The 45,073-nt window shown below is 71.1% G+C and carries 43 protein-coding genes and 2 pseudogenes; 21 read left to right on the forward strand and 24 right to left on the reverse strand.

Translation table 11 applies throughout. The features are described from left to right. Positions 1 to 498 precede the first annotated feature (498 nt). Together CCN35_RS08370 and CCN35_RS08375 are read right to left on the reverse strand one after the other, a co-directional pair. Positions 499 to 915 (reverse strand): ATP-binding protein, encoded by a 417-nt coding sequence (locus CCN35_RS08370; protein WP_009190566.1) that lies wholly within the window; start codon positions 913 to 915, stop codon positions 499 to 501. Between the two features lie 370 nt (positions 916 to 1,285). Then, positions 1,286 to 1,546, reverse strand: a complete 261-nt coding sequence (locus CCN35_RS08375) for a UBP-type zinc finger domain-containing protein (protein ID WP_067391511.1) — start codon at positions 1,544 to 1,546, stop codon at positions 1,286 to 1,288. An 80-nt stretch (positions 1,547 to 1,626) separates the two neighbouring features. On the opposite strand from CCN35_RS08375, the gene CCN35_RS08380 reads away from it, so the two are divergent. Next, positions 1,627 to 3,225 carry a Na+/H+ antiporter gene (locus tag CCN35_RS08380; RefSeq protein ID WP_067391508.1) on the forward strand — a complete coding sequence of 533 codons (1,599 nt, stop codon included), beginning with the start codon at positions 1,627 to 1,629 and terminating at the stop codon, positions 3,223 to 3,225. Between the two features lie 32 nt (positions 3,226 to 3,257). Here the strand turns inward: CCN35_RS08380 and CCN35_RS08385 are convergent, their stop codons facing one another. Further along, a complete protein-coding gene (locus CCN35_RS08385; protein ID WP_245863067.1) occupies positions 3,258 to 4,175 on the reverse strand; it encodes a 1-aminocyclopropane-1-carboxylate deaminase/D-cysteine desulfhydrase in 918 nt (305 codons plus the stop codon). A gap of 199 nt (positions 4,176 to 4,374) precedes the next feature. Between CCN35_RS08385 and CCN35_RS08390 the strand changes: the two genes are divergently transcribed. The 4 genes from CCN35_RS08390 to CCN35_RS08405 all read left to right on the forward strand — a co-directional run bounded on the left by CCN35_RS08390 (position 4,375) and on the right by CCN35_RS08405 (position 8,688). Continuing rightward, entirely contained in the window at positions 4,375 to 5,781 is a 1,407-nt protein-coding gene (locus CCN35_RS08390) for a family 2B encapsulin nanocompartment shell protein (RefSeq protein WP_086792054.1), read from the forward strand. 139 nt (positions 5,782 to 5,920) lie between these two features. Then, positions 5,921 to 7,123 carry a family 2 encapsulin nanocompartment cargo protein polyprenyl transferase gene (locus CCN35_RS08395; protein WP_086792079.1) on the forward strand — a complete coding sequence of 401 codons (1,203 nt, stop codon included), beginning with the start codon at positions 5,921 to 5,923 and terminating at the stop codon, positions 7,121 to 7,123. Between the two features lie 182 nt (positions 7,124 to 7,305). Further along, entirely contained in the window at positions 7,306 to 7,926 is a 621-nt protein-coding gene (locus CCN35_RS08400; RefSeq protein ID WP_067391496.1) for a GNAT family N-acetyltransferase, read from the forward strand. A 177-nt stretch (positions 7,927 to 8,103) separates the two neighbouring features. After that, positions 8,104 to 8,688, forward strand: a complete 585-nt coding sequence (locus CCN35_RS08405) for a dihydrofolate reductase family protein (protein ID WP_086792056.1) — start codon at positions 8,104 to 8,106, stop codon at positions 8,686 to 8,688. A 60-nt stretch (positions 8,689 to 8,748) separates the two neighbouring features. On the opposite strand, the gene CCN35_RS08410 is transcribed toward CCN35_RS08405, so the two are convergent. Together CCN35_RS08410 and CCN35_RS08415 are read right to left on the reverse strand one after the other, a co-directional pair. After that, a complete protein-coding gene (locus tag CCN35_RS08410; RefSeq protein WP_086792058.1) occupies positions 8,749 to 9,171 on the reverse strand; it encodes a VOC family protein in 423 nt (140 codons plus the stop codon). 9 nt (positions 9,172 to 9,180) lie between these two features. Then, positions 9,181 to 9,591 (reverse strand): helix-turn-helix transcriptional regulator, encoded by a 411-nt coding sequence (locus CCN35_RS08415; protein WP_086792060.1) that lies wholly within the window; start codon positions 9,589 to 9,591, stop codon positions 9,181 to 9,183. Positions 9,592 to 9,900: 309 nt separating this feature from the next. Between CCN35_RS08415 and CCN35_RS29270 the strand changes: the two genes are divergently transcribed. From CCN35_RS29270 to CCN35_RS29275, 3 genes and pseudogenes are all read left to right on the forward strand, one after another. Continuing rightward, on the forward strand, positions 9,901 to 10,434 hold the full coding sequence (locus CCN35_RS29270) for a DUF5994 family protein (protein ID WP_079129613.1): 534 nt from the start codon (positions 9,901 to 9,903) through the stop codon (positions 10,432 to 10,434). A gap of 7 nt (positions 10,435 to 10,441) precedes the next feature. Beyond that, entirely contained in the window at positions 10,442 to 11,038 is a 597-nt protein-coding gene (locus CCN35_RS30045; protein ID WP_067391484.1) for a hypothetical protein, read from the forward strand. A 147-nt stretch (positions 11,039 to 11,185) separates the two neighbouring features. After that, a pseudogene (locus tag CCN35_RS29275) lies at positions 11,186 to 11,323 on the forward strand (hypothetical protein); the annotation flags it as partial. A 236-nt stretch (positions 11,324 to 11,559) separates the two neighbouring features. Here CCN35_RS29275 and CCN35_RS08430 read toward each other — a convergent pair. The 6 genes from CCN35_RS08430 to sodN all read right to left on the reverse strand — a co-directional run bounded on the left by CCN35_RS08430 (position 11,560) and on the right by sodN (position 15,394). Further along, positions 11,560 to 12,168, reverse strand: a complete 609-nt coding sequence (locus tag CCN35_RS08430; protein WP_086792062.1) for an alkaline shock response membrane anchor protein AmaP — start codon at positions 12,166 to 12,168, stop codon at positions 11,560 to 11,562. A gap of 38 nt (positions 12,169 to 12,206) precedes the next feature. Further along, a complete protein-coding gene (locus tag CCN35_RS08435; RefSeq protein WP_067391478.1) occupies positions 12,207 to 12,704 on the reverse strand; it encodes a DUF6286 domain-containing protein in 498 nt (165 codons plus the stop codon). 253 nt (positions 12,705 to 12,957) lie between these two features. Beyond that, complete coding sequence (locus tag CCN35_RS08440; RefSeq protein WP_067391475.1) at positions 12,958 to 13,371, reverse strand: Asp23/Gls24 family envelope stress response protein; 414 nt, start codon at positions 13,369 to 13,371, stop codon at positions 12,958 to 12,960. Next, complete coding sequence (locus CCN35_RS28645; protein ID WP_169721342.1) at positions 13,368 to 13,535, reverse strand: hypothetical protein; 168 nt, start codon at positions 13,533 to 13,535, stop codon at positions 13,368 to 13,370. Before CCN35_RS28645 ends, CCN35_RS08440 begins: the two co-directional genes overlap by 4 nt. An 81-nt stretch (positions 13,536 to 13,616) precedes the next feature. Next, on the reverse strand, positions 13,617 to 14,099 hold the full coding sequence (locus CCN35_RS08445; protein ID WP_067391740.1) for an Asp23/Gls24 family envelope stress response protein: 483 nt from the start codon (positions 14,097 to 14,099) through the stop codon (positions 13,617 to 13,619). Positions 14,100 to 14,998: 899 nt separating this feature from the next. Further along, on the reverse strand, positions 14,999 to 15,394 hold the full coding sequence (sodN, locus tag CCN35_RS08450; protein ID WP_067391470.1) for a superoxide dismutase, Ni: 396 nt from the start codon (positions 15,392 to 15,394) through the stop codon (positions 14,999 to 15,001). 145 nt (positions 15,395 to 15,539) lie between these two features. Here sodN and sodX point away from each other — a divergent pair, with 145 nt between their 5' ends. Next, on the forward strand, positions 15,540 to 15,974 hold the full coding sequence (gene sodX / locus CCN35_RS08455; RefSeq protein ID WP_086792064.1) for a nickel-type superoxide dismutase maturation protease: 435 nt from the start codon (positions 15,540 to 15,542) through the stop codon (positions 15,972 to 15,974). Here the strand turns inward: sodX and CCN35_RS08460 are convergent. Beyond that, a complete protein-coding gene (locus CCN35_RS08460; protein WP_086792066.1) occupies positions 15,878 to 16,507 on the reverse strand; it encodes a CGNR zinc finger domain-containing protein in 630 nt (209 codons plus the stop codon). The two genes, sodX and CCN35_RS08460, sit on opposite strands and share 97 nt — an antisense overlap. A 100-nt stretch (positions 16,508 to 16,607) precedes the next feature. Between CCN35_RS08460 and CCN35_RS08465 the strand changes: the two genes are divergently transcribed. After that, positions 16,608 to 17,387, forward strand: a complete 780-nt coding sequence (locus CCN35_RS08465) for a class I SAM-dependent methyltransferase (protein WP_086792068.1) — start codon at positions 16,608 to 16,610, stop codon at positions 17,385 to 17,387. Between the two features lie 72 nt (positions 17,388 to 17,459). Here CCN35_RS08465 and CCN35_RS08470 read toward each other — a convergent pair whose 3' ends face one another. The 3 genes from CCN35_RS08470 to CCN35_RS08480 are packed head-to-tail and all read right to left on the reverse strand — an operon-like array spanning position 17,460 to position 20,192. Continuing rightward, the gene (locus CCN35_RS08470; RefSeq protein WP_086792083.1) at positions 17,460 to 18,212 is read right to left on the reverse strand and encodes an amino acid ABC transporter ATP-binding protein; all 753 of its coding nucleotides are present in this window, start codon (positions 18,210 to 18,212) and stop codon (positions 17,460 to 17,462) included. Between the two features lie 50 nt (positions 18,213 to 18,262). Beyond that, complete coding sequence (locus tag CCN35_RS08475; RefSeq protein WP_067391457.1) at positions 18,263 to 19,198, reverse strand: amino acid ABC transporter permease; 936 nt, start codon at positions 19,196 to 19,198, stop codon at positions 18,263 to 18,265. A gap of 34 nt (positions 19,199 to 19,232) precedes the next feature. Beyond that, complete coding sequence (locus CCN35_RS08480; RefSeq protein ID WP_067391454.1) at positions 19,233 to 20,192, reverse strand: ABC transporter substrate-binding protein; 960 nt, start codon at positions 20,190 to 20,192, stop codon at positions 19,233 to 19,235. Between the two features lie 547 nt (positions 20,193 to 20,739). Here CCN35_RS08480 and CCN35_RS08485 point away from each other — a divergent pair. The 4 genes from CCN35_RS08485 to CCN35_RS08500 all read left to right on the forward strand — a co-directional run bounded on the left by CCN35_RS08485 (position 20,740) and on the right by CCN35_RS08500 (position 23,994). Further along, a complete protein-coding gene (locus CCN35_RS08485) occupies positions 20,740 to 21,960 on the forward strand; it encodes an NAD(P)-dependent malic enzyme (RefSeq protein WP_067391451.1) in 1,221 nt (406 codons plus the stop codon). Between the two features lie 168 nt (positions 21,961 to 22,128). Further along, positions 22,129 to 23,094, forward strand: a complete 966-nt coding sequence (locus tag CCN35_RS08490) for a zinc-binding dehydrogenase (protein ID WP_067391448.1) — start codon at positions 22,129 to 22,131, stop codon at positions 23,092 to 23,094. A gap of 121 nt (positions 23,095 to 23,215) precedes the next feature. After that, positions 23,216 to 23,425 (forward strand): HTH domain-containing protein, encoded by a 210-nt coding sequence (locus tag CCN35_RS08495; protein WP_067391445.1) that lies wholly within the window; start codon positions 23,216 to 23,218, stop codon positions 23,423 to 23,425. Further along, complete coding sequence (locus CCN35_RS08500) at positions 23,425 to 23,994, forward strand: Clp protease N-terminal domain-containing protein (RefSeq protein ID WP_086792070.1); 570 nt, start codon at positions 23,425 to 23,427, stop codon at positions 23,992 to 23,994. The genes CCN35_RS08495 and CCN35_RS08500 overlap by 1 nt, the downstream gene beginning before the upstream one ends. Before the next feature lie 9 nt (positions 23,995 to 24,003). On the opposite strand, the gene CCN35_RS08505 is transcribed toward CCN35_RS08500, so the two are convergent. The 7 genes from CCN35_RS08505 to CCN35_RS08535 form a co-directional block, all read right to left on the reverse strand. After that, on the reverse strand, positions 24,004 to 24,990 hold the full coding sequence (locus tag CCN35_RS08505; RefSeq protein WP_067391442.1) for a PadR family transcriptional regulator: 987 nt from the start codon (positions 24,988 to 24,990) through the stop codon (positions 24,004 to 24,006). A gap of 1 nt (position 24,991) precedes the next feature. Next, positions 24,992 to 25,897 carry a DUF4097 family beta strand repeat-containing protein gene (locus CCN35_RS08510; RefSeq protein ID WP_158100384.1) on the reverse strand — a complete coding sequence of 302 codons (906 nt, stop codon included), beginning with the start codon at positions 25,895 to 25,897 and terminating at the stop codon, positions 24,992 to 24,994. A 512-nt stretch (positions 25,898 to 26,409) separates the two neighbouring features. Next, positions 26,410 to 26,589: a DUF6104 family protein gene (locus tag CCN35_RS08515; RefSeq protein ID WP_067391436.1), complete on the reverse strand. Its 180-nt coding sequence runs from the start codon at positions 26,587 to 26,589 to the stop codon at positions 26,410 to 26,412. Between the two features lie 88 nt (positions 26,590 to 26,677). Continuing rightward, positions 26,678 to 30,487, reverse strand: coding sequence for a multifunctional oxoglutarate decarboxylase/oxoglutarate dehydrogenase thiamine pyrophosphate-binding subunit/dihydrolipoyllysine-residue succinyltransferase subunit (locus CCN35_RS08520; protein ID WP_067391433.1), 3,810 nt, complete (start codon positions 30,485 to 30,487; stop codon positions 26,678 to 26,680). A gap of 284 nt (positions 30,488 to 30,771) precedes the next feature. Beyond that, positions 30,772 to 31,878, reverse strand: coding sequence for a HAMP domain-containing sensor histidine kinase (locus CCN35_RS08525; RefSeq protein WP_067391431.1), 1,107 nt, complete (start codon positions 31,876 to 31,878; stop codon positions 30,772 to 30,774). Then, positions 31,875 to 32,612, reverse strand: coding sequence for a response regulator transcription factor (locus tag CCN35_RS08530; RefSeq protein WP_067391428.1), 738 nt, complete (start codon positions 32,610 to 32,612; stop codon positions 31,875 to 31,877). Before CCN35_RS08530 ends, CCN35_RS08525 begins: the two co-directional genes overlap by 4 nt. Before the next feature lie 122 nt (positions 32,613 to 32,734). Further along, complete coding sequence (locus tag CCN35_RS08535) at positions 32,735 to 33,412, reverse strand: spermidine synthase family protein (RefSeq protein WP_086792072.1); 678 nt, start codon at positions 33,410 to 33,412, stop codon at positions 32,735 to 32,737. Between the two features lie 354 nt (positions 33,413 to 33,766). Here CCN35_RS08535 and lon point away from each other — a divergent pair, with 354 nt between their 5' ends. Together lon and CCN35_RS08550 are read left to right on the forward strand one after the other, a co-directional pair. Then, positions 33,767 to 36,385: an endopeptidase La gene (gene lon / locus CCN35_RS29280; protein ID WP_236560575.1), complete on the forward strand. Its 2,619-nt coding sequence runs from the start codon at positions 33,767 to 33,769 to the stop codon at positions 36,383 to 36,385. Between the two features lie 325 nt (positions 36,386 to 36,710). After that, the gene (locus CCN35_RS08550) at positions 36,711 to 37,277 is read left to right on the forward strand and encodes a MarR family winged helix-turn-helix transcriptional regulator (protein WP_086792075.1); all 567 of its coding nucleotides are present in this window, start codon (positions 36,711 to 36,713) and stop codon (positions 37,275 to 37,277) included. 59 nt (positions 37,278 to 37,336) lie between these two features. Here CCN35_RS08550 and CCN35_RS08555 read toward each other — a convergent pair whose 3' ends face one another. Beyond that, entirely contained in the window at positions 37,337 to 38,125 is a 789-nt protein-coding gene (locus tag CCN35_RS08555) for a protein phosphatase 2C domain-containing protein (protein WP_067391420.1), read from the reverse strand. Positions 38,126 to 38,537: 412 nt separating this feature from the next. Here CCN35_RS08555 and CCN35_RS08560 point away from each other — a divergent pair, with 412 nt between their 5' ends. The 5 genes from CCN35_RS08560 (at position 38,538) to CCN35_RS08580 (ending at position 44,362) form a co-directional block, all read left to right on the forward strand. Further along, a complete protein-coding gene (locus CCN35_RS08560; protein ID WP_079129612.1) occupies positions 38,538 to 41,477 on the forward strand; it encodes a sensor histidine kinase in 2,940 nt (979 codons plus the stop codon). Then, positions 41,474 to 41,989, forward strand: coding sequence for a roadblock/LC7 domain-containing protein (locus CCN35_RS08565; protein WP_086792077.1), 516 nt, complete (start codon positions 41,474 to 41,476; stop codon positions 41,987 to 41,989). The genes CCN35_RS08560 and CCN35_RS08565 overlap by 4 nt, the downstream gene beginning before the upstream one ends. Next, positions 41,986 to 42,396 carry a DUF742 domain-containing protein gene (locus CCN35_RS08570; RefSeq protein WP_067391415.1) on the forward strand — a complete coding sequence of 137 codons (411 nt, stop codon included), beginning with the start codon at positions 41,986 to 41,988 and terminating at the stop codon, positions 42,394 to 42,396. The genes CCN35_RS08565 and CCN35_RS08570 overlap by 4 nt, the downstream gene beginning before the upstream one ends. After that, entirely contained in the window at positions 42,377 to 43,030 is a 654-nt protein-coding gene (locus CCN35_RS08575; protein ID WP_067391412.1) for a GTP-binding protein, read from the forward strand. The genes CCN35_RS08570 and CCN35_RS08575 overlap by 20 nt, the downstream gene beginning before the upstream one ends. A 69-nt stretch (positions 43,031 to 43,099) precedes the next feature. Then, on the forward strand, positions 43,100 to 44,362 hold the full coding sequence (locus CCN35_RS08580; protein ID WP_067391409.1) for a styrene monooxygenase/indole monooxygenase family protein: 1,263 nt from the start codon (positions 43,100 to 43,102) through the stop codon (positions 44,360 to 44,362). On the opposite strand, the pseudogene CCN35_RS08585 reads toward CCN35_RS08580, so the two are convergent. Beyond that, a pseudogene (locus tag CCN35_RS08585) lies at positions 44,326 to 45,073 on the reverse strand (C40 family peptidase); the annotation flags it as partial. The gene CCN35_RS08580 and the pseudogene CCN35_RS08585 sit on opposite strands and share 37 nt — an antisense overlap.

Genomic DNA, 45,073 nt, shown 5'->3' on the forward strand with positions numbered 1-45,073 from the left:
GCCTGACGAACATCTCGCGCGCGCCGCTGCGGTCCTGAGGACCGTGCCGCGTGCCGTGCACGCTCGGCACACCCTGCCCGTCGTCCTCGGGGTTTCGCTCGTGCTCGCTCATCGTCCCGCCCGTTGCCCTTCCCCGAGCCCCCGCCTCCTTCCCCGCGTTCCCGCCTGTGCGCGAACGGGGGGAATCCCCGTGAGGGGGAGGACCTTCATGGCCGGCCCCGGCTGTGTCCCGCGCCGGTGCGGACGTGCCCCGCACGGCGCCGCCGCGTGCCCGCCTGCCGCCCGTACGGCCGGCCGCCGGCGGCTCGTCCTCCGGGTGCGGCCTGGCCTGCTCCGGGATGCCGTCGATGCCGCCCGCCGTGCGCCGGGGCACGGACGGGCCGCCCGGGGCGGTGCCACCCGGGCTCCTGGCCCCGTCCGTGCGGGCGGACGTCCCGCCCTCGGTCGGCAGCTCCCGTGTGCCGTGCTCTTCGTCCCGCACCGGCCCGTCCCCGTTCCTCACGCCGGCCCGGGTCCCGCGCCGCGCTGTTTGTAAAGGCTGATCGACACGGTCTTGTCCTCGTCCACGGCGGAGGAGACCTTGCCCGCGAGCGCGGACAGGACGGTCCAGGCGAACGTGTCCCGCGAGGGCGCGTGACCGTCCGTGGTCGGGGCCGAGACGGTCACCTCGAGCGAGTCGTCGACCAGCCGGAAGACACAACTGAGCACCGAGCCGGGCACGGCCTGCTGGAGCAGGATCGCGCAGGCCTCGTCCACCGCGATGCGCAGGTCCTCGATCTCGTCGAGGGTGAAGTCCAAGCGGGCCGCGAGACCGGCCGTGGCCGTCCGCAGCACCGACAGGTAGGCACCCGCAGCCGGCAGCCGGACCTCCACGAAGTCCTGGTTCGCCGCGGGCTCGCCTGCGATCTGGGACACCCTCACCTCCAAGGTGGTACAAGCTTTCTCAGGGCCGAGGGTCGCCCCCCGGGGTAACGCGCTACATGGTTCAGCGGTGACGCTACCGCGCTCGCGGCATTCCTGTCCCGGGACCCCAACCCCCGCTGTCACTCGTAGTAAAGCCCTGAATACGCTGCGTGGCTAGGGGTCTGCGGGCCCAAAGGGGAACAGCGCGGGCCGGAATGTCGTACCCAGACACCGGACGGTCGAATCGTCGAAACGCCGCGGCCCTGCCCGCGGGGCGCGGCCGCACCGGCACGGCCGCACAAGCCGGTCGTGCGAGTACGGCCGCACGGGGCGTACGGGTCGTATGGGTCCGGTACGGGTCGTGCCGGTCGTGCGGACGCCGTCATACGAGCATGTGGTCCACGAAGCACCAGCGCCAGTTCTCGCCGGGCTCGAGGGTGCGCATCACCGGGTGCCCCGTCTCCTTGTGATGCCGGGTCGCATGCCGTCCCACGGAGGAGTCGCAGCACGCGACGTGTCCGCAGGTCAGACACAGCCGCAGTTGCACCGGATCCGTGCCGTCCGCCAGGCATTCCGGACAGGTCTCGCTCGCGGGCGCGGGCTCCGGGTGCGGCAGCGTGCCGACGTGCGTGCACTGTTTCATGGTTGCCAGGCTACGACGGGTATGCGGGGAACTGTGCGGAAAAATCCGGGGGGAGCGAGAACGACGGAAGGGCGAGGGCGATGGACGTGATGCCGCTGCTGTCGCTGGTCGCGGGCAGCGCCGCGGTGGCCGGGGCCGCCCGGCGCACCCCCGTACCGGCGCCTTTGCTGCTGGTCGCGGCAGGACTGGCGGTCTCCGCCCTCCCCGGGGTCCCCGCCTACACCCTCGACCCCGGCGTGGTCCTGCCGCTGCTGCTGCCCCCGCTGCTGTACACCTCGACCCGGGACAGCTCCTACCTCGGCCTGCGCGCGCATCTGCGGGCCGTGGCACTGCTCTCGGTCGGATACGTGCTGTTCGCGACCTTCGTGGTCGGCTGGGCCGCGTATCTGCTCGTGCCGGGGCTGCCGTTGACGGCCGCGATGGTGCTGGGCGCGGTGGTGGCACCGCCGGACGCGGTCGCGGCGACGGCGGTGGCCCGCCGGCTCGGGCTGCCCTCGCGGGTCACCACGATCCTGCAGGGGGAGTCCCTGTTCAACGACGCCACCGCGATCACCGCCTACAAGGTGGCGGTGGCCGCCGCGGTCGGCGAGGGCGCGACCTGGGCCGGGGGCGTCATGGAGTTCCTGGTCGCGGCCGTCGGCGGTGTCGGCATCGGACTGGTGCTGATGGCGCCGCTGCACTGGCTGCGCACCCACCTGCGGGAACCGCTGCTGCAGAACACGCTCTCCCTGCTGATCCCGTTCGCCGCCTACGGCGTCGCCGAACAGGTGGACGCCTCCGGTGTCCTCGCCGTCGTCACGGTCGCCCTCTACCTCGGCCACCGCGCCTGGGAGGTCGACTTCGCCACCCGGCTCCAGGAGGAGGCGGTGTGGAAGATGGTCGCGTTCGTCCTGGAGTCCTCGGTGTTCGCCCTCATCGGACTGCAACTGCCCGTCGTCCTGGAGGGCCTTCTGCGGACGCACGCGGGCGCCGAGGCCGCCTGGTACGCGATCGCCGTCTTCCTGGTGGTCGTCGCCACCCGGTTCATGTGGGTGTACCCGGCGACGTTCCTGCCCCGCATGCTGTTCCGGCGCGTCCGCGAGCGGGAGGAGAACCCCACCTGGAAGGGTGCGATGGTCACCTCCTGGGCCGGGATGCGCGGCGTGGTGTCCCTGGCCATCGCCTTCTCGATCCCGGCCGTGCTGCACGACGGCGCCCCGTTCCCCAAGCGCGATCTGCTGCTCTTCCTGGCCTTCACCACGGTCATCGGAACGCTGGTGGTGCAGGGCCTGACGCTGCCGCCGCTGATCCGTCTGCTGAGGTTTCCCGGCCGCAGCCCGCAGGAGGAGACCCTGGCCGAGGCGAACGCCCAGGCCCAGGCCTCCCTGGCCGCCGAGCGACGTCTGGAGGATCTTCTGAGGGACGAGCGCAACGCCCTGCCCCAGCCGCTCGTCGACCGGCTCCGCGCGGCCCTGGAACGCCGCCGCAACTCCGTGTGGGAACGCCTCGGCCAGACCGATCCGGCCACCGGTGAGTCGGCGGACGACACCTACCGCCGGCTGTTCCGGGAGGTGATCGGCGCCGAGCGCGAGGTCTTCGTGCGTCTGCGGGACAAGCGGTACATCGACGACGAGATGCTGCGCACCCTGCTGCGCAGGCTGGACCTGGAGGAGGCGGTCGCCCACCGGGAGCCCCTGTGAGCGGGGGGCGGGAACGCGGCCGGGGGCGCGGGTCAGGACCGTTCCGGGAAGGGGCTGCCCGTGACGACCGCGGCGATCGTCGTCCCGCGCGCGAAGGCGCCCTCCTCGGCCAGGGCGACCAGGGCGTACAGCATTTTGGCGACATAGAGACGCTCGACGGGGACACCGTGCCGGGCGGTGAAGTCCTCGGCGAATGCGTCGAGTTCGGGTGTGACGCGGGCGTAGCCGCCGAAGTGGAAGCGCTCGTCGAGCCACCAGGTGCCGCGGCGGGAGCCGAAGGCCCGCTCCTGCAGGGCCTGGACGTCCGCCGCCAGGAAGCCCCCCTTGAGGACCGGCACGCCCAGGGCGCGCCGGCCGGGCGGAAGGCCCGCGGCCAGACCGGCCAGGGTGCCGCCGGTGCCGCAGGCCAGGGCGACCACGTCGGCGCGGTCGCCGAGCTCCTCGCCCAGGGCCCGGCAGCCGCGCACCGCGGGGACGTTGCTGCCGCCCTCGGGGACGACGTACGGATCCTCGACCCCGAGGTCGCGCAGGACGGCGGCGAGCGTCTCCGGCTCGGCCTTGCGGCGGTACGTCGACCGGTCGACGAAGTGCAGCCGCATCCCGTCGGCCGCGCACCGGGCCAGGGAGGGGTTGAGGGGGCGGTCGGCGAGCTCGTGCCCGCGGACCACGCCGACCGTGCGCAGACCGAGCAGACGGCCCGCGGCGGCGGTCGCGCGCAGATGGTTGGACCAGGCGCCGCCGAAGGTCACGACCGTCCGTCCGGCCGCGGCCCTCAGGTTCGGCGCGAGTTTGCGCCACTTGTTGCCGGTCAGCTCCGGATGGATCAGGTCGTCGCGCTTGAGGAGCAGCCGCAGACCGCGCCGGGCGAAGCGGTCGTCGTCGAGCTCCTGCAGGGGCGAGGGAAGCCGCGGGGAGAGCACGGCGGGATCGGGGGCGGCGGAGCTGGTCACGGGCCCATTCTCCAGGGCGGCGGATCCGCCCGCTGCCAGGAGGAGGCGCCGGGAGGAAGTTCCCATCCCTGCCCGGGGCGCCGGTGATCCATTCCCGCTCTTTCGGGTAATGGCACAGTCACGTTTCGTGGTGGAGGGTGGTGCTCGCACATCGATGCCGGCGCCGGACGTGCCAGGCAGGAACGGGAGGCAATTCTTCATGTCGGTAGGCGAAGAGATCCGCACGGAGCAGGACAGGCCTCAGCAGAGTCTCGGCACCGCGGCCGCGCGGAACCTGGCCACCACCACCAAGTCCGTTCCCCAGATGCAGGAGATCAGCTCACGCTGGCTGCTGCGCATGCTGCCCTGGGTCGACGTACAGGGCGGCACCTACCGGGTGAACCGGCGGCTCACCTACGCCGTCGGCGACGGCCGCATCACCTTTGTGAAGACCGGGGACCGCGTCGAGGTCATCCCCGCCGAACTCGGCGAGCTGCCGGCCCTGCGGGGGTACGAGGACGAGGACGTGCTCTCGGAGCTCGCCCAGCGCTGCCGGCAGCGGGAGGTCGGGGCCGGCCAGGTGATCGCCTCGTTCGGCAACCAGGCCGACGAGGTGTACCTGCTGGCGCACGGCAGGGTCCAGAAGGTCGGCACCGGTCCCTACGGCGACGACCAGGTCCTCGGCGTCCTCGCCGACGGCGCGTACTTCGGCGACCAGGTGCTCCTCGACCCGGACGCCATCTGGGAGTACACCATCCGTGCGGACACCCCGTGCACCGTCCTCGTCCTGTCCCGCCACGACTTCGAACAGGTCGCCGACCGTGCCGAGTCGTTGCGCACCCACCTCCGGACGCGGCGCTCGATTCCCGAACAGCGCTCCAACGCCTACGGGGAGAAGGCGGTCGACCTCGCCGCGGGACACAGCGGGGAGCCGGACATCCCGCACACCTTCGTCGACTACGAGCCCCGCCCCCGCGAGTACGAGCTGAGCGTCGTCCAGACCGTCCTGCGCATCCACACACGCGTGGCCGACCTCTACAACCACCCGATGAACCAGACGGAGCAGCAGCTGCGTCTGACCATCGAGGCGTTGAAGGAGCGCCAGGAGTACGAGCTGATCAACAACCGTGACTTCGGCCTGCTCCACAACTGCGAGTACGACCAGCGGATCCAGCCGCACGACGGCGTGCCGAGCCCCGACGACATGGACGAGCTGCTCAGCCGGCGCCGCGGCACCAAGCTCTTTCTCGCCCATCCGCGCGCGATCGCCGCCTTCGGCCGCGAGCTGAACAAGCGGGGACTGGTCCCGGAGACCATCGACGTGGGCGGCAACCGCATTCCCACCTGGCGCGGGGTGCCGATCTTCCCGTGCAACAAGATCCCGGTCACCGAGGCCAGGACCAGCTCCATCATCGCGATGCGCACCGGCGAGGACGACCAGGGGGTCGTCGGGCTGCGCGCCAGGGGCATCCCCGACGAGGTCGAGCCGAGCCTGTCCGTGCGGTTCATGGGCATCAACGAGCAGGCGATCATCAAGTACCTGGTGACGAGCTACTTCTCGGCAGCGGTGCTGGTGCCGGACGCCCTGGGCGTCCTGGAGAACGTCGAGGTCGGCCGTTGGCGCTGACGAAGCGCGCCGTCCTTCCGGTGTCCCGGCCCGCCGGGCCGGGTACACCTGGGAGTGCGCGCCACGCCGCGGCTGCGGAGGTCCCACCGTCCGCGGTCTCTTCCGAGAGGGATCGGATGTGGATCGGATGGCTGAGTTCATGACGGAGACGGCACACCGGGCGGCACAGGGGACGGCACGGCGTCCGGCGGCCGCGTCCCGGCCCACCACGGCGAAGCGGCCGGGGGATCCGGGGGACGCCACCGATCTGCCGCTCCCGCTCCGTGCCGCCGGCGGTTCCGCGGACGGCGCGGCGGAGGCGGCCGACGGACATGACGCGGCACTGATCCTCGAGCGCTCCCGGCAGTCGGTCGACCCCGAGTTACGGGCGGCGGTCGCCACCCTGCCCGCCCCGATGCGCCGGATCGCGCGCTACCACTTCGGCTGGGAGCACGCGGACGGCACACCGGCCGAGGGCAACGGGGGCAAGGCGATCCGGCCGGCGCTCGTCCTCGCGGCGGCCGCCGCGCTCGGCGGACCGGCGGCGAGGGAGGGGACGGCGCGGGCCGCCGCCGCGGTGGAACTGGTCCACAACTTCACGCTGCTGCACGACGACGTGATGGACCGGGACACCACCCGCCGGCACCGGCCCACCGCGTGGACGGTGTTCGGCGACACCGACGCGATCCTGGCCGGGGACGCCCTGCAGGCGCTGGCCCTGCGGCTGCTGGCCGAGGACCGGCATCCGGCGTCCCAGGCGGCCGCCGCCCGGCTCGCGGCCTGCGTGGTCGAACTGTGCGCGGGCCAGCACGCGGACACGGCCCTGGAACAGCGGGCCCCCGGTGAGGTCACGCTCGCCGAGGTCCTGGCCATGGCCGAGGCCAAGACGGGCGCACTGCTCGGCTGTTCCTGCGCCGTCGGCGCGCTGTACGGGGGAGCGGGGGAGGAGCAGGCCGAGGCGCTGGACGCGTTCGGACGGCAGGCGGGGCTCGCCTTCCAGCTGATCGACGACGTGATCGGCATATGGGGCGACCCGGTCCGCACGGGAAAGCCGGCCGGTGCCGACCTCGCGGCGCGCAAGAAGTCCCTGCCGGTGGTCGCCGCGCTGACCTCCGGCACCCCGGCCGCCGCCGAACTCGCCGAGCTGTACGCCCGGCCCCACCGGGAGGGGCGGGAAGGAGAGGAGGAACTGGAGCGCATCGCGCTGGCGGTGGAGCGGGCCGGCGGCCGGGACTGGGCCCAGGCCCAGGCGGCCGACCGGATGGCCCGGGCCGTGGACGACCTGGCCCGTGCCGTTCCCGACCCCGCGCACGCGGGCGGTCTGCTGGCCCTGGCCGAGTTCGTGACCAGGCGCACCAGCTGACCCCCGCCCCACCGGAAGACCCCGGAGTCACCGGGGCCGTACGGCTCCTGACCCCGTACGGCCCGGGGACCTCCGGTCCGGCGGGTCCCGCACTACCCCACGATGTGCGGGGCCCGCTCTTTTCCCCTAGGCTCAACTCCCGTATGTGCAGGGAAAGTTGAGATGGGCTGAGGGGGCGGAGGATGGGCGTGGGCGTCCGGTCGGCGGGACGGAACGACCGCGAACGGGTCGTGCGGCTGCTGGACGAAGCCTTCCAGGACGACCCCGTGAGCAGCTGGGTCTTCCCCGACAAGGAGTATCGCCGCACGACCCACCACCGGCTGATGGCCGCCTTCACCGACATCGTGCTCGCAGAGGGACGGATCGACATGACGGAGAACGGCACGGCGTGCGCGCTGTGGCTGTCGGTCCCGGCAGCCGCCCCCGGTACCCCGGGCGATGCCGACGACACCGACGATGCCGACGACGCCGTACTCCTGCGCGAGACAGTTGACCCGGCCAATGCGCGCGTGGAGCAGATCTCCCGGCTGATGGCCGAGTCCCACCCGTCGGACCGTGCTCACGCATACCTGTGGATGATCGGCGTCACCCCCGCCCGTCAGGGCGAGGGCCTGGGCAGCACCCTCATGCGGCACGCCCTCGACCAGTGCGACCACAAGGGCCTGCCCGCCTATCTGGAGGCCGGCAACCGGCGCAGCATCACGCTCTACGAACGCCTGGGCTTCACCTTCACCGGCCGCACCCTCGACCTCCCGGACGGTCCCCGGATGTGGCCGATGTGGCGAGAGCCCCGCGCGTTCTAGGGGGTGTCGTGCGGATCGGGCCGGCGGTCCGGTGGCGCTCCGGGGCCGCCTCGTCGCCGGCCGCCCGCACCGCCTCCCCTGCCCGTCCGGGCGCACGAAACCCTTTGCCCTCCCTCCTCGGGGTGGGCGAAGCACGACGATCGACGTGGCCGCAGTGCCCTACCGGAAGGGACCGCCGTGCGAAAGCTCACCTACTTCATCGCCTGCTCCATCGACGGTTTCATCGGGGATCCGAGCGGCGACGCGTCGATGTTCCTGCCCTTCGTCGACGAGGAGTACATCGCCTATGTGAAGGCGCAGCACCCGGAGACCCTCCCTACCCACGGCCGCCGTGCGCTCGGCATCGACGATCTGGAGAACAAGAGGTTCGACACGGTCGTCCAGGGCCGGGCCAGCTACGAGGTGGCCCTCAAGGAGGGCATCACCAGCCCCTACAGCCATCTGCGCCAATACGTCGCCTCGCGCACCCTGGGCGAGTCCCCCGACCCGGACGTGGAGATCATCTCCACGGACCTGCCGGGCAGGGTCCGGGAACTGAAGGCGGAGGACGGCGAGTTCGGCATCTACCTGTGCGGCGGCTCGAAGCTCGCGGGTGAACTGGCCGACGAGATCGACGAACTCGTCGTCAAGACCTACCCGGTCGTTCTGGGGTCGGGCATGCCGATGTTCGGCTCCGGCCTGCGTGTCACGGAGTTCGCTCTCGACGAGGTGCGGACCTTCGGCAACGGCGCACTGGTCCGCACCTACCGCAGAAAGCGCTGAGCTCTCCGGCCGGCCTTCACCGGCGACGGGCCGGATCGTCCGCAGGGGTGCGCCCGTGGATCACCGCCGGTTCCGGGGCCGCTCCACGAACCGCAGCAGGTTCCCGGCCGGGTCCCGGAACGCGCAGTCGCGGGCGCCGTACGGCTGGTCCATCGGCTCCTGGACGACATCGGCGCCGTGCTCCTGGACACGGGCGAAGAGAGCGTCGCAGTCGGTGGTGCTGAAGATGACCCCGCGGAGCATGCCCTTGGCCAGGAGCCGGGCCATGGCCTCCCTGTCGGCGGGGGAGGCGTCGGGGTTGGCCGCGGGCGGTTCCAGGACGATCTCCACGTCCGGCTGGAGCGGCGACCCCACGGTCACCCACCGCATCCCCTCGAACTCGACGTCGTTGCGGACTTCCAGCCCCAGGACGTCGCGGTAGAAGGTGAGCGCCTTGTCGTGGTCGTCGACAGCGATGAAGCACTGGTGGAGTGTGAGGTCCATCCCTTCACGCTACGGCGCCGGCGGCGGTCCTGTGCGCCTCGGGCGGGTGAAAGTCCGGGCCACGCACGCCGGAATCACCGCGCCCTCCTCGTGCGACCGGGCCCGGTAGGCGCTCGGCGTCTCCCCGACGAGCTTGGTGAACCGCGAGCTGAACGACCCCAGCGAGGTGCACCCCACCGCCAGGCACACCTCCGTCACGCTCATGTCCCCGCGCCGGAGCAGCGCCTTCGCCCGCTCGATGCGCCGGGTCATGAGATAGCCGTACGGCGTCTCCCCGAACGCGGCACGGAAACTGCGCTGGAAGTGCCCCGGCGACATCAGCGCGGTCTGCGCCAGCGCGGCCACGTCCAGCGGCTTCGCGTACTCACGGTCCATGCGGTCACGGGCACGGCGCAGCCGCACCAGGTCCTCGAGTGTCATCCCGTCAGCATGGCACGGGACAAGGACAACGCGGCCGGAGAGGAAGAGAGTCCCTTCGCGCAGTCCTCACCGATCCGCGGCGGGGAACCGATCACCGATCACAAGGGCCGGCTCTGTCCCCGGCGCGCCCCAAACGTCGGGGACCAGGTCCCGAAGCAGGGACATACCTGGTGGTCTGCGGCTTTCGGGTGACAAGCGGAGTAGTGTGGAAATACCGGAAGTTCTTCGTGCACCGGCTCCGTTGCGGGTGCCGTTTCCGGTGATCGACAATGCCGGGCCGCCCCACGAGCCCGGGGACAGGTCCGCGCCATGACCGTAACCATCGACCGTACGGCATCGAGCAGGCGCGCGCCGCCGGCGGTACGCCTGTGTCTGACGCCCGCGCCGGGTGGGCTGGACGGCATGTGGTGGCCTCGCTCCCGTGCCCTCACCCGTGAGCTGCCGCCCCTGACAGCCGCACTGGGCGACTTCTGGGGCCGCATCACACGTGTCATGGTGAACCCGGACCACTGGCCCGTCATCCCGCGTTGGGTGTCCTCCGCCGGGCGCACCGTACCGGTGGGCTGGTCCACCGAGGAGCAGGATCCGCACAGGCTGACCCTTTTCTTCGCCGGCGGCCGTCGGAACGTGCTGGTGATTCCGCCGGAAACCAGTGCGAGTGCCGCCGCACGGCTGATGGCGGGTGACGGTGCCGAGGCCCCGGGCCGGGAGGAAGCGGCAGACAGGGCCGATGCCCGAAGCAGGGAGGAAGCGTGGGAGACCGACGGCGGGGCAGGTCCGCCGTCGTCCCCGCCGAGGCCCATCGGCTCGACAGGGTGTGTGCCCGCCGGGCAACGGAGGTGAGAGGACCATGACTGTCATCGCCGTGGCCGCGCTGCTTGTCCTGATCGCTGTCGGAGTCGCTCTGATCCACCGGCTCAACGTTCAGCACGACGAACGGATCGCTGCCTTCCACTACAGCGATGCCCTACCGGGGGTCGGCCGTCGGACGCGGAGGCGCCGTCGGGCGGCGGGAGCCGCGACCGTTCCGGCACGCCCCACCGCGACAGCGATCGCGGATGACACCGGATTCGGTCCGACCGGTGACGGCAGAGGACGACGTGTCATGGCGATACTGCGCGAGCGGAAGGCGTACCGAGAGAAGATCATGCGGGCTCTGCACCAAGCCGCCGAGGGCAATCGCCTCCTGGGCGTCGACGGAGCGAAGCTCCGCAACGACCTCGGCATCCCTGAGCGGGATCTGGCCGCCGCCTGTGTGTATCTGGCGGACAAGGGCTGGGTCGTCATCGACCGGGGGAGGGACGACACGTCCGCGACGATCAGGCTGACGCCCCAGGGGATCCGGCGGATGGAGGCAGAAGAGGAAGAGTGTGACGGAGCCGCGTCCACAGATGCAGTGCGACCGCAGGGCGTGCGACCGGTACCGAAGGACAGGCGGACACCATGACCGGCCCCGGCAGCCCGGCACCCCCAGGTTGCTGCCGGCCGCTGTCCACCGGCCGGTGAGACCCGGGACGGCCCTGCTGAGGCCGCGGAGACGACACACGCGCGCGAGGGAATCCCGGATGGTGCCCGGTGGCCACGGTCCCGGGACATCGGCGCCGGGCTTTCCTCGCCGAGCACCGCATCGACCGAGCAACCCGGAGCTGTCGTCCGCGTCGGTCCGGACGGCAGTGCCCGGGACGAACTGCCGGCGCGGCTGGTGATGACCGGCGATCGGGTCGTGCACACCGATTCCTTCCCGGTCGGTGGCGGCAGCGTCCTCATCATCCGGGGCGGACGACGTCACCGGGTCCGACCGGATCCTCGCCGGCATCGACACCGGCAGCAGTACGCCGTATCCGCCGAACTGACACCCCCGTCGCGGACCGGGCCCTCGGAGGCCAGGACGCTGAACAGCCGCATACGGGTGAAGGTGAACCGCGAAAGACCGCGAGAGGGTGGACACGGGGATGACCGGCCTTCTCCTTACTCCGCGCGGTGCGGTTTGTGGCGGGCGACCCGGAGGCGGACCTCGGTGGACATGTCAGGACGGCCGGTGGAGCGGTGGGCGGTTCGGAGCGGGCCTTCGCAGAGGGTGTCGAGAACGGCGCCGGGGGCCGCCCGAGGGGTGAGGGTGAGCCTGACCTGGGTGCGGGGATGGGCAGGCCGGCCAGTGATGCGTACGACCGCACGCGCGACCCCCGGCAGGGCACCGGCTTCGGAGGCGATCGCGTCGCTGAGCGCCCGGTCGCGCAGCTCGACGCCTTCCTGCGGAGGAGTGCTGCCGACGGGCAGCGCTCCAGGACGGCGCCGGCGCAATTGGGCGAGCAGCCACCACAGGGCGAGCAGGGCGACGAGGGCGAGGATGGCTATGACGGCGGGCCACCACCACCAGCCCTGACTGCTCCAGCGGGCCCGGTCGGCGGAGCCGAGCAGAACGTCGTCCGCGGCGGTCAGGGGCCAGTCGGCGGGCGGGGCCAGACCGTGTCGCCGGTAGAGGCCGAGCCCGGCGAAGAGGATCAGCAGACCGCCGCCGAGCAGTACCAGTCCGGCGAGGGCCAGCAGACTGCGGTTGAGGACGGTTCGCGGCGTCATGGTGCGGGCTCCGGGACTGGGCATCTGGGGATTTCCGGTCAGTCGGTGCGTTGCCGCACGCGTACGGCGATACGGGGAGGGCGGGCGAGGGCGAGCCGGTCGCGCTCCTCGACGAGGACGGCGGTGAGGTCGTCCTTCACCTGTTGAGGGTCGCGGAAGCGGACGTCCGCGCGGGCTTTGACACGGTGGCGGCGTACCCGGACACGCGCCTTGCCGACCCCGGGTACCCGCGTGGCGGCGTCGCGCAGCAGATCGGCGGCGCCGTCGCGGTTCAGGGAGGCCCGCACCCCGGGGGCAGGGGAGCGCAGAGGCAGCCAGTGACGCAGGCCAGGGGTGAGGGCCAGGACGATCAGCCAGATGCCGATGGCGGCGGCCACAGCGGCCCCGACGAGCATCCATATGTCGCCCACGGGACGGGTGGCCAGTGCGTCGGCCAGGTGCCGTCGCCATGCTGCCGCAGGGCGTCCCGCCCGTACGGCGACGACATCGACCAGTGCCGCGACCGCGGCCACGAGGATCACCGAGGCGACCAGCATGGCCGGGACTCGGCGCGCGGACCACGGGCGGTGAGACCGGTGCCCGCTGCCGCGCTCGTCGGCCGTCGGGTCCAGTGGGGGTGCGTGGTGTCCGGGCGGACCCGGAGCTGTCGGCCCTTTCGGTTCCTTCGTCAGCGGCACTGCGGCACGGTGCGGGGAGGGTGCGGAGTCATCGGCGGAAGGATCCGGGGCGGGGGTCATTTCAGTCCTCCTTCCTGCGTGGTGGGCCTGGAGGTACGGGCCGGACGGCTGCTCACCGGACCCGCCCCTGGTGTGCGCCGGAGGCGGTCACCAGTCGGCGGACGGTGAGGGCGACCTCTCCCACCTGCAAGCCGGTCAGCTGAGCCACCCGTTCGGCGACGTCTTGCTGGATCCGCTCGCAGACACAGGGGATGTCGGTGGGGTAGGGCAGTTCCACGTTCAAGTGCAGACGCACCGATCCGGCACGGCTGGTGGCGGAGGCGCCAGGTGTCACCGGTCCGCCCCGGTCGGACGGTACGGGGGCACGCCGGGACTGGGCCGTGCGTGCGGCCTGGGCGGCGATACGGGCGACCACCCTGTCCGGGATGACGGTGGCGCCTCGCTCGGCCGGAGGCGGCAGACCGACGGCCCGCGCCGATGGGCGGGACTCTGCGCCGGGAGGCGGGGAACCGGGCCGGGTGCTCATCGCCGCCGCCGTCCGCGGAGGTCGAGGTCGCCCTGCAGGGCGAGGCCGGCGATCAGACCGGCCGTGCCCAGGACCAGGACCAACAGGAATGCCCAGAAGCCGCCGAAGTAGCCGGCGAAGCCCAGGGCCATGCCGGCCCCGAGGCCGGCGGTCGCTGTGTTCATCTTGCACTCACCCCGCTCCTGTGCTGGGTGCCGCCGGCCGGTCACCGCCGGTGTACGGGCGCGGCGGCGTGCCGCGGCGGGTCACCGCACGCGGCCCTCGTCCGGTTCGGACTCCCCCTCCTCGTCGGGGAGGTGGACGTCGTCGACGGCGATGTTCACCTCGACCACCTCCAGGCCGGTCATCCGCTCCACCGCGCCGATCACGTTGGTGCGCACCTCGCCGGCCACGTCGACGATGGAGACGCCGTAGTCGACGACGACGTCCAGGTCCACGGCGGCCTGGCGCTCGCCGACCTCCACCTTCACGCCGCGGGTGATGCCGCTGCCGGTGCCGGGGACCCGTTCCCGCATGGCGCCGAAGGCGCGGGCCATGCCGGCGCCGAGGTTGTGGATGCCGGGGACCTCGCGGGCGGCCATGCCCGCGATCTTGGCCACCACGCCGTCCGCGATGGTGGTCCTGCCCCGGGCCCGGGCCGGGACGGTGGGCCCGGTGCGCGTCTTGGGGGTCACTGGGCCGGTGTCGGGCCGGCTGCCCAGGCCGGCGCTGGTGGTGTTCTCCGTCATGGCGGTCGCCTCGATCGGTCGGTCGGGCACCGGGTGATGCCCGTCGGAGGCCTTGGTCGCCTCCGGGGACTGGCTTCTGGCGCGGGTGGGGTGCGCACGCACGGGTGGGTGCCCATCACCCGCGAGACTGCGAGTACCCCCTTTGCACGGACCATGAACAGAACGCAAGCAGTGAAACAGGGGCGACAGGGGCGAAGGCGGAGGAGCCGGTTTCCCGCCGGCGGCAAGGGAACTGCCGGACGACCGGGACCTGACGCCCTGTCGGACCTCACGGCGTGCGTCCGCATCGGACCGACACCCGACCCTCGTGCGGCATCAGGAGATCGCTGGGCCGGACCTCACGTTCGTTTCTGCGGTTCCGGCTCGGAGGGTCGGTGAGGCAGGGCGATCCCGAGCAAGAGGGCGCGAGGGCTTTCCTTTCGTGTGGGTTGACGGTGCGGAGGGCGACGAGCTGCTGTTCGAGGGAGCGGTCAGGTCGGCATGGGCCGGTCCCTCGTCGTCGAGCAGAGCCTCGGGGCCGACGCGCGCTCCCGGGCGATGCTTCCGGGGTGATCCTGGCGCAGAGCACCGGCAAGAGCACCGACAACCGTGACAGATCCGCTTGGCCGGCACGGAAGTTCGGCCGTGCCTGCTGTCATGCCCGGCCCGGCAGGGTGACGCCTGCCTGCTTCCAACCGTTCAGCGGCATCCGGGATCCGCCGCCGAGGCAGTGGTGGAGGTGCTGCTGGTGGTTTCCGCCGTACGCCGCGGGGCTGCGCCCCTTGGTGGCCGGGGGGAAGAAGAAAGAAGACCGCACCCAGTCCGTCGTGTGGACGCCGTGTTCGGCGGCCTGCGGACCGGGTGCGGACAAGGAGACGCTGCAACCAAGGAAATTGCAGGTCAGAGGGCGTGATTCAAGGTCAGGCCTTCTTGGTCTCCCAGAAGATCTTGTCGATCTGGGCGATGTAGTCCAGCGCCTTCTGGCCCGTGGCCGGGTCGGTGGAGGCCTTGGCGGCGGAAAGGGCCTTCAGGGTGTCGTTGACCAGCTGGTGCAGCTCCGGGTACTTCTCGAAGTGCGGCGGCTTGAAGTAGTCGCTCCAGAGCACGGAGACGTGGTGCTTCGCAAGCTCGGCGCGCTGCTCCTTGATGACAGCGGCACGCGCCTGGAAGTGGGGGTCGTCGTTGCCGGCCATTTTCTCCTGGATGGCCTTCACCGACTCCGCCTCGATGCGGGCCTGGGCCGGGTCGTACACACCGCAGGGAAGGTCGCAGTGCGCGCTGACCTTGACCTTGGGAGCAAACAGGCGGGAAAGCATGAAGCAATCCTCCCTCGTGATCGTCTTCTCAGGTGGGACATTACTCCTTGCGAGGCGTGTATTGGCGACTGCCCCCCGGGGCTTAGGACAAAAGTCCGGGGTGAGACTGGGATGGGTGGAGGAACGGACCGGGGAGGTGCCGGGAATGCCGGAGCCGTGGCAGGGGAGTGAGCGCAGAGGAGCCGTACTGCCCTTCGGCCTGGCCGAGGTGACCGGGCCCTCCATGGTGCCCACGCTGTACCACGGGGACCGGCTCGTGGTGCAGTACGGCGCACGGATCCGGCCGGGTGACGTGGTGATCCTGCGGCATCCGTTCCAGCAGGACCTGCTGGTCGTCAAGCGCGCGGCGCAGCTGCGCGAGGGCGGCTGGTGGGTGCTCGGGGACAACCCTCACGCGGGGGGCGACAGCACCGACTACGGGGTCGTGCCCGAGGACCTGATCCTGGGCAAGGTGTGGTTCCGCTACCGGCCGCGCAAGCCCGCTCAGCGCTCGCCGCTCGCGCTGGTGCTCTGGGCGCTGTCGGCGGCCAGGCCCGTCTTCACCGACCGGTCGGCCGCCAGGCGCTTGCGGGCGCGGTAGGCCGCCACATTGGCGCGGGTCGCGCAGCGGTCGGAGCAGTAGCGGCGCGAGCGGTTGGTCGAGGTGTCCAGGTAGGCGTTGCGGCACGGCGGGGCCTCGCACAGACCGAGGCGGTCGACGCCGTACTCCGTCAGGTGGAACGCCAGGCCCATGGCCGCGATGGCCGCGTAGCCGGCCGTGGCGTTGGACGGGTGGTCCGCCAGGTGCAGGTGCCACAGCGGGCGGCCGTCCTCGTCACGGTGGTCGTGCCCGGAGATCTGCGGACTCACCGGGAATTCCAGCAGCAGCGAGTTCAGCAGGGCCACCGCGAGCGTCTCGTCGCCCGTGTCGGCCGCCTCGAAGACCGCGCGCAGCCGGGCCCGCACCGAGCGGAGACGGGTGACGTCGGCGTCGGTGGCGCGGCGGGCGGCCGAGGCATGGGCGCCGAACAGGTCCCGGACGGCCTCGACCGAGGTCAGGCTGTCCTTGCCCCGGGCCGGGTCCTCGCTGTTGACGAGGCGGACGGCGTAGTCCGAGTAATAGGCCAATTCCACTTGTAGTCCTTACGGAGGCGCTCTATGGTCGGGGGTGATCGGGTAACAACCGGTCCTGCCTTCAGGGTATTACGCGGCATGCGCGAGGGAGGGACGAGCGATGACGGAGACGGACACGGGGGCCGCCACCGCCGCCGGTGACGACTGGCAGGCCTGGCAGGAGAGCTGGGATCGCCAGCAGGAGTGGTACATGCCCGACCGGGAGGACCGCTTCCGCATCATGCTCGACATGGTGGAGGCCTTCGTCGGACCCGATCCGCGTGTCCTCGACCTCGCCTGCGGCACCGGCAGCATCACCGCCCGCCTCCTGGACAGGTTCCCCGAGGCCACCAGCACCGGTGTCGACCTCGACCCCGCCCTGCTCACCATCGCGCGGGGAACCTTCGCCGGCGACGAGCGGGTGACCCTCGTCGAGGCCGACCTCAAGGACCCCGACTGGCCCGCCCGGCTTCCGTACGACACCTACGACGCGGTCCTCACCGCCACGGCCCTCCACTGGCTGCGCAGGGAAACCCTGGAGGTCCTCTACGGCCAGGTCGCACGGCTCGTCCGCTACGGCGGCGTCTTCATGAACGCCGACCACATGGTCGACGACGGCACACCGAGGATCAACGCCGTCGAGGCCGCCTACAGCCGCGCCCGCAGGGACCGGGCCCTGCGCCAGGGTGCCCTCGACTGGGCGGAGTGGTGGAACCTGGCCGCCAAGGATCCGGTCCTCGCCGAGCCGACGGCCCGCCGCTTCGAGATCTACGGCGCTCACGCCGACGGCGAGATGCTCTCCCCCGCCTGGCACGCGCGCACCCTGCGCGAGCGGGGCTTCGCCGAGGTCCGCCCGGTGTGGTGCTCGCCGTCGGACACGCTGCTGCTGGCGCTGAAGTGAGACGGCCGGGGCGGACAGACGGCCGAAGGGGCGGTACGGCAGGACCGTACCGCCCCTTTCACACGCCTGCGGTCACAGCACCTTCGACAGGAACGACTTCGTGCGCTCGTGCTGCGGGTTCGTCAGGACCTCGCGCGGGTTGCCGGACTCGACCACCACGCCGCCGTCCATGAAGACGAGGCTGTCGCCGACCTCGCGGGCGAAGCCCATCTCATGGGTGACGACCACCATCGTCATGCCGGACTCGGCGAGGTCGCGCATGACGTCGAGGACGTCACCGACCAGCTCCGGGTCGAGCGCCGAGGTCGGCTCGTCGAACAGCATCAGCTTCGGGTCCATGGCCAGGGCCCGGGCGATCGCCACGCGCTGCTGCTGGCCGCCGGAGAGCTGCGAGGGGTAGTGCCCCGCGCGGTCGGCCAGGCCGACGCGCTCCAGCAGCTGCATCGCCCGTTCCTTGGCCTCGGCCTTGTTCATGCCCTTGACCTGGACCGGCGCCTCCATGACGTTCTCCACGGCCGTCATGTGAGGGAACAGGTTGAAGCGCTGGAAGACCATGCCGATGTTCCGGCGCTTCATGGCGACCTCACGGTCGCGCAGCTCGTACAGCTTGTCGCCCTGCTGCCGGTAGCCGACCAGCTCGCCGTCGACGTACAGCCGGCCGGCGTTGATCTTCTCCAGGTGGTTGATGCAGCGCAGGAAGGTCGACTTGCCGGAGCCGGAGGGGCCGATGAGGCAGAACACCTCGCCCGGCTTGACCTCCAGGTCGATGCCCTTGAGCACCTCGACCTGGCCGAAGGACTTGTGCACGCCCTCGGCCTTGACCATGGGGACCGAGGTGTCGCGCGCGGCGGTGTCCTGCTGGGGGAGCTTGTCGGTCATGCCGTGACCTTCCTGCTGGAGAAGGACATCAGGTGTCCCTTGACCCTCTGCCACGGCGTCGGCGGCAGGTTGCGGGTGGAGCCGCGGGCGTAGTACCGCTCGATGTAGTACTGCCCGACGCTCAGCACCGAGGTCAGGATCAGGTACCAGGCGGCGGCCAGGAAGTACATCTCCACCGGGGCGCCGGAGATCTGGCCGATGTCCTGGGCGTAGCGGAACAGCTCCGAGAACTGCACCGCGGACACCAGCGAGGTCGTCTTCAGCATGTTGATGACCTCGTTGCCCGTGGGGGGCACGATCACGCGCATCGCCTGCGGGATGATGATCCGGCGCAGCGTCTTGCCGTGGCTCATGCCCAGCGCGTGCGCCGCCTCGGTCTGGCCCTCGTCGACCGAGAGCAGACCGGCCCGGCAGATCTCCGCCATGTACGCCGCTTCGTTCAGACCGAGGCCGAGCAGCGCCGTCAGCAGCGGCGTCATGAAGTTCGACCAGTAGTCCTTGTAGAAGGGCATCAGGTTGATGTACTCGAAGACCAGGCCCAGGTTGAACCAGACGAACAGCTGGACCAGGACCGGGGTCCCCCGGAAGAACCAGATGTAGAACCAGGCGATGGCCGAGGTCACCGGGTTCTTCGACAGGCGCATCACCGCCAGGATGATGCCGCCGACGATGCCGATCAGCATCGACAGGACCGTCAGCAGGAGGGTCTTGCCGACACCGGTCATGATCCGGTCGTCGAAGAAGTAGTCCGGCACCGCCTGCCAGTTGATCTTGCCCTGGCTGAAGGCGTAGAGGATCGCGGCGAGGATCGCCAGGGCGATGAGGGCGGAGACGTACCGCCCGTAGTGCCGGACCGGGATGGCCTTGATGGCCTGGGGCCCGGCCGGGGGAGCGCCCTGGGGATCCGCCGTCTTGTCGATGTCAACAGTCACGGGTGTTGCCTCTCAGCGGCCGCTTCCGGCGCGGTCACTTCCCGCCGTTGATGACGGCTTCCTTCACGGCACCGTCCTGGGCGCCCCACTTCTCCAGGATCTTCTGGTACTCGCCGTTCTGGATGATCGCGTTCATGGCGGCCTGCAGCGCGTCGCGCAGCTGGGTGTTCTTCTTGCTCACCGCGATGCCGTACGGGGCCGAGTCGACCTGCTCGCCGACGATCTCGAAGTCCTTGCCGCCGCCGGAGGTCTTGACCGCGTACGCGGCGACCGGGAAGTCCGAGGAGGCCGCGTCGACACCGCCCGAGCGCAGACGGGTCTGGGCCTGCTGGTCGTCGTCGAAGCGCTGGAGAGCGATCGTCTTGCCCTTGGGACACTTCTTCGCCTCGGCCTTCGCGAGGTCCTCCGAGACGGTCCCGCGCTGCACGGCGAGCTTCTTGCCGCACAGGTCGGACCAGCCGGTGATGCCCTTGGTGTCACCCTTGCGGGTGTAGATCGAGACGCCGGCGACCATGTAGTCGACGAAGTCGACGCCCTCGCCGACCTTCTTGCCCGTCTCGGGGTCGCGGCCCTCCTGACGGCTCTTGTTGTCCGTCATCGCCGACATCGCGATGTCGTAGCGGTTGGAGCGCAGACCGGTGAGCAGGGCGTCGAAGGTGCCGTTCTCGAACTGGAAGGTCACACCGAGCTGCTTGCCCATCGCGGCCGCGAGGTCCGGGTCTATCCCGACGACCTTGCCCGACTCGTCCTTGAACTCGACCGGCGGGTAGGCGATGTCCGAGCCGACCCGGATGACGCCCTTGGCACGGATGTCGGCGGGAAGCTTGTCGGCCAGCGGGGCGGAGGCGGCGGAGCTGCTGCCGGAGGAGTCGTTGCTCTCCTTCGTCTGGTCACCGCAGCCGGTGAGCAGCAGGGCGCCTGCGACCGCGATCGCAGACACCGCGGCAAACCGGGGGCGCGCGGCGGTCGTACGACGGGTGGAGCTTGCGGTCATGGTGGTTCCTCCGGCTGATGGATGGGGCTGCCGATGAGTGGACGAGGGGCCACACCTTTGGGTGTCGCGGCCTCGTGTGATTGACGGCATCTTGCCATTCGGATTGCGCCATCCAGGGGTCTCGTCATGTCAAAATCGGGTAACGGGCAACCCCCGAACACACGGAGTAAGGTCGTCATAGCCGAATCATCTGCGGCGACAGCTTCTGCCGACCGGAAGACCTTCGGTCCATCCCGGGGTGTGGCCTGCCGAAACAGAGCAATGAGGCGTATTTGAGTCCAACGCCGGGATTTGGCGGGCAATCGGCCCTTTTCAAGGCAGATGTCAGGTCGGCGTCATGTGACCTTTGCGTTATGGACTCGTCGCCGACACCGTCCGTCCGGTAAGAAGGTTCCTTACACCCCTCATCCGGGGCTCAGGGTGCGTGTGCGGCGCATCCGTCGCGCACTGGCCTGAACGCATCACTCATCGGCCGTGCGCGGTCCCGCCCACCCCTCACCAGGGAGTGGCAACCCTCAAACCATGAATACTTAAGGGGTAAAAACAAGTGGCAGCGGAGATCGTCAATCCTCGCAGCGACAGCACGGGGCAGGAGAGCGGAGCAGAGCCGCTCGATTCCTTCGACCCGGCCTTCGCGCTGCACCGCGGCGGCAAGATGGCCGTCCAGGCCACCGTGCCCGTCCGCGACAAGGACGACCTGTCCCTGGCATACACGCCCGGCGTCGCGCGTGTGTGCTCCGCGATCGCAGAACAGCCGGAGCTGGTCCACGACTACACCTGGAAGTCGTCCGTCGTCGCCGTGGTGACCGACGGTACGGCCGTGCTGGGTCTGGGCGACATCGGCCCCGAGGCCTCCCTCCCGGTGATGGAGGGCAAGGCGATCCTGTTCAAGCAGTTCGGCGGTGTGGACGCCGTCCCGATCGCGCTCGACACCACCGACGTCGACGAGATCGTCGAGACCGTGGTGCGTCTCGCGCCGTCCTTCGGCGGGGTGAACCTGGAGGACATCTCGGCGCCCCGGTGCTTCGAGATCGAACGCAGACTGCAGGAGCGCCTGGACATCCCGGTCTTCCACGACGACCAGCACGGCACGGCGGTCGTGACGCTGGCGGCGCTGCGCAACGCGGCGCGGCTGAGCGGGCGGGGGATCGAGGAGCTGCGGGCCGTCATCTCCGGCGCGGGCGCGGCCGGTGTCGCCATCGCCAGGATGCTGGTCGAGGCCGGTATCGGCGATGTCGCCCTCGCGGACCGCAAGGGTGTCGTGTCGGCCGACCGGGACGATCTCACGCCGGTCAAGCGGGAGCTGGCCGGGTTCACCAACAAGGCGGGCATCAGCGGGTCCCTGGAGGAGGCGCTGAACGGCGCCGACGTCTTCATCGGCGTCTCCGGCGGCACGGTGTCCGAGGAGGCCGTGGCGTCGATGGCCAAGGGCGCCTTCGTGTTCGCCATGGCCAACCCGACCCCCGAGGTGCACCCCGAGATCGCGCACAAGTACGCGGCGGTCGTGGCGACCGGGCGGTCGGACTTCCCCAACCAGATCAACAACGTCCTGGCGTTCCCGGGCATCTTCGCGGGTGCGCTGCAGGTGCGGGCGTCCCGCATCACCGAGGGCATGAAGATCGCGGCGGCCGAGGCGCTGGCCGGGGTCGTCGGGGACGACCTCGCCGCGGACTATGTGATCCCCTCGCCGTTCGACGAGCGGGTCGCGCCGGCCGTGACCGCGGCGGTGGCCGCGGCGGCCCGCGCGGAGGGTGTCGCCCGCCGCTGACGTGACCCGACGAGCCCCGCCCGGACGGACACCGACGGGCGGGGCCGTTGTGTGCGGCACGGCTTTCCCCTCCCGCTCTCCGGCACGGCTCCTTCTTCCGGGCAAGAGGGCGTGTGTCACAGAGGCGCGTGGTTCCGCGGGCGCCCGCGCGCCCCTATCGTCAAGGTCATGTTCGCTGTCTACGCCGCCCGAATCGACCGCGACCAGCCGTTGAACGGCCTGGAGACGGGGGAGCGCCCGGCCCCCGAGGCCCGCCCCGGCTGGAGCATCGTCAACGTCAGGGCTGCCTCCCTGAACCATCACGACCTCTGGTCGCTGAGGGGGGTGGGCCTGTCCGAGGACAAGCTGCCCATGATCCTCGGCTGCGACGCCGCCGGCGTCGACGAGGACGGCAACGAGGTCGTCCTGCACTCCGTGATCGGGCAGAGCGGGCACGGGGTCGGGCCGAAGGAGCCCCGGTCCATCCTCACCGAGCGCTACCAGGGCACCTTCGCCGAGCAGGTCGCCGTGCCGACCTGGAACGTCCTGCCCAAGCCCAAGGAGCTCTCCTTCGAGGAGGCGGCCTGCCTGCCCACGGCCTGGCTGACGGCGTACCGGATGCTCTTCACCAATGCGGGGGTGCGTCCCGGGGACTCCGTCCTGGTGCAGGGAGCCGGCGGGGGTGTCGCCACGGCCGCGATCCTGCTCGGCAAGGCGGCCGGGCTGCGGATGTTCGTCACCAGCCGGGACGAGGCCAAGCGCAAGCGGGCGCTGGAGCTCGGCGCGGTGGAGGCGCTGGAGCCGGGGGCCCGGCTGCCGCAGCGGGTGGACGCCGTGCTCGAGACCGTCGGCGCGGCCACCTGGTCGCACTCGGTGAAGTCGCTGCGGCCCGGCGGCACGCTCGTCATCTCGGGGGCGACGAGCGGCGACCGGCCCCCGCACGCCGAACTGACCCGCATCTTCTTCCTGGAGCTGAAGGTCGTCGGCTCGACCATGGGCACCAAGGACGAGCTGGAGGACCTGCTCGCCTTCTGCGCGGCCACGGGGGTGCGGCCCGTGATCGACGAGGTGCTGCCGATGGAGCGTGCCCGGGAGGGCTTCGAGCGGATGGCGTCGGGAGAGCTGTTCGGGAAGATCGTGCTCACCAACGACTGAGAGAACAACCGGGAGAACGGCAAAGAGAAGACGTACCTCCAGCGGCCGGTCCGGATGCGGGCCGGCCGCCGGCGTGTCAACCGGGGCTGACATGAGGGTGGCGTCAACTTGGGTTGACAGGGTGAGTGAGGCAACCGATCTGGCCGAACGGGCCGGTGACCGTGATCCGGGGGGCGGACTGCGGGCCGTCGCCGCCCTGCGGAAGCTGCTGGAGCAGCTGGAGGCCGTCCAGGTGCGCAGTGCGCGCAATCAGGGCTGGTCCTGGCAGGAGATCGCCCATGAGCTCGGGGTGAGCCGGCAGGCCGTGCACAAGAAGTACGGGAGGCGTTGATGTTCGAGCGTTTCACCCAGGACGCCCGGGCGGTGGTCAAGGGGGCGGTCGAGCAGGCGGCGGCGATGGGGGCGACTTCGGTGGCTCCCGGGCATCTGCTGCTCGGGCTGCTGGAGAGGGAGGGGAGCCGGGCGTCCTTCGCGCTGGCCGTCCTCGGCGGAGGGGAGTGGAAGGACGCCGTGCGGGCGGAGCCGGCGGAGGTGCGCAGACGGGGCGGGCTGACGCAGGCCGGGACGGAAGCCCCGGCCGGTCCGGGGATCGACGTGGCGGAGATCGTGGCCCGGGTGGAGGACACGCACGGGGTCGGTGCGCCGTCCGGGAGCGGACGGGGCCGGAGGACGGGGCCGGAGGACGGGGCGCATCCCGTTCGAGAAGGGGGAGAAGGAGGTGCTGCAGGGGCCCTGCGCATCGCCCTCGCCCGTCGGGAACGGCGCATCGGGGACGAGCACATCCTGCTCGCCCTCGTCAGCCGGCCCGGTGTCCCCGCCGAGGTGTTCGCCGGTCACGGCGTGACCCATGAGTCCGTGAGCCGGGTGCTTCACGGGGGCGGCGAGACCAAGGCGGGGTGACGCACGGGGTCAGCCGGTCTTCTTCCGGTGGAGGAGAGCGGTGATGTGGGCCGCGGCCGTGGAGAGGTGGCGGCGTGCGTCCCGGAGCTGGTCGGCGGTGACGCCGTGGTCCCGGGCCGCATCGCGGATGTCGTCGCGGAAGCGGTCGAGGAGACGGTCCAGATCGCGGGCCGGGTCACCGGTGAAGTCCTCGTGGGCCCAGGCCGGTTCGTAGTCGGCGGGGAAGTCCTTCGGGGTGTCGGAGTACTCCGTGTGCGACGCCGTGCGGCCGAAGGCGTGGCCCTTGCCGAAGTCGCTGAACTCCTTGACCAGTTCGGCCAGGCCCTCGCGCAGACCGGTGGGCCAGTCGCCCCGGGAGAAGTGGCTCTGCACATGCTCCTGCACCTGCCGGGTGATGCGCTGCAGCTCCTCCTGCGCCTGGGCCCAGGCCTGCTCCTGGGCCTCCTTGGCCTGGCGCCGGGCCCGCTGGGCCTCCTCGCGTGCTCTGCGGCTCTCGTCCTTGGCGCGCCGGGTCTGCTCCTTCCACGCCTGCTTGATCCGGCGCATCTCCTCCTTGGCGGCCTGCCAGGCCTCCTTGTCCTCGAAGCCGCCGTACTCCCCGGTGCCCTGCCGGGCCCGGGACGCCGCCGCGCGCATCTCGCGCCGCAGGTCGCCCGCCGCGCCGCGCACATCGGCCCGGATCTCCGCGGCGAGCTCGGCGACCGACTCGCGGATCTCCAGTTCCAGATCGGCCAACTCGTCCCTGCGGTCGGCCAGTTCGGCCCGGCCGGCGTCCGTGATGGAGTACACCTTGCGGCCGCCCTCGGTGGTGTGGGTGACCAGGCCCTCGGCCTCCAGCTTGGCCAGCCGCGGATACACGGTGCCCGCCGAGGGCGCGTACAGCCCGTGGAAGCGCTCCTCGAGGAGCCGGATCACCTCGTAGCCGTGGCGCGGGGCCTCGTCGAGCAGCTTGAGCAGGTAGAGGCGCAGGCGGCCGTGGGCGAAGACGGGAGGCATGTCAGAGCACCTTCTTGTCGGTCGTGCCGTCGGTCGGAGTATCGCTGGAATCCTCTTCCGGCCGGGCGTCCCGTGGCCCCGTCTCCCACGGTTCGTCCTCGGCCGGCGGGCGCCGCAGCAGGGCGATCGAGCCGGAGACGGTCGTCGCCTTCAGGCTGCCGTTGCCCGCGCCGAGCCGGCCGGTGATCCGCTTGGCGCCCCACTGGCCGGTGACCTTCAGATCCTCGAAGGCGTTGGACACCGCCCCGCTGGCGGTGTTCGCCTCCACACGCGCGTCCGCCGGGTGGGGCAGCCGTATGGCGATCTCGCCGGAGACACTGGTCAGGCTGATGTCGGTGGGACTGCCCGCCGGATCGAGGTCGACGATCATCGAACCGCTCACCGAGTCGGCCCGCACCGAGGAACCGGCGCCGTCGACCACCGTCAGATCCCCGGACACCGAGTTGAACCGCAGGGGGCCCGAGAGGGCCTGCGCCTCCACGCTGCCCGACACGGTGTCCGCGCGCACCGGGCCGGTCAGCCGCACCAGGGTCGTGTCCCCGGAGACGCCCTTCACATCCGCGTGCCCGGAGATTCCCGAGACCATCGCGGCGGCCCCGACCACTCCGAGCTCCACCCGTGTGCTCGACGGGACGGCCACGGAGACCACGGCACTGCGCTGCCAGCCCTTGCGGTCCAGCCACTTGAGAAAGCCCTTCCAGGGCAGGTCCTCGTACGCCACGGTGAGCGTGCCGCCCTGCTGGGTGATCACCAGGGGCGGTCCCTCGATCTCGGAGATCTCCAGGCGGGCGGAACTCTCGTCCGTGCCCATCACGTTCACCGTGCCGTTGACGATGCGGACGTTCAGCTCGGTCACCGGCTCGTCGAAGGTGAGCTTCCTGGGCTCGCCGACGGACCACTCGGACATGGTGGAGACCTCCCCGTCATGGGACGCGCAACACGTCATATCGCGTCGCCTGCTGAACACGATATATCGTGCTCTGGGGAAGTCAAGACACTCATTCCGGTGAGACGGGACCGGCGATGTGACACCTGTGCCGCGGCACCTGTGATGCGACGTCTGCGGTGCGGCACCTGTGATGCGGCGTGTGCGATGCGCCCCTCGAGGCGCGGCGTCTGCGGTACGGCGTCCGGAGTACGGTCCCCCGCGCCGGCGACGGTCCTTTGTGCCCACTGCGACAGCCCTCGTGACCGGGGCAGCCCCTGCGACCAGGACATACGAGTGTCCGGGGTGCGACGACACGCCCCCGGAAAGCAACAGGGCGCCCCCGAGGGACGCCCCATGCGGCCGCCGGCGACGTGCACGGGCCCGTGCCCGTCGTCCGGCCGTCGTTCAGCTGTCTTCCGTTGTGCGGCCGTCCGCCCGGCCGTCCACCGCGGCCGTCCGCCCGGCGGTCTGCCCGGCGGTCTGCCCGGTCGTCAGTCGTCGTCCTCGTCGTCCAGCCGGGCCAGCCAGGTCGCCAGCCGCTCCACCGGCACCTCGAAGTCCGGGTTCAGGTCGACGAAGGTCCGCAACTGCTCGGCGAGCCACTCGAAAGTGACCTCCTCCTGGCCCCGCCGCTTCTCCAGCTCTTCGATGCCACGGTCCGTGAAGTACATGGGGTCAAGGATAGGTGCGCCGAAGCGGCCGGGCCGCACCCCGCCCGAGGGGGTGCGGCCCGGCCGTGCACGACCTGCGAGAGGTGCTTTACGCCTCGAACACCTCGCGCACCAGCTGTTCCTGCTCCGCCTGGTGCCGCTTCGCGGACCCCACGGCGGGAGAGGAGCTGTGCGGGCGGGAGATGCGGCGCAGCCGCTCGCCGGGCGGGATGTCCGCGCCGACCGCCAGGTCCAGGTGGTCGATGAGGTTCAGGGCGATGAACGGCCATGCGCCCTGGTTCGCCGGCTCCTCCTGGGCCCACAGGTACTTCTCGGCGTTCGGGTACTTCTTGATCTCCTCCTGGAGCTCGGCACCCGGCAGCGGGTACAGCCGCTCGAGGCGGATGATCGCCGTGTCCTTCACGCCCCGCTTCTGCCGCTCGGCGTCGAGGTCGTAGTAGACCTTGCCGGCGCAGAAGACGACCTTGCGCACCGCCTTCGGGTCGACCGAGGTGTCGCCGATGACCGGGCGGAACTGACCCGTGGTGAACTCCTCCGTCTTCGAGGACGCCGCCTTCAGGCGCAGCATCGACTTCGGGGTGAAGACGACCAGCGGCTTGTGGTGCGGGTTGTGCACCTGCCACCGCAGGAGGTGGAAGTAGTTCGACGGCAGGGTCGGCATCGCGACCGTCATGTTGTTCTGCGCGCACAGCTGCAGGAACCGCTCCGGGCGTCCGGAGGAGTGGTCCGGGCCCTGGCCCTCGTAGCCGTGCGGCAGGAGCAGGACGACGCCGGAGGTCTGGCCCCACTTCTGCTCGGCGGAGGAGACGAACTCGTCCACGACCGTCTGGGCGCCGTTGGCGAAGTCGCCGAACTGGGCCTCCCACATGACGAGCGCGTTCGGACGGGCCAGCGAGTAGCCGTACTCGAAGCCCATCGCCGCGTACTCGGACAGCATCGAGTCGTAGACGTTGTACCGCGCCTGGTCCTCGGACAGGTGCTGCAGCGGGGTGTAGTCCTCGCCGGTCTTGCGGTCGATGAGCACCGCGTGCCGCTGGCCGAAGGTGCCGCGGCGGGAGTCCTGGCCGGCCAGCCGGACCGGGATGCCCTCCAGCAGCAGCGAACCGATGGCCAGGGTCTCGCCCATGCCCCAGTCGATCGCGTCTTCCTCGATCATGGCGGCCCGGCGCTGCAGCTGGGGCAGCAGCCGCGGGTGAACGGTGAAGCCCTCGGGGATGTTGACCTGGGACTCGGCGATGCGCTTGATGACCTCGGTGGAGACGGCCGTCGGGACCGGGACCGGGAAGCCGTCCTGCGGGTCCTGGGGGACCACGGGGACCGGCTCGGAGGCGGCGGTGGCCTCGCGGACCTCGGTGAAGACCTTCTCCAGCTGGCCCTGGTAGTCCTGCAGGGCCTGCTCGGCCTCCTCCATGGTGATGTCGCCCCGGCCGATCAGCGACTCGGTGTAGAGCTTGCGCACCGAGCGCTTCTTGTCGATCAGGTCGTACATCAGCGGCTGGGTGAAGGCCGGGTTGTCCGACTCGTTGTGACCGCGGCGGCGGTAGCAGATGAGGTCGATCACCACGTCCTTGTTGAACGCCTGGCGGAACTCGAAGGCGAGCCGCGCCACGCGGACGACGGCCTCGGGGTCGTCGCCGTTGACGTGGAAGATCGGGGCCTCGATCATGCGGGCCACGTCCGTCGCGTACATGGAGGAACGCGAGGACTCCGGGGCGGCGGTGAAGCCGACCTGGTTGTTGATGACGATGTGGAGTGTGCCGCCGGTGCGGTAGCCGCGCAGCTGCGACATGTTCAGGGTCTCGGCCACCACGCCCTGGCCCGCGAAGGCCGCGTCGCCGTGGATCGCCACCGGCAGGACCGTGAAGTCCGTGCCGCCCTTGTTGATGATGTCCTGCTTGGCGCGGGCGACGCCCTCCAGGACCGGGTCCACCGCCTCCAGGTGCGAGGGGTTGGCCACCAGCGAGACCTTGATCTGGTCGCCGTCGAGGCCGGTGAAGGTGCCCTCGGCGCCCAGGTGGTACTTCACGTCGCCGGAGCCGTGCATCGACTTCGGGTCGAGGTTGCCCTCGAACTCGCGGAAGATCTGCGCGTACGACTTGCCGACGACATTGGCCAGGACGTTGAGGCGGCCGCGGTGGGCCATGCCGATGACGACCTCGTCCAGGCGGGACTCGGCCGCCGAGTCGAGGACCGCGTCGAGCAGCGGGATGAGGGACTCGCCGCCCTCCAGGGAGAACCGCTTCTGGCCGACGTACTTCGTCTGCAGGAAGGTCTCGAAGGCCTCCGCCGCGTTCAGCCGGCGCAGGATGCGCAGCTGCTCGTCGCGCTCCAGCTTGGCGTGCGGGCGCTCCACCCGGTCCTGGATCCACTTGCGCTGCTTGGGGTCCTGGATGTGCATGAACTCGATGCCGACCGTGCGGCAGTACGAGTCGCGCAGCACACCGAGGATGTCGCGCAGCTTCATCATCGTCTTGCCGGCGAAGCCGCCGACGGCGAAGTCGCGCTCCAGGTCCCACAGGGTGAGCCCGTGCTCGGTGATGTCGAGGTCCGGGTGCTTGCGCTGCTTGTACTCCAGCGGGTCGGTGTCGGCCATGACGTGGCCGCGGACCCGGTAGGCGTGGATCAGCTCGAAGACGCGGGCCGCCTTGGTGACGTCGTCGTCGTGCGAGGCGTCGATGTCCCTGAGCCAGCGGACCGGCTCGTAGGGGATGCGCAGCGCCTCGAAGATGTCGTCGTAGAATCCGTGCTCGCCCAGCAGCAGGTTGGCCACGGCGCGCAGGAACTCGCCGGAGGCGGCACCCTGGATCACCCGGTGGTCGTAGGTCGACGTGAGCGTCATGACCTTGGAGATGCCGAGCTTGTTCAGGGTGTCCTGGGAGGTGCCCTGGAACTCCGCCGGGTAGTCCATGGAGCCGACGCCCATGATCAGCGACTGGCCGGGCATCAGACGCGGCACCGAGTGGACCGTGCCGAGGCCGCCGGGGTTGGTCAGGGAGACGGTGACGCCGGTGAAGTCGTCCATCGTCAGCCTGCCCTCGCGGGCGCGGCGGACGACGTCCTCGTAGGCCTGCCAGAACTCGAAGAAGTTCAGCGTCTCGGCCTTCTTGATGGCGGCCACGACCAGCTGGCGGTCGCCGTTGGGCTTGACCAGGTCGATGGCCAGGCCGAGGTTGATGTGCTCCGGCTTGACCAGGGTGGGCTTGCCGTCCTTCTCGGCGTACGACCAGTTCATCGACGGCATCTGCTTGATGGCCTGGACCATCGCATAGCCGATGATGTGGGTGAAGGAGACCTTCCCGCCGCGGCCCCGCTTGAGGTGGTTGTTGATGACGATGCGGTTGTCGAACAGCAGCTTCACCGGGACGGCGCGCACGGACGTGGCCGTGGGCATCTCCAGCGAGGCGTTCATGTTCTTGGCGACCGCGGCGGAGGGGCCGCGCAGCGTCACGTACTCAGGGCCTTCGGGCGCCTTGGCGGCGGGCTCGGCGTCGGCCTTGGCGGCCGGCTTCGCGGGCGCCTGGGGCTGAGCGGCCGGCTTCGCGGCCGGAGCCGGGGCCTGGGCCGGAGCGGCAGCCGCGGGCTTCGGCGCGGCCGGGGGCTTCGGCGCGGCCGCGGGCTGCGCGGGCGCGGCCGGAGCGGCAGGGGGCTGCTGCGCGGTGGTGGTCCCCGCGGTTCCCGCGCCCGCGGCATCCGCCGAGGCAGGGGTGGCAGCGCCCCCCTTCTTGTAGTCGGCGAAGAAGTCCCACCAGGCGCGGTCTACGGAATTCGGGTCCTGGAGGTACTGCTGATAGATCTCGTCGACGAGCCACTCGTTGGCACCGAACGCGGCCGCGGGGTTCTTCCCGCTTTGGTCGGTATCGGTCGAGACGCTCGTGTTACTGGGGGACTGTGGCGACACAGCGGTAACCGCCCTCTTCCGCTTCACAAGATGATGGGACAGCGGGAATCAAGGCTACGCCTCTTGGCCCCGCAAGGTGAGGCCGGGCTGCTCCTTCGTCGTGTAAGTCACATCTAAAGCAGGGTTTCAGGGCTGGAATTGGCGGGAAACAAGCCTGGTTTTGCTGCACATGGGAAGGGTGGGCCCGGGTCCGGTTCCTGGGAGTGACGGACCCCTGCCCTGGTCACACGTGTCCGCCTGCGGGGACATGTGTGCACCTTGATGGTTCAAGATCCCACTTTACGTCAATTTGACGGAGAAGAAAGCCCCGGAAGGGTGACGCGGATCCGGCAGCCCCGCTCGGATTCGGCCACACCGATGCGACCGCCGTGCAGATCCACCGCCCAACGGGCGATCGCCAGACCGAGTCCGGTGCCGCCGTCGCTGCCCGGGCCGTGCGGCCGGCTCACCGCACCCCGGTTGAACCGCTCGAAGACGCGGTGCCACTCCGACCGCGGGATGCCCGGTCCCTCGTCCAGGACCTCGATCTCCAGGGACTCCGGCTGCGGTCCGCGCCGCGCCTTCACCGTCACCCGTCCGTGGGGCGGACTGTGCTTGACCGCGTTGTCGATCAGATTGGCGACGACCTGGTGGATGCGTTCGGGGTCGGCGTGCGCGGTCAGCTCCGGAGGGTGGACGTCCAGGTGCAGATGCACATCCGTACGGGTGTGGCTGCCGGAGTCGGAGGCGATGCCCGCGCGGGCGGAGGCGACCATGTTGGCCTCCTTCAGAACGCCCGAGAGATAGGGCCACACCTCGAAGCGGCGCTTCTTGAGCGGGACCACGCCGTTGTCCAGGCGGGACAGGTCCAGCAGCGTCTCCACCAGCCGGCCCAGCCGCTCGGTCTGCTTCAGCGCCGTGCGCATGGTCTCGGGGTCGGCCTCGGTGACCCCGTCGACGATGTTCTCCAGCACCGCGCGCAGGCCCGCGATGGGCGTGCGCAGCTCGTGCGAGACGTTCGCCACCAGCTCCTTGCGCTGGCGGTCCTGGGCCTCCAGGTCGTCGGCCATGCGGTTGATCGTCTGGGCCAGGTCGCCCAGCTCGTCCCTGCGGTTCTCCCGCACCCGGCGCGTGTAGTCGCCGTGCGAGATGGAGCGGGCCACCGCGTTCATCTCGTCCAGCGGTGCGGTGAGCGAGTGCGCCACGAACTGTGTGATGAGGAGCGTGGCGATCATCGAGAAGACCGTGATGAAGCGCAGCTCCGTCTCCGTGCGCACCGCGATCATCAGCAGACCCGTGGTGATCAGCACCGAGATGACGACCAGTGCGCCCAGCTTGGTCTTGATCGAGAACGGGCGTACGCCACCCCAGGGCTCCCCGGGTTCCCTCCGTGTGGCCTGCCCGTCGCTCATGGGGTCGGTGTCTCCAGCGCGTAGCCCACGCCGTGCACCGTGCGGATCCGCTCGGCGCCGATCTTCCGGCGCAGCGCCTTGATGTGGCTGTCCACGGTCCGGGTGCCGGAGGCGTCCGCCCAGTCCCACACCTCCGCCAGCAGCTGCTCGCGGGAGAGCACCGCACGCGGGGTGTTCGCCAGGCACACCAGGAGGTCGAACTCCGTCGGCGTCAGGTGGACGTCCTCGCCGCGCACCCGCACCCGGCGCTGGGCGTGGTCGATCTCGAGCTCGCCCAGACGCAGGGTGCCGTTGCGCGGTGTCGCCGCGGCGAGCGCGGCCCGCTCCACGCGGCGCAGCAGCACGTGCACGCGTGCGGCCAGCTCGCGCATCGAGAACGGCTTGGTCATGTAGTCGTCGGCGCCGACCCCGAGGCCGACCAGCATGTCGGTCTCGTCGTCCCGCGCGGTGAGCATCAGCACCGGCACCGGGCGGTGGGCCTGCACCCGGCGGCAGACCTCCAGGCCGTCGAAGCCGGGCAGCATGATGTCCAGGATCAGCAGATCGGGCTGCCAGGCCTCGGCGACCTCGACGGCCGCCGGACCGTCGAGCGCGGTCTGTACGAGAAATCCCTCGGCACGCAGGCGGGTGGCGATGGCCTCCTGGATGGTCTGGTCGTCCTCGACCACCAGCACCCGGCGCTGGGCTCCCGGAGTGGCTGTTGTGCCGTTGTGCGCGGTGTGTGTCTTTTCCATCGCCCGCCCCTGAGTGTGCTTTTCGGAATCCGTGCGGTGATTCGGTGACTGCGCGTAGTTGCGATTGACGCTTGAATGATCGGCGTCAGGGCAGCAGCGTACGGGGAGTCACCGCGGCTTTGCTATCCAGGCCATACCCCGAGGTGCACGACGTCGGGAACTCCCCGGGCAAGGGGGACTTCTTCGGTGCGCACATGCCGGAATCCGACATTCCGCATGGTTTCCTCGAAGTCCGGGGACGGCTTCGCAGACCATACGGCGAGGACTCCACGCGGCGTCAAAATCCTTGCGCAGCTTGCCAGTCCGGCCGGCCGGTACAGCTCCTTGTTGTCCTCGGTGACCGTCCAGTCGGGACCGTTGTCGATGTCGAGGCACAGCGCGTCGAACGACGTGGAGATTTCGTGGACGTAGGCGGCCAGATCGGCTTCGACGATCTCGGTGCGCGGGTCGGCGAGTGCCCGGGCGGTCAATTCGGAGAGGGGGCCGTCACGGTGCCAGTCGATGATTGCGGGTTCGCGTTCGACAACGGTGATCCGCCCCCAGCGGGGATTCGCGGCGGCGTGTACGAGTGAGAAGCCGACGCCCAGGCCGCCGATCAGCACGCTGGGCTCGTGCCGGGGGCCCAGGGCGGCGAGCGCCGCGTCGACGAGAAGGCGTTCGGAGCGGCCGTCGGAGGTGTCCATCAGGAAGCACCCGTTGGCGATGATCTGCAGCAGTGCGCCATGCCGTCGCAGCACGACCTCGCCGTAGGGGCCCTCGCGGCGGTCCAGGACCACAGGGGTGTCGTACCAGGCGGTCATGAGGTCATCCTGCCCCACAAGGGCGCCGCAACCACGTGAAGCGCGTACGGCACGCACGCGTGCGTGCCGTACGCCCGCCGGAAGCGGTCCGAGACCCCTTTGTGCGGTCGCGCACGCGCGCGCGTGCGCGACCGTGCGGGCCGCCCGGCGGAAGCGCCCGCCGCTCGCGGAACGCCCGGCGGCCCCGGACGTCCCGGGCCTCTCGGGCGCCCGGTGCGAGGAGGCGTGGCTGTACGCAGCCGTGCCTCGGCAGGGTTCCCGTGATCGCTCACAGCGAACGTGAGGTGGGGAACAATCGGCGGCCCTCCATGCATTGAGTCGACAGAACTCAACTTGACTGCCGAAGGGGAGATCATGGCTGCTGAGCCCGGCGCGTTCACACCACTCACCCTGCCCGTGCTGCCGCTCGACGACGAGGTCGTGCTGCCCGGGATGGTGGTCCCGCTGGAACTGAGCGACTCCGAGGTGCGGGCGGCGGTGGAGGCCGCGCAGGCCGCCGCGAAGGACGAACCGGGGAAGCCCAAGGTGCTCCTGGTGCCGCGCATCGAGGGGACCTACGCCAAGATCGGCGTGCTGGGCACGGTCGAGCAGGTCGGCCGGCTGGCCGGCGGCGACCCGGGCGCGCTCATCCGCGGTCGCGCCCGGGTGAGGATCGGCGCCGGGACCACCGGGCCGGGGGCCGCGCTGTGGGTCGAGGGCACACGGATCGACGAGAGCGTGCCCGACCCGCTGCCCGGCCAGGTGATGGAGCTGGTCAAGGAGTACAAGGCCCTCGCCACCGCCTGGCTGCGCAAGCGCGGCGCCTGGCAGGTCGTCGACCGTGTCCAGGCCATCGACGACGTCGCGGCGCTCGCCGACAACTCCGGCTACTCGCCCTTCCTGACCACCGACCAGAAGGTCACGCTGCTGGAGACCACCGACCCGGTCGCCCGTCTCAGGATCGCCACCCAGCAGCTGCGCGACCACCTCGCCGAACAGGACGTCGCCGAGGCCATCGCCAAGGACGTCCAGGAGGGCGTCGACAAGCAGCAGCGCGAGTTCCTGCTGCGCCGCCAGCTGGAGGCCGTCCGCAAGGAGCTGCGCGAGCTGAGCGGCGACAAGGGGGGCCAGGAGTCCGACGACTACCGCGCCCGCGTCGAGGCCGCCGACCTGCCCGAGAAGGTCCGCGAGGCCGCGCTCAAGGAGGTCGACAAGCTGGAGCGCGCCTCCGACGCCTCGCCCGAGGGCTCCTGGATCCGCACCTGGCTCGACACGGTCCTCGACATGCCGTGGAACAAGCGGACCGAGGACGCCTACGACATCCGGGGCGCCAAGGAGGTGCTCGACGCCGAGCACTCCGGCCTGGAGGACGTGAAGGAACGCATCATCGAGTACCTGGCCGTGCGCAAGCGCCGTCGCGACCGCGGCCTGGACGTGCTCGACGGCGGGCCCGGCCGGCCCGAGCAGTCCGATCGACCGTCCGACCGGTCCGAGCAGTCCGATCAGCAGCCCGGCCGGTCCGAGCAGTCCGATCAGCCGTCCGACCGGTCCGAGCAGACCGGTCAGCAGCCCGGCCGGCCGTCCGACCGGTCCGAGGAGGAGGCGGAGCGGAACGCTCCGGCCGCGCGGAGGAGCGCGCGGCGGGGCGGCGGTGCCGTCCTCGCGCTCGTGGGGCCTCCCGGTGTCGGCAAGACGAGCCTCGGCGAGTCCGTCGCCCACGCCATGGGCCGCTCCTTCGTCCGCGTCGCCCTCGGCGGCGTCCGCGACGAGGCCGAGATCCGCGGCCACCGCCGGACGTACGTCGGTGCGCTGCCCGGCCGGATCGTGCGCGCGATCAAGGAGGCCGGGTCCATGAACCCGGTGGTCCTGCTGGACGAGATCGACAAGGTGGGCTCCGACTTCCGCGGCGACCCCGCCGCGGCCCTGCTCGAGGTCCTCGACCCGGCCCAGAACCACACCTTCCGGGACCACTACCTGGAGGTCGAGCTGGACCTGTCGGACGTCGTCTTCCTCGCCACCGCCAACGTCCTGGAGGCGATCCCGGGGCCCCTCGCCGACCGCATGGAGATCGTGCGCCTGGACGGCTACACCGAGGACGAGAAGATCGTCATCGCCCGCGACCACCTGATCCCGCGCCAGCTGGAGCGGGCGGGTCTGCGTGCGGACGAGGTCACGATCGAGGAGAGCGCGGTGCGCAAGCTGGCCGGCGAGTACACGCGCGAGGCCGGTGTGCGCGACCTGGAGCGGTCCATCGCCCGGCTGCTGCGCAAGGTCGCGGCCCAGCACGAACTGGGCGAGCGGGAGCTGCCGTTCACCGTCCGGGAGGAGGACCTGCGCGGTCTGCTCGGACGTCCGCGCCATGTGCCCGAGTCGGCCCAGGACCCGGCCGAGCGCCGTACCTCCGTCCCGGGTGTGGCGACCGGCCTCGCGGTCACCGGAGCCGGCGGCGACGTCCTCTTCGTCGAGGCGTCCCTCGCCGACCCCGAGACGGGTGCGGCCGGTCTGACCCTGACCGGTCATCTGGGCGATGTGATGAAGGAGTCCGCGCAGATCGCCCTGAGCTTCCTGCGCAGCCACGGCGCCGAACTGGAGCTGCCCGTGGGCGACCTGAAGGACCGGGGCGTGCACATCCACTTCCCGGCCGGCGCGGTCCCCAAGGACGGCCCGAGCGCGGGCATCACGATGACCACGGCCCTCGCGTCCCTGCTCTCCGGCCGTCTGGTCCGCCCGGACGTGGCGATGACCGGCGAGGTCTCGCTGACCGGCCGTGTCCTGCCCATCGGCGGCGTGAAGCAGAAGCTGCTCGCCGCCCACCGCGCCGGGGTGACCACCGTCATCATCCCCAAGCGCAACGAGGCAGACCTGGACGACGTCCCGGCCGAGGTGCTGGACAAGCTCGACGTCCGCACCGTCACCGACGTCCGCCAGGTCCTCGAACTGGCCCTCGAGCCCGCGACCAAGGGCGCGGAGCCGGAGGTTCCGGTCGCGGTGTGACGGACGCGGCCGGAGGAGGGAAGGCCCGGGTGCCGTGAGGGAGACCCGGGCCTTCGTCCTGCGTGGGCACGAGCCGCCGTCCTGCCGTGTGCGGACGGACGCCGTCCGGCCGGGGACCGCCCGCGCCCGGCCGGAGCCGCGCGCACGGCAGCTGTCCGGAACGCGCACGGCATCTGTCCGAAACGGTGCCTGTACGGACGGCACCTGCCCGGTGCGAGGCCGGATTCCGCCGTCGGGCCGCGCCTGCGAAATACTGACGGAACTGCGGCGATGGCCCAGACTGGCGGAAACCTCGAGCAACGGGAAACTTCAGGCAGGGACCGACGTGCACGAAGACGCAAACCGCGACGGACGTGGAGCCGCATCCGGCGCGTCACCCAGGAGTGCGGACCCCCGTGGGACCGGTCCGAGCGGCACGGATCCCCGCGGGGCAGGCCCGAGCGGTGCGGACCCGAGCGGCGCGGACCGGGAATTCCTCTCCCTGGAGCGGGAGCTGACGGTGCTGCTGCGGCGTGCCCGGGCCAATCAGAGCGAGATGGCCCGTGAGGTCCATCCCGACCTGGAGTCCGCCGCGTACGGACTGCTGGTCCGGCTGGAGGAGTGCGGCGGCCAGCGCGCCACGGACCTCGCCGCGTACATCGGCGTCGGCAAGGCCACCATGTCCCGCCAGCTGCGCGCCCTGGAGGAACTCGGCCTCGTCACCCGCGCACCGGACCCCGCGGACGGACGGGCCTGGCTGGTGACCCTCACCGACGAGGGCCGCCGCCGGGTCGGCCGGGTGCGCGAGGCCCGCCGTGCCCGCTACGTCAGCCAGCTCGCCCACTGGGACCGCCGCGAGGTGGCCGAACTCGCCCGGCTGCTGCACCAGCTGAACCGCGTCATGGAGAAGTAGCCGGCCCCGCCCGGCCGGCCGCACGGCCCGGCCGCACGGTGCGGTCCCGCGGCCCGGCCTCACGGCTCGACGAACACCACCGTCGCGTCGTCGTGCGTCTTGCTGCGCCGCAGACGGATCCGTTCCTCCCGGTCGGCCGTCTCCAGGGCCCGCACCCGCTCCACCAGGGCCCGCGCCCCCTCCTTCCGCACGAGGGCGGCGCACTGCGCCCAGTCGCCCGCACGGAAGGTCTCCACCCAGCGCGCCGCCCCGTCCGTCAGGGCGACCAGTGCGCGGACCTCGTGACGCGGCACGCTGCCCGTCACGGTCCGCTCTGCCACCGAGGGGTCCGCCGCCGCGGTGAAGAAGCCGCCCTCCTTGTTGCGGACGACGGCGTCGACGAGCGCGTCGGTGGCGAGCGAGGCCCGGGGGAGACGGGCCAGCCGGTCGTCCAGGACGGGGGTGACCGCACCGTCGGCGGACTCCAGCAGAAGCACCGAGTCGGCCAGCACCAGGTAGTCGACCGTCTCCGCCGACCAGCGGGCCAGAACGACGGTTGCCTGGGGCGTGCGCGGGTGAGAAAGGTCACAGGTTTGGGCGTGCGATTCGGCGGTACGGGCAATGGCCCGCGAAAGGATCTCCGGCAGCGTCAGATCCGGGCAGGAAACGGTCAGTTCGGTCAGCGCGCCACCGAGCCGGGCGGTGAACCACGGAACCGAATGAGAACACCCCGTGCCGGTCCTCGGCGGTGTCACTCCGTCCAGGACGACGAGGCAACCACCCTGTCCAGACATGGGCAGTCCGACGCTCGCGAAGTCCTCGTTGGGGCAGTCGTGACGACCCGGCTCCGAAACAACCTCAGTGCGCATCCGGCCAGTCTGCACGAGCCCTTCACCGTCTCTGCGAAAGGGGGAGGCGGGCCGGGAAGGGACACGGGAACACGGCCCGGTCATCCGATTTGCGCGAAAATGAGGGGCTTTTGGGAAGGTGTAGCGGCAAATATTGCCAAAGCCTGCCGCAGACGTCCAACCGGCTCGCCGCACACGCCCTTCGCCGCCGAAGGAAGAACTTGCCCGCCAACTCTCCTCCGGGGTTCACTCCTTCGGGTGGCCGGTCGGACGATGCGGGACCGACGCCCACCGGCACTGGGAGGGTCGGGAACCGGCACGGGTCCCCCGCTCGAGACTCGAGCGGAGCCGGAGCGCGGGGGGAGGGTGTACGCACCTGTCCGCGCCGGCCGACGCGGGCACCACCCGGGCCCATGGGTACACGAGTACAGGAATGCGAGCACCGGTGCAGAAGACGCGGCTTCGGCGCACAGGCAAGCAGACGGCCTCGGCAGCAGAACCGGAGCAGACGCCCGGCACGCCCGGCACGCCGGGAAAGGCCGGAGCGTCCGGCGCACCCGGAAAGCCCAACACCCCCGGCGCGTCCGCCGTTCCCGTCGGCAGGGGCCGTCCCACGCACGTACGCAACCGTCTGATCGCGGCCGTCGCCGTGGTGGCCGCCGCCGTGGCGGGCGCCGGCGCCCCCTCGGTGATCGCCGCCTCCGGGCAGCTGCACGACTCCCAGAACCTGGTGACGCTCGCCGAGCGGACCCAGAGCGCGCTCACCCTCGCCCACTCGCTCGCCGACGAGCGCGACGAGGTCACCTCCTACCTCGCCGCCGGCCGTCCCAAGACCAAGGCGCCCTCGCAGCAGCGCAGCGCCCGGGTGGACCGCCAGGTCGACGAGCTGCGCTCCGACCCCGGCACACCCGCCTGGCTGCGCAAGGACCTCGACGGCATCGCCGCCGTGCGCCGTTCCGCGCTGACCGGGCAGAACAGCGCCCTGCAGGTCCACCAGGCGTACTCCGCCGCCATCGCCGACCTGCACAGGCTGGCCGAGCAGCTGGCCGAGCGGATGCCGGCCCGCGCCGGTTCCGGGGCGTACGCGCTCGCCGAGCTCGACACGGCCGTCCAGCAGGCCGCCGCCGCCCGCGGACTGCTGCTCGCCGCCCTGAACGTCCCCAGCTCCAGCCAGACCGTCATCGACCCGGTCACCGGCCTGCCCACGCAGGTCAGCAGCTCCTCCGAGTCCGACACCAAGCAGCGCGACGCCCTCAGCGCCGCCGCCCAGCAGGCCCAGCTGCGCTCCGACGCGGCCCTCGCCGCGTTCCGCGACATCGCGCCCCAGTCCGCCCTGACCTCGTACGACTCCACCGTGACCGGGCCCGAGGTCGACTCCGCCGAGAAGTACCTCACCTCCCTCACCGACCAGCCGACGCTCTCCGACAGCGACCTGAGCATCAGCGTCAAGAAGGCCGACGCCGCGCTCAGCGCCCGCGTCGACCTGATGCGCGGCGTGGAGTCCTCCCTCTACGACCGCCGCACCAAGGAGCTGGAGAAGCTCCGCGACGACGACGTCACCGCACTGGAGATCCGCATCGCCCTGCTCGGCGGGCTGCTGCTGGTCACCATCGGCATCACCACCGCGCTCGCCCGCACGCTGACCCGCCCGCTGGCGGTGCTGCGCCGGGGCTCGGCCCGCCTGGCCGGCGCGGCCGACCCGGCCGCCGAGGAACCGGTCAAGTTCACCGGCCGCAACGACGAGTTCGCTCAGGTCGTCCGCTCCGTCAACGCCCTGCACGCGAAGGCCGTCGCCCTCGCCGAGCGGGTCGCCACCCTGGAGGCCGACCGCAAGCACCTGGTCGGCCAGCGCCAGAAGATGGCCGACGCCCGCGAGGAACTCCAGGCCGAGCTGAACCGGTCCACCAAGCGGCTGGAGCAGCTGCGCGCCGGCATCGGCGGCACCTTCGTCAACCTGGCGCTGCGCACGCTCGGCCTGGTCGAGCGGCAGCTCACCGTCATCGAGGGCCTGGAGAACAGCGAGCAGGACCCGGACCGTCTGTCCACGCTGTTCAAGCTCGACCACTTCGCCACGGTCATGCGCCGGCACAGCGAGAACCTCCTGGTGCTGGCCGGCACCGAGCACGTCCAGCACACCGCCGGACCGGTCCCGCTGGTCGACGTCGTCCGGGCCGCGGTCAGCGAGATCGAGCGCTACGAACGCGTCCGCATCGCCGCGCTGCCGCCGCGCACCCATGTGGCCGGCTTCGCCGCGGACGACCTGTCCCACCTGCTGGCCGAACTCATGGAGAACGCCACGTCGTTCTCCCCGCCCGAGCAGCCCGTCGAGGTCTCCGGCTGGCTCCTGGAGAGCGGCGAGGTCATGCTCTCCGTCCAGGACGAGGGCATCGGCATCTCCGCCGACCGGCTGAAGCGCCTCAACGCCCGTCTCGCCGACTTCGATCCGGAGTCCCCCTACGACCAGGAGAGCGAGGACGGCCTGGGCCTTGGCCTCTACGTCGTCGCCCGCCTCGCCCACCGCCACGGTGTGCGCGTCCAGCTGCGCGAGCAGAAGCAGGGCGGTACCGCGGCGGTCGTGGTCGTCCCCAAGACCCTTCTGGCGTCCGCCCCCGCCTCCTCCGCCAAGCCCTCCGACACCTCCACCGTGTCCCTGCCGGGCGCCGACGCCGAGGCCAACTCCAACGTCCTCCCCACCCGCACCCAGCCGGGGAAGCCGGCCGCGCAGGAGCAGTCCGCGACGAAGGAGCCGGCCGAGAAGGAGTCCGCGCAGAAGCCGGCCGCGCAGGAGGCCGAGGAGCCCCCGGCGAAGCCGGCCGCGCAGGAGTCCGAGGAGCCCTCGGAGAAGAAGCCGGCCGCGGAGGAGCCGGCCGAGACGACGATGGAGCTTCTGCTTCCGTCCCCGGCGCAGGAGCAGTCCCCGGACCAGCCGGCCTCCGGGAAGCCGGCCGCGCAGCAGCCGGACTCGAAGGAATCGGCCCCCACGTCCGCACCCGCCGACGGCGAGCAGCCCTCGCAGGGGCCGTCCGCACCCGGCCACGAGACCCGCACGGACGGCGCGGGGGAGAACGCCCCGGCCGACAACGAAGGCGAAGCCGAGACCACGACCGGCAACGACGCCGAGGTCGAGGCCGAGCACCAGCGCACCCCCGATGCGGCACAGGAACCCGTCACTGCCAAGGGCCTGCCCAAGCGCACACCCAGGATCACTGCCCCCACCACCCCGCCCCGTCAGCGCAGTGCCTCCGTCAACGCCGAGGAACTGCGCCGCCGCCTCGGCGGCTTCCAGCGGGGAGCGAAGGCGGGTTACCGCGACGTGGAGGCGGAAATCGCAGACCGGAAAAAGGGGGGCACAGTCGAGGAGGCAAGCAGTTGACCGCGCCCAGCACCTTCGGACTGAGCAGTGAGGCCCGCAACCTGCACTGGCTGCTGAACAATCTCGTGGAGGAGGTCCCCGGCATCCGGTCCGTCGCCGTGGTCTCCTCCGACGGCCTGCTGCTCCTGTCCTCCGACCCGGACCAGAACGACGAGGCCCGCCAGGCCCGCGAAACACCGCGCACCGGCCCCCGCGGCTCCTCCGCCGACCTCGCCACCATCGTCTCCGGCATCGGCAGCCTCACCGTGGGCGCCGCCAAGCTGATGGAGTTCGGTGCCGTCAAGCACACCATGGTCGCGATGGAGGAGGGCAGCCTGTTCGTCATGTCGATCAGCGACGGCTCGCTGCTCGGCGTCCACGGCTCCCCGGACTGCGACATGAGCGTCGTCGCGTACCACCTGGCGCTCTTCGTGGGCCGCGCCGGACACGTCCTGACGCCGGAACTCCGCGACGAACTGCGCAGATCCCTGGAGACCGAGGCCGGCGAGACCCGTCAAGGGGCGGCTCAGTGAGCGACACCCAGAAGAAGCTTCCCGTCCGCGGCGCCGACCGCAAACCCGCCCGGGTCCGTCCCTACACGCTCACCGGCGGTCGCACCCGCTTCGGTCATGTCCTCCTCGTGGAGACGTTCGTGGCCGCGCTGGAGGCGCCCGAGAAGCGCAAGGAACTCGAGAAAGGTTCCCTCGCCACCCGGGTCACCCCGGAGATGCAGGCCATCGTCGAACTGTGCCGCCGTATGCGTACGGTGGCCGAGATCGCCGCGCTGCTGAAGATGCCGCTCGGCGTGGTCCGCGTGCTCCTGAGCGACCTCGCGGACCAGGGAAGGATTCGTGTGTACGGAACCGGGACCGGCCACGGCACGGGCCGTCCGGACCGCGCTCTGCTGGAAAGGGTGCTGAGTGGACTCCGCCGTCTCTGACTCCGCCGTCACCGACGCCCCCGGCGTCGCCCCGCTCGTCGACGAGCCCGACGAGGAGTTGAAGTCCTGGCAGACGGATCGCACCCGTGCCCCGATCGCCACCAAGATCGTGGTGGCCGGCGGCTTCGGCGTGGGCAAGACCACGCTGGTCGGCGCCGTCTCGGAGATCACGCCGCTGCAGACCGAGGCGTTGATGACCGAGGCGAGCGAGGGGACCGACGACCTCACCGCCACACCGGGCAAGGTGACCACCACGGTCGCCATGGACTACGGCCGCATCACGCTCGACGACGACCTGGTGCTCTACCTGTTCGGCACGCCGGGCCAGCAGCGGTTCTGGTTCATGTGGGACGACCTGGTGCGCGGTGCCATCGGCGCCGTGGTCATGGCCGACACCCGTCGGCTGAAGGACTGCTTCCCCGCACTGGACTACTTCGAGAGCTGCGGACTGCCGTACGTCGTCGCGGTCAACCACTTCGACGGCAGCGAGCTGTACGAGCCGGAGGACGTGCGGGAGGCATTGACGATTCCCGCGCACATACCTGTCATGATCATGGATGCCCGGCGGCGGAGTTCGGTCATCGAGACCCTGCTGGCCCTCGTGGCTCACGCCCTTGAGGAGACCCCCGAGTAGGACCCGCAGGCCCCGTCCCGCGAGCAGCCAGCCAGCGAGTAGCCCCGAGTCGTAGGAGGCAGCACCCGTATGCGGAGAATACTCATCGTGGGGGCCGGCCAGTCCGGTCTCCAGCTCGCCCTCGGTCTTCAGTCGCACGGGTACGACGTCACCCTGATGTCGAACCGGACCGCGGACGAGATCCGCTCGGGTCGGGTCATGTCGACGCAGTGCATGTTCCACACCGCCCTGCAGCACGAGCGTGACCTGGGCCTGAACTTCTGGGAGCCCCAGACCCCGAACATCGAGGGCCTGGGGATCTCGGTCGCCGCGCCCGGCTCCCACGACCCGGGCCCCACCCAGCGCGCGATCGACTGGGTGGGCAAGCTGGACGGGTACGCGCAGTCGGTCGACCAGCGGGTGAAGATGTCCGGCTGGATGGAGACCTTCGCGGAGCGCGGCGGCCAGCTGGTCATCCACGGTGCCACGGTCGGCGACCTGGACTACTTCTCCCGGACGTACGACCTCGTGCTCGTCGCGGCGGGCAAGGGCGAGCTGGTGTCGATGTTCGAGCGGGACGCCTCCCGCTCCCCGTACAGCGAGCCGCAGCGCGCACTGGCGGTGGCGTATGTGCACGGTCTGGCCCCGCGCCCGGAGCACCCGGACTTCGACGCGGTCCGCTGCAACATCGTCCCCGGTGTCGGCGAGATGTTCATCATGCCGACCTACACCCTCTCCGGCCGCGCCGACATCCTCTTCTGGGAGGGCATCCCCGGCGGCCCGCTCGACGTCTTCCGCGGCGTCAAGGACCCCAGCGAGCACCTGAAGCTGACGCTGGACCTCATGAAGACGTTCCTGCCCTGGGAGTACGCGCGGACCACCGACGTCGAGCTCACCGACGCGAACGGCGTCCTGGCCGGCCGCTACGCCCCGACCGTGCGCAAGCCGATCGGCCGTCTGCCCGGCGGCGGGGCGGTCCTCGGTGTGGCGGACGTCGTCGTCGCCAACGACCCGATCACCGGTCAGGGCTCCAACTCGGCCTCCAAGTGCGCCGCCACCTACCTGGCGTCGATCCTCGAGCGCGGCGACAAGCCGTTCGACGAGGAGTGGATGCAGCAGACGTTCGACCGCTACTGGGACACCGCCCAGCACGTCGTCAAGTGGACGAACGCCATGCTGGCCCCGCCGCCCGAGCACGTCCTGGACATCCTCGGGGCGGCCGGCGAGTTCCCGCGGATCGCCCACCGCTTCGTCAACTGCTTCGACAACCCGGCCGACCTGGAGAACTTCTTCTTCGACCCGGACAAGGCCCGGGCCTATCTGGCCGAGGTCTCCGGGGCCTCCGCCGCGTAGAGGCCGGCGTCCGGCCCGTCCAGGGCGCCCGGGGGCAGCCGCGGCGGCACATAGTGCGGCAGGGGCATCCCGCCCGGGTCGGGCCGGACGGCTCCCAGCACCGGGTTGGCCGCGATCGGCGACACCTTCACCCTGGCGCCCGGCCGCGGCGCGTGCACCACCATGCCGTCGCCCAGGTAGAGGGCGACATGGGTGGCCTCGGGGAAGTAGACGACCAGGTCGCCGGGCCGCAGCTCGCTCAGGGGGACGCGCTTCAGCCGGGCCCACTGCTCCTGGCTGGTGCGCGGGATGGACACCCCGGCGTGGCTCCAGGCCCGCGAGGTCAGCCCCGAGCAGTCGTACGCCCGCGGGCCCGCCGCGCCCCACTGGTACGGTTTGCCGAGCTGCCGCACCGCGTAGCGCACGGCCTGCTCGCCCTGCCGCGACGGCGGGCGCAGCCCGCTGAGCACCCCGGAGGCCAGGAACGTCCGCTGGGCCGTGGCGATCCCGCTCTTCTCGAACTCGGCGAGCGCCGCCAGCTGCTCGGCGCTCAGCGAGGCCAGCANNGGCGTACGCCGTGCGGGCGGCGCGGGCCAGAGCGGCGGCCCTCTTCTCGTCGGCGGTCAGCCGGTCGACCGCCTCCGCCCGCTCCCGCGCCAGCTGCCCGATCACATGGCCCTCGTCCAGGGCCTGCTGCGGATTGCGCGCCATCAGCAGCCGCAGGTACGAGGA

The sequence above is a fragment of the Streptomyces thermovulgaris genome, assembly GCF_002155915.1.
Lineage (GTDB): Bacteria > Actinomycetota > Actinomycetes > Streptomycetales > Streptomycetaceae > Streptomyces > Streptomyces thermovulgaris.

Coding starts and splice junctions, on each gene's coding strand:
- CCN35_RS08375 (WP_067391511.1), bottom strand. CDS start 1,546: ATGAAACAGTGCACGCACGTCGGCACGCTGCCGCACCCGGAGCCCGCG.
- CCN35_RS08380 (WP_067391508.1), top strand. CDS start 1,627: ATGGACGTGATGCCGCTGCTGTCGCTGGTCGCGGGCAGCGCCGCGGTG.
- CCN35_RS08390 (WP_086792054.1), top strand. CDS start 4,375: ATGTCGGTAGGCGAAGAGATCCGCACGGAGCAGGACAGGCCTCAGCAG.
- CCN35_RS08395 (WP_086792079.1), top strand. CDS start 5,921: ATGACGGAGACGGCACACCGGGCGGCACAGGGGACGGCACGGCGTCCG.
- CCN35_RS08400 (WP_067391496.1), top strand. CDS start 7,306: ATGGGCGTGGGCGTCCGGTCGGCGGGACGGAACGACCGCGAACGGGTC.
- CCN35_RS08410 (WP_086792058.1), bottom strand. CDS start 9,171: ATGGACCTCACACTCCACCAGTGCTTCATCGCTGTCGACGACCACGAC.
- CCN35_RS08415 (WP_086792060.1), bottom strand. CDS start 9,591: ATGACACTCGAGGACCTGGTGCGGCTGCGCCGTGCCCGTGACCGCATG.
- CCN35_RS29270 (WP_079129613.1), top strand. CDS start 9,901: ATGACCGTAACCATCGACCGTACGGCATCGAGCAGGCGCGCGCCGCCG.
- CCN35_RS30045 (WP_067391484.1), top strand. CDS start 10,442: ATGACTGTCATCGCCGTGGCCGCGCTGCTTGTCCTGATCGCTGTCGGA.
- CCN35_RS08430 (WP_086792062.1), bottom strand. CDS start 12,168: ATGACGCCGCGAACCGTCCTCAACCGCAGTCTGCTGGCCCTCGCCGGA.
- CCN35_RS08435 (WP_067391478.1), bottom strand. CDS start 12,704: ATGCTGGTCGCCTCGGTGATCCTCGTGGCCGCGGTCGCGGCACTGGTC.
- CCN35_RS08440 (WP_067391475.1), bottom strand. CDS start 13,371: ATGAGCACCCGGCCCGGTTCCCCGCCTCCCGGCGCAGAGTCCCGCCCA.
- CCN35_RS28645 (WP_169721342.1), bottom strand. CDS start 13,535: ATGAACACAGCGACCGCCGGCCTCGGGGCCGGCATGGCCCTGGGCTTC.
- CCN35_RS08445 (WP_067391740.1), bottom strand. CDS start 14,099: ATGACGGAGAACACCACCAGCGCCGGCCTGGGCAGCCGGCCCGACACC.
- sodN (WP_067391470.1), bottom strand. CDS start 15,394: ATGCTTTCCCGCCTGTTTGCTCCCAAGGTCAAGGTCAGCGCGCACTGC.
- sodX (WP_086792064.1), top strand. CDS start 15,540: ATGCCGGAGCCGTGGCAGGGGAGTGAGCGCAGAGGAGCCGTACTGCCC.
- CCN35_RS08465 (WP_086792068.1), top strand. CDS start 16,608: ATGACGGAGACGGACACGGGGGCCGCCACCGCCGCCGGTGACGACTGG.
- CCN35_RS08470 (WP_086792083.1), bottom strand. CDS start 18,212: ATGGTCAAGGCCGAGGGCGTGCACAAGTCCTTCGGCCAGGTCGAGGTG.
- CCN35_RS08480 (WP_067391454.1), bottom strand. CDS start 20,192: ATGACCGCAAGCTCCACCCGTCGTACGACCGCCGCGCGCCCCCGGTTT.
- CCN35_RS08490 (WP_067391448.1), top strand. CDS start 22,129: ATGTTCGCTGTCTACGCCGCCCGAATCGACCGCGACCAGCCGTTGAAC.
- CCN35_RS08500 (WP_086792070.1), top strand. CDS start 23,425: ATGTTCGAGCGTTTCACCCAGGACGCCCGGGCGGTGGTCAAGGGGGCG.
- CCN35_RS08505 (WP_067391442.1), bottom strand. CDS start 24,990: ATGCCTCCCGTCTTCGCCCACGGCCGCCTGCGCCTCTACCTGCTCAAG.
- CCN35_RS08510 (WP_158100384.1), bottom strand. CDS start 25,897: ATGTCCGAGTGGTCCGTCGGCGAGCCCAGGAAGCTCACCTTCGACGAG.
- CCN35_RS08515 (WP_067391436.1), bottom strand. CDS start 26,589: ATGTACTTCACGGACCGTGGCATCGAAGAGCTGGAGAAGCGGCGGGGC.
- CCN35_RS08525 (WP_067391431.1), bottom strand. CDS start 31,878: ATGAGCGACGGGCAGGCCACACGGAGGGAACCCGGGGAGCCCTGGGGT.
- CCN35_RS08530 (WP_067391428.1), bottom strand. CDS start 32,612: ATGGAAAAGACACACACCGCGCACAACGGCACAACAGCCACTCCGGGA.
- CCN35_RS08535 (WP_086792072.1), bottom strand. CDS start 33,412: ATGACCGCCTGGTACGACACCCCTGTGGTCCTGGACCGCCGCGAGGGC.
- lon (WP_236560575.1), top strand. CDS start 33,767: ATGGCTGCTGAGCCCGGCGCGTTCACACCACTCACCCTGCCCGTGCTG.
- CCN35_RS08555 (WP_067391420.1), bottom strand. CDS start 38,125: ATGCGCACTGAGGTTGTTTCGGAGCCGGGTCGTCACGACTGCCCCAAC.
- CCN35_RS08560 (WP_079129612.1), top strand. CDS start 38,538: ATGCGAGCACCGGTGCAGAAGACGCGGCTTCGGCGCACAGGCAAGCAG.
- CCN35_RS08580 (WP_067391409.1), top strand. CDS start 43,100: ATGCGGAGAATACTCATCGTGGGGGCCGGCCAGTCCGGTCTCCAGCTC.